Below are 57,671 nucleotides of genomic sequence, written 5' to 3' on the forward strand. Positions count from 1 at the left end.
CGCACCTGCGACCAGGGCGCCGGTGGCGAGGGCGTTCACCGCGGCGGCGGTCAGGACGACGGGGCGCTGCCCGCGCCGGTCGGCGATCCGGCCGAGTACGGGGCCGCAGACCACCTGTCCGGCGGACAGCGTGCCGCCCACGACTCCGGCGGTGGCCAGCGAGCCGCTGGTCTCGGCGACCAGCAGCACGCTCCCGAACTGGGACATGGCGACGGGGAGTCGGGCGAGGAAGGAGAAGAGCGGGAGAAGGGGCCCGGTCAGGGCGATGACTTTGCGATAGGTGTCGACGGTTCCAACCACCGGCCACACGCTAACCGGATGGAGTCACCCGGATGCACTGGGCAATGGCACGGAATCGGCATTGCTGGGTACGTACGTTCTCATGACCCAGCAGTACGCCCCCGCCACCGCCCCCACATCCACCTACCGGCTCCAATTGCATCCCGGCTTTACGTTCGGTGACGCGGAGGCGGCCGTACCGTATCTCGCTTCGCTCGGTGTGTCACATCTGCACCTGTCCCCGGTGCTGGAGGCGGTGCCCGGCTCGGCCCACGGGTACGACGTGGTGGACCACGGCCGGGTGCGAGCGGAGCTCGGCGGCGAGCCCGGGCTGCGCGCGCTGGCCCGGACCGCTCGCGGGCACGGGCTGGGCCTGGTGCTGGACATCGTCCCGAACCACATGGCGGTGCCGTCCCCGCTGCGGCTCAACCGCCCGCTGTGGGAGGTGCTGCGGGAGGGGCCCGGGTCGCCGTACGCCCGCTGGTTCGACATCGACTGGGCGGCGGGCGGCGGGCAGCTGCTGCTGCCGGTGCTGGGCGGGCCGCCGGAGCCGGAGCGGTTGCGGGTGGACGGCGGGCTGCTGCGGTACGAGGACCACGAGTTCCCGCTGCGGGCCGGCACGGAGGGGCTTCCGCTGCCGGAGCTGCTGGCCGCGCAGTGGTACCGGGCGGCCTGGTGGCGGGAGGCCCGCACCTCGCTCAACTACCGGCGGTTCTTTACGATTTCGGAGCTGATCGGGGTCCGGGTGGAGGAGCCGGAGGTGTTCGCGGCCACCCACGCGAAGGTGCTGGAGCTGGTCCGGGACGGGGTGTTGGTGGGCCTGCGGATCGACCACGTGGACGGGCTGGCCGACCCGGAGGGCTATCTGCGGCGGCTGCGGGGGGCGGTGGGCGGGGGCTGCTGGGTGGTGGTGGAGAAGATCCTCGCCCGGGAGGAGCGGCTGCCGGGCACCTGGCCGGTGGCGGGAACCACGGGGTACGACGCGCTGCACCGGGTGGACGGCGTATTCGTGGACCCGTCGGGCGCGGACGCCCTGGCCGCCCGCTACCGCGCAACCACCGGCTCCCCCGACTGGCCGACGGTAGCCACCCGCTCCGCCGCGTCGGTCCTGACGGAGGACCTTGCCCCGGAACTGTCGGCCTTGCTGCGCTTGGCGGCCACGGCCGCCATGGGCGGGGCGGGGCCGGCGGGGCCGGGCCCGGCGGGCGGGGCGGGGCCGGCGGGGCCGGGGCCGGTGGGCGGGGCTCCGGCCGGAGCCGAGCCGCCTGCGGCGGGCCGGGCCGGCCCCCTCGGAGCGGGCCCGGCCATGTGCGCGGCGGGACCGGCGGGGCCAAGCCCCGCGGGCGGGGCACCAGCCGGGCTGGGCGGGGCCGAACCGGCGGGCGGGGCTCCGGCCGGAGCCGAGCCGGCCGCGGCGGGCGGGGCCGGGGCCCTCGGAGCGGGCCGGGCCGAGGGCGCGGCGGGGCCCGGGCCTGTGGGTGAGGCGTCGGCCGGAGCCGAGCCGGCTGCGGCGGGCGGAGCCGGACCCCTCCGAGCGGGCCCGCCCGAGGGCGGGGCCGGGCCGGGGTCGGTGGATGCGGCTCCGGCCGGAGCGGGCGTGGCCGGAGCGGTCGGACCGGATCCGGTTGGCGGTGGCGGGGAACTGGTCGGAGCTGTGGGGGCGTTGTTGGTGGGGTATCCGGTTTATCGGCCGTATCCCGGGGGCGGTGAGCTTGCGCCGGAGGCGGTGGCGCGGGCTCGGGAGACCGCCGGGGCCGAGGCTGTCGAGCGGGTCCGCGCGCTGCTGCGCGCCTCGCCCGCCTTCGCCGCCCGGTTCGCCCAGACCTCCGCCGCGCTGCGCGCCAAGTCCCTGGAGGACCGCGCCTTCTACCGGTACGCCCCGCTGCTGTCGGCCACCGAGGTCGGCGGAGACCCCGGCCGGCCTGCCGTCACCCCGGCCGAGTTCCACGCGTACTGCGCCCACCTGGAGCAGGACTGGCCCGCCTCCGGCACCGTCCTCTCCACGCACGACACCAAGCGCAGCGCCGACGTCCGGGCCCGGATCGCCGCGCTCTCGGAGCGGCCGGACGCCCTGCGGCTCCCCGGCGGCCCGGACGGGCCAGGCCCCGGCGACCCCCAGCTCGCCTGGGTCGCCGCCCAGAGCGCGCTGGGTCTCGGGGCGGTCCCGGACGGGCCGGAACGGCTGGCCGGAGCCCTCCTGAAGGCGGCCAAGGAGGCCGCCCTGCGGACCAGTTGGACCGACCCCGACCCGGCGTACGAGGAGACCGTACCGGCCTACGCCGACCACTGCGCCGGCCCCGGTACGGGCGCGCTCGCCGGCCTGGCGCCGGCCGTGCGGGCCAACACCCTCGGGGCCACCGCCCTCCAGCTGGCCATGCCCGGGGTGCCCGAGGTCTACCAGGGCGGCGAGGCGGAGTACCGCGCCCTGGTGGACCCCGACAACCGGCGGCCGGCCCGCTTCCACCGGGAAACCCTGGCCCGGCTCGACGCCGGGTCGGCGCCGGCCGGGCTGTCGGAGGAGAAGCTGGCCCTGACGGCCGCGCTGCTGCGGCTGCGGCGCTCCCGGCCCGGCCTGTTCCGCGGGTACGCCCAGCTGGCCGCGGACGGCCCGGCGGCGGAGCACTGCCTCGCCTTCACCCGGGCGGACGCCCTGCTGGTGGCCGTGACCCGGCTCGCCCTCCGGCTCGCGGAGGCGGGCGGCTGGCGGGACACGGCCCTGCCGCTGCCGCCGGGCCGCTGGACCTCCGCCTTCGCCCGCAGCAGCGACCCGTACGAAGGCACGGTCGCGCTGTCCGTGCTGCTCGGGCCGGGTTCAGGCGACCGCTCCGGCTCCCCGGTCGCGGTCCTCGTCCGGGAGTGAGGTGCCTCAGGACGGTCCCGCCGCACCGGCAGTAGGACCGCCGTTCGACCCCGGATACACGGAGCGTGTGACGGGCATCTCACATCGGTGACCCTCATCCGTGACATGTGCTACCCCACCCCGCACGAACTCTCCCTGGCCGCCAGAGCCCTGACCGACGAACACCCCGGGCTGGTCCGGCTCCGCCGGGCCGGCACCTCCCGGGGAGGCCGACCGCTGTGGCTGCTGTCGGTCGGACGCGGCCGTTCCGGCGACGCCGGGGCCGGGGTGCTGGTCGTTGCCGGGGCGCACGCCAACGAGCCCGTCGGCGGACCCACCGCGCTGGCCCTGGCCCGCCGGATCATCCGCGACCCGGAGCCGCGGTCCGACTGCGACTGGCACTTCCTGCTCTGCGCCGACCCGGACGGCGCGGCCCTGCACCGCACCCCGCGCCCGTACTCGCTGCTGGACTACCACCGGAACTTCTACCGGCCGCCCGGCCCCGAACAGCCCGAGTGGGCGCCGTCCTTACTGCCCCCGGACCGGCTGCCACCGGAGACGCTGGCCCTGACCGGGCTCATCGACGAACTGCAACCCCTATTGCAGGTGTCCCTGCACTGCACGGACCTGGGCGGCAGTTGGGTACAGCTGACCCGGGACATACCCGGGCTGGCCGAGCCGTTCGCCAAATCGGCGGCGGAGCTTCACATTCCGGTGGAGACCGGGGCCTCGGACGCGGCCGGCTGGCCATCGCCCGGGCCCGGCATCTTCGTGATGCCGGAGCCGGGCACCGAGGCCACAGCGGTGTTCCACCCGGAGGACACCCGGCTGAGCACCTGGTACCACGCGCACCGGTACGAGGGCACGACCGCGATCGTCGAAGTCCCCATGTGGGCCAGCGACCTGGTGGACGACCCGGCTCCGCACCCGGACCCGCGGCGGGTCCTGCAGGCGCTGGCCGGCCGGCTGGACCGGGACGCGGGCCGGGTGGCCCGGATCCTCGACGCGGCCCGGGCGGAGCTGCCGGGGGACGATCCCGAACTCGCCGCGCCGCTGCTGCGGTCGGTGGACTGGACGCTCGCGCTGATCCCGCGGATCAGCGCGCAGTGGGGCGGCCCGGACGCCCCCGCCGAGGCGACCGCCGCGTACCTGGGCAGCATCGACGCGTTCGGCCGCCGGCTGGCGCTGCGCGCCGCGGCCATGCTGCTGCGGGTCCTGCGCGCGGCCGGCCACCCGGCGGCCCCCGCGCTGGACCGGCTGGTCACCGGCTGGTGCGAGGAGTTCGCGGGCCGCTTCGGGGCCCGCTGGATCCCGGTCGCCACGCAGGTGGAACACCAGTCGCGGACGGTCCTGGCGGCGTACGAGCGGCTGACCGGGCGGGGGTGAGGGGCCGCGGGTCAGTCCGCAGCCGGACGGGCGGAGTCGGAGCCGGGGCCGGCTTCGGGGCCGGTCAGGTCCAGGCTGTAGCGGCGCTTCTGTATCCCGGCCGCGCCCAAGCGGTCGTAGAAGCGGATCGCGCCCTCGTTCCAGTCGGGGGTCTGCCACTGGACCTGGTCCATGCCGAGCTCACGGGCGAGGTCCGCCACGGCGGCCATCAGGGCAGCGCCGAGGCCGTGGCCGCGGGCGCCGTCGGCCAGGTAGAGGCAGTCCATGTGCAGGTAGTGCCGGGCGTCCCAGAACGAGAACTCGGCGGAGCAGGCCGCGTATCCGACCACCTCGCCGTCCGGATCCTCGGCGACCAGCACCCACAGCCCGGCATCGGCCCCGGCCTCGGGCGCGAACAGCTGCCGCCCGAGCCGGTCCGCCAGGCCGGGCGGGCGGGGGGCGGACTTCTCGTAGGCGACGTGCTCGTGGATGAGCTCGACGAGGCGTGCCAGGTCCTCGGGCCGGGCGCGGCGCACGGCGGGCTGAAGGTTCGACGACTGCGACGACTGTTGGGTCATCCCCCCATCCTGCGCCCTACGAAGCGGACAGCCGGAACGTCATGCGGCCGAAGGCGACCTGGTCGCCGTCCCGGACCACCGCGGAGCCGGTGACCCGTCGCCCGTTGACGGTCGTGCCGTTGGTCGAGCCCAGGTCCCGCAGCACCCACAGGCCGTCCCGCAGGCTCAGCTCCGCATGGCTGCGGGAGACCGTCTCGTGGCTGAGCCGCAGGCCGTTGCCGGGGTCCCGGCCGATCTTCAGGGTCTCCCCGCCGGCCATCGGCAGCAGCAGCTTCGGCAGCCGCTCCGCCTGCCAGGCACGGCGGATACCGACGCCCACCGCCGAGAGCCGCCCCACCCAGCCGAACAACCGGCCGGTCCACGGGCTGTGCTCGCCGTGCGGGAGCTGTGGGTGGTGCGGAATGTCGCCGACCCGGCTCGCGAGGTCGGAGGTGAGCACCGCCAGATCCTCGGACCGCCGGGCGAGCAGGGCGAGTTCCATCCTGCGCAGGAAGGTGTCGTGCGACAGCTTTCCGTCCGCCGCGCCCTCCCGGAGCTGCATCAGCACCCGGTCGCGTTCGGCGTCGGAGAGCCGCAGCACGGGATGCACGGGTTGCACCGGCTGCACGGGAATCTCAAAACTCGACGTCACAGGGTGATTGTCGGCCCGTCGGGGCCGGAGTGTCCAGAACTGCCCCGCCCCGCCCGGGATGATGGGCCGTGAATGCCGGTCACCGCCGGCCCCGCCGACGACAAGGGGACCGTCCGTGCAGTTCGAGGTGTGGGCGCCGCATGCTGCGGCGCGCGTGGAGATGCGGCTCAACGAGGGCACGTACCCGATGGAGCGCGACACGGATCCGAAGCGGGCCGGCTGGTGGCGGGTCGACGCCCCGGCCGAGGAAGGGGACCGGTACGGGTTCCTGCTCGACGACGATCCCGTCGTCCGCCCCGACCCGCGCGGCCGGCGGCTGCCGGACGGCCCGGACGGCCTCTCGGCGGTGGCGGACCCGGCCGCCGCCTGGCCCGCTCCGACCACCCAGCCGTCGCCCCCGGCCTCGCCTCCGACCCCCGCCCCGGCCCCGCTCCAGGACGCGGTCCTGTACGAGCTGCACATCGGCACGTTCACCCCCGAGGGGACCTTCGACGCAGCCGCCGCCCGCCTCGGCCATCTGGTCTCGCTGGGCGTCACGCACGTAGAGCTGATGCCGGTCTGCCCGTTCCCCGGCCGGCACGGCTGGGGGTACGACGGGGTGGCGCCGTGGGCGGTGCACGAGCCGTACGGCGGCCCGGCCGGCCTGGCCCGGTTCGTGGCGGCGGCGCACGGGCACGGGCTGGGGGTGGTGCTGGACGTGGTCCACAACCACCTCGGCCCGTCCGGCAACCACCTCCCGGCCTTCGGGCCCTACTTCACCGACACGCACCACACCCCGTGGGGTGCGGCGGTCAACCTGGACGCGCCCGGCTCCGACGAGGTCCGGGCGTACCTCATCGGCAGTGCCCTGGCCTGGCTGCGGGACTACCGGATCGACGGCCTCCGCCTGGATGCGGTGCATGCGCTGGCCGACGGCCGCGCGCTGACCTTCCTCGAGGAGCTGTCGCAGGCGGTGGACGAGCTGGCCGCGGAGACCGGCCGCCCGCTGTTCCTGATCGCCGAGTCCGACCGGTGCGACCCGCGGACGACCGCCCCGCGCGGCTCCGGCGGGACAGGCGGGCCGGGCGGCGCCGACGGCTCCGGTGGGCTCGGCCTGCACGCCCAGTGGAACGATGACTTCCACCACGCCCTGCACGCTGCGCTGACCGGCGAATCCCAGGGCTACTACGCCGACTTCGCCCAGACGCCGCTCGCCGCCCTCGCCAAGACCATGACCCGGGTGTTCTTCCACGACGGCACCTGGTCGTCCTTCCGGGGCCGCACCCACGGCCGCCCGGTCGACCGCCGCCGCACACCGGCGCACCGCTTCCTGGGGTACGCCCAGACCCACGACCAGATCGGCAACCGGGCGCTGGGCGACCGGCTTTCCGGCAGCCTGCCGCCGGGGCTGCTGGCCTGCGCCGCCGCGCTGGTGCTCACCGGGCCGTTCGTACCGATGCTGTTCATGGGCGAGGAGTGGGGTGCGCGGACGCCCTGGCAGTACTTCACCGACCATCCGGATCCGGCGCTGGGTGAGGCCGTACGGGCGGGCCGGCGGCGGGAGTTCGCCGCGCACGGGTGGGCGGCCGAGGAGATCCCGGACCCGCAGGACGCGGCCACCCGCGAGCGGTCCTGCCTGGACTGGTCCGAGCCGGACCGCCCGGAGCACGAGCGGCTGCTGGCCTGGTACCGCTCGCTGATCGCGCTGCGCCGCACCCAGCCGGATCTACGGGACCCGGATCTGGGCGCGGTGCGGGTCGCCTTCGACGAGGAGCGCCGCTGGCTGACCTTCCGGCGCGGGGACATCCGGGTCGCGGTGAACCTTTCGGCGGATCCGGTGACCATCGCGCTGGGCCGCAACGGGGTCCGGGTGCTGGCCGCGTGGAAGCCGGTGGAGCATCCGGGTCCGGACGGGCGGATCCACCTGCCGGGCGCGTCGGCGGCGGTCCTCGGCCCGTAGGTGGGTGGCGTGCGGTGAGTGGTGAGCGGTGAATGGTGTGTGCGGCGGTCCGGGAGTCCCCTGTGCCCCCGGGCCGCCACACACCCCCTCGCCCTCCAGACCACCGGTTGCGCCGATTCGGTTGCCCGGCTCAGCGGCGATTTCCGGCCGTTCAGCCGGACACTCCCGAGGCGGGGCTCAGTCGACGCGGGCGAGCTCGCGCGGCGCGTGGTTGAGGCGCCGGCCGGTCCCCTCGCCCGTGACCGTCACGATGTCCTCGATCCGCACGCCGAAGCGGCCCGGAAGGTAGATCCCGGGCTCGATCGAGAAGCACATGCCGGGCAGCAGCGGCTGCTCCTCGCCCTCCACCAGGTAGGGCGGCTCGTGGGTGGTCACTCCGATGCCGTGCCCGGTGCGGTGGATGAAGCGGTCCCCGTAACCGCCCTCCGTGATCACCGCGCGGGCCACCCGGTCCACGTCCTGGCAGGTGGCGCCGGGCCGTACCGCCTCGAAGGCGGCCTGCTGGGCCTCGCGTACCAGGTCGTGCACCCGCTGCTCCTCGGCGGTCGGCTCGCCGCCGACGTGCACGGTCCGCGAGATGTCCGAGCCGTAGCCGTGCTTGAGCCCGCCGAAGTCGAGGACGATCGTGTCGCCGCGCTCGATGACCCGGTCGCCCGCCTCGTGGTGCGGATTGGCCCCGTTGGGGCCGGAGCCGACCACGGTGAAGTCCACCTGGGAGTGGCCGTGGGCGCGGAGCAGCGCGGCGAGGTCGGCGGCGACCTCCGTCTCCCGCCGGCCGACGAAGCGTACGCCGAGGATCTCCCCGTACGCGGCATCGGCCGCCGCACCGGCCGCGGCCAGCCGTTCCAGTTCCCGGGCATCCTTGACGGCGCGCAGCAGGGGCAGGGCCTCGGTCAGGGCCACGTGGTCCGTGCCGGGCAACTCCCGGCGGAGGCCGAGGAGATGAAGGGCCCAGGTGTTGTCGCTCACCCCGAAGCGGCCCCGGGCGTCGAGGAGCGGGGCGGTGACCTCGTACGGGTTCTTCCCGTCGGTCCACTCCCGCAGCGTCAGTGCCTCGCCCCCGGCCGCCGCGGCGGCATCGGGCGCCTCCAGCGCGGGCACGACCAGCGTCGGCTGCTGCCCGGCGGCGAGCACGAGCACGGTGAGGCGCTCGGTGTCGACGGGGCGGTACCCGGTGAGATGCACAAGATCCGGCCCGGGCGCGATGAGCAGCCCGGCGAGTCCGGCGTCGGCGGCAGCCATGGTGGCGGCTGCCATGCGGGCCGCGTAGTCGGCGGCGGTGAAGGGAGCGGGGGTGGTGTCGTCTTCAGCCATGCCCGCATCCTTACCCACCGGCATGCCCGAGGCCCGCAATTTTCCGGCCCTCCGAAGCGGGGTACGGGGGCGGGGCCGGCGTGGCGGCCCGCCCGCGGGCGTCGGCTCCTCCGGCGGCGGAGCGGAGTCGTCCGGGTCCCGCAGGCAAGGGCGGCCGGGCCGCGGAGGCCCGGGGGCACCGCCCGGGCTCGGGGCCGAAGGCCGGGGCCGGGCCGGGGCCGGGGCCGGGCCGACCGCGCCCGCCAGGGGGCGGGGCGGCGAGGCGTCCAAGTCCCGCAGGCTGGGAAGCGTAAGACGGAGGCAACAGCGGCCGGGCCGCGCAGACTTGGGGGCACCGCCCAGGCCCGGGGCCGAAGGCCAGGGCCGGGACGGCGGGGCCAGGGCCGGACGGAGGAGTCAGGGCCGGGACAGGCCAGGACGGCGGGGCCGAAGGCCGCCGGTACGGCGGACGGCGGGGCGGCGCAGCCGGACACCCGGCGCAGCCAGGCGCCAGCGTAGCCCGCAGGGGCGCGGGAGCGGGCCGGGGGCCTGCAGAGGCACGCGCGAGCGAACTGCATGCTGGGGGGATGGATCCGCATCTGCTTCGGACCTTTGTCGCCGTCGTGCGGCTCGGTTCCTTCTCTGCCGCCGCCCGCGAGCTCGGCTACACCCAGTCCGCCGTCTCGCAGCACATCGCCGCTCTGGAGGGCGACCTGCGCGCCGAGTTGCTGACCCGGCGGCCGGTCGGGCCGACGGTCGCCGGGGCGCGGCTGCTGGAGCATGCCGGGCCGCTGCTCCTCCGGCTGGATGCGGCGCGGGCCGATGTGCTGCGGCTGGCCGCCGCGCCGCCGGAGGAGGTGACCGTCGCCGCCTCGCCGCTCGCCGTGGGGCCGCGGCTGCTCGGCGCGCTGCCCTCGACCGGGGTGACCCTCCGGGTGATGGCCCCGGCCGCGGTACCGGCCGCCGTCGCCACCGGGGGCTGCGATCTCGGCCTGGTCGACGGCCCCGCCGCCCCCAGTGATCCGCTGCGGCTGCCGGACGTGGCCCCGCTGGCCGTCGCCGGCCTCGGCGAGGAGGAGCTCGCCGTGCTCCTCCCGGCCGGCCACCCCTTCGCCGCCCGGGCCGCCGTCCGGCTGGACGATCTCGCCGACGCGCGCTGGCTGGACGCCCCCGGGGCCGGGATCCCGCTGGCCGCCGTGCGCGCGGCCACCGGATCGCCCGGCCCGCGCCGCCCCGCCCTCCGCTACGACGGTACGGACCTGCACGCGCTGTGCGCCCTGGCCGCCGCCGGCCACGGCCTGGCCCTGCTGCCGCGCCGGGTGGCGGAATCGGCCGGCGCGGGGGTGGCCGTACCACTGGCCGCTCCGCGGCTGGTGCACCGTACGGAGCTGCTCTCGCCCGGCGCGCTGACCGGCGCGGCTGCCGCCCTGGCCGCCCGCCTGACCCATCAGCAACACTGATGGACCGTGCATGGATCATCGTTGGACGTGAACGCTCCGCCCCGCCCACGATGATCCCCATGACCACCGCACACACCGCCACCGCCGTAGGCACCGCTCGGATCGCGCTCGTCGGCGACCGCTCCCCGCACGTCGCCTCCCACACCCGCATCCCCCTCCTCCTCGACTCCCTTGCCGCCCGCGACGGTCTCGTCCTCGACGCGTATTGGATCCCCACCGGCGACGCCCTCGCCGAGGCGGAGTCCGGCGCGCTGGCCGGCTTCGACGCCGTGTGGATGCTGCCCGGCAGCCCGTACGCCAGCGAGGCCGGGGCGCTCGCCGCCATCCGGACCGCCCGCGAGCAGGGCATTCCCTTCCTCGGCACCTGCGGGGGCTTCCAGCACGCCCTCCTGGAGTACGCCCGCAACGTCTGCGGCCTCACCGGCGCCGCACACGCCGAGAACGACCCGGCCGCCGCCGACCCGCTGATCGCGCCGCTCGCCTGCTCGCTCGTGGGGCACGAGGGCGTGGTCCGGGCCGAGCCGGGCTCGCTCGCCGAGCGCGTCCTGGGCGCGGAGCGCTCCCTGGAGCGGTACCACTGCAACTACGGGCCCGACGCCCGCCATCTGCCCGCGCTCGCCGCGCGGGGCCTGCGGCTGTCCGGGCACGACGAGAGCGGCCAGGTCCGGATGGCGGAGCTGCCCGGGCACCCCTTCTTCCTGGCCACCCTCTTCCAGCCGGAGCTGTCCGGGGACGGAAGCCGCCCGCACCCGGCGGTCCGGGCCCTCGCGGCGGCGGCCGTGGCCCGGGCCGGAGCGCGGGCCGGGGCCCAGGCCGGGGCGGGTGACGCCCCCGAATAACCCGTCGCAGGAGCACCCCGCTGATCCGCTATGCTGTGCGTGCACATCGAACGGGTGGTTCGCCACCCTTCGTGGTGGGTGTAGCTCAGCTGGTAGAGCACCTGGTTGTGGTCCAGGTGGCCGCGGGTTCGAGTCCCGTCACTCACCCTGTGATCCCGTGGGGGGTACGAGGTTTTCCTCGTACCCCCCACGGGCTTTTCCCTGCCCCGCCCCGACCCGGAGGCAGGGCCCCGCGGCACGGGCCTGGCAAGATCGGGACCATGACGAGCGATATCCGGACCCCGATCACCGCTCCCGCTCCCGCGCGCGGCCCGGTGGGCTGACCCGGTGTCCATCGGCGCCTGGCCGACCCTGGCCCTTTCGATCGCGGTGGCCTGCGCGGTGTTCGCCGTCACGGTCCGGGTCTGGCCCCGCCTGTCTGCCCCCGGCATCCGGAACATCCTCGGCCGCATCGGGCTCCAGCTGGCGATCACCCTGACCATGGGCGTCCCGCTGCTGCTGGCGGTGAACTCCTCGTACGGCTTCTACGCCTCCTGGGGCGACCTGCTGGCCCTGGCTCGCGACGAACCGGCCGGCGCGGGCTCCGCCCCCGCGGGGCAGGACGGCGTACGGGTCCACGGCACCCGCTCCTGGCGCTACCTGAACTCCACCGACCCGGCGGTGATCGGCCGGATCGACGCGGTGACGGTACGGGGCGCCCGGAGCGGCATCTCGGCCCGGGCGTACGTCTACCTGCCGCCGGAGTACCTGGCCGCCTCCGCGGCGGACCGCCGGCGCTTCCCGGCGGTCGTGACCCTGAGCGGGTACCCGAGCACCACCCGGGTCCTGATCGACCTGTTCAAGTACCCCCAGCACGCCCTGGACGGGGTCCGCTCGGGCGCGATGCGCCCGGCGGTCCTGGTGATGCTGACCCCCACGGTGGCCCCGCCCCGGGACACAGAATGCATCGATGTCCCAAAGGGCCCCCAGACGGAGACCTTCTTCGCCGACGACCTCCCGGCGGCGATCGCCTCCCACTACGGCCTCACCAGGGACCCCCGGGCCTGGGGCGTGATGGGCAACTCGGTGGGCGGCTACTGCGCCCTCAAACTGGCCCTGCGCAAGCCGGACTCGTACCGCGCGGCGGCCGGCCTGTCGGCCAACTACGAGGCGGCCGAGGACCCGACGACCGGCAACCTCTTCGGCGGCAACGCCCAGTACCGCCGCGAGAACGACCTCCTCTGGCGCCTCCGCCACCTCCCCCAGCCCCCGGTCTCCCTCCTGGTGGCAAGCAGCCGCAAGGGCGAACACCAATACCCGCAGACGGTCGACTTCATCAACGCGGTGCACTGGCCCGCCCGGGTCTCCTCCATCACCCTCCCCATGGGCGGCCACACCTACGAGACATGGAACCGGGAGGTAAAACCGGCCCTGCAATGGCTGATCTCCCGCCTCCACACGCCATAAGCCAGAGCAGTGCCCCCGCTCAGTAGGGTCCGAGCCGCCCGAGCAGCGACTCCCGGAACCAGGCGGGCTCAACCCGCGACAGCCGCTCCTGAACCCGCTCAGGCAACGGATTGCGGAGCCGCCGGAGCGAGGTCGCGAGGTCGTCCAACATACGCCGATCTGCGAAATCGCACGCCATCAACGCCTCCTCGATCGGGCCCGCCGCCTCCTCGATCCCCGCGTCGGACAGAGACAGCGCCGCTGTCGACAGCCGTTGACCTTGGTCCCCCAAGGCCGCCATCAGATCGGGCACGCCGGCCCGGTTCCCCAACTCCAGTAGGACCGAGGCCGACATCAGCCGAAGGGAAGCATCCTCGGCCTCCCGATACACCCGCTCGACCGCGGCCACCGACAGCGAACCGAACCCCCGGATCCGCTCGAAGACGAGAAACCGCGCGGCCTCGTCCTCCGCGGCAACCTGCGCGACTCGATCCACGATCGCTTCCGAGCACCGGGCAAGTGCCTCGACTGCCCTGACCCTCGTCTCCAGATCAGCCGACTCCAACCGCGCCAGCCCTTCGGCAACCCGCTTCGCAAGCTCCGTCATCCCCGCCTCGTCACTGTGCACGACAATCCCCCCACAGGCACTCGACCTCCGCCCTGTACCCGAAACAGGGCGTCGACCTCGTCGTGATCAAAGAACTCCTCGGCCACGCCCACATCGGCGTCACCGCCACCGTCTACGCCCACGTGCGACTCCGCCTCCAACGCCAAGCCATCGACACCCTGGGCGACGCCGTCGCCCCGACCGACAACTAGTCTGACCATCCATCCTGTTGCAGCTGTCGTTCGCTGAGGCTGCCGTCAGCGTTGCCGTCAAACAGAGAATCCGCCGCTGGCGTTTGGCCAGCGGCAGCCCCTCGTGCGCTCGGAAGCTGCTCCAGTCGGGAAAAATGGGCGGTTATGCGAGAGTCTCCTCAACCCCTACAAGTCACCCTTGATTTCCAGCCAGGAACGAATCTCACTTTCAATCTCTTTGTCTTTGACGTGCGAACAGACCCACGGGAGAGCCGACAGGACCAGCTCGACATCTTGCAGCGCCGAAAAAGCTACCTCCCCCGTCAGAGTCACTTCACCACCAACAGGCGCATAGAAGCCCTCGTTGGCGCTAAGGTACTCGCCCCTCCGAATCTCCGATTCTGCGATTGCGCGTTCACGCGTGAGGGGAATTTGCCGCAACGCCCACTCGATAGAACCATCCGGTGTAAGGATTTGCGGAAGGTGGGAAACCGGAGGGTCGAATCGCAGGGCAAGCGCTGCGATTCGGAGCATCCAGTAAGCGCCGACCGCAGCCCTAACGCCCCCAAGCCTGACAGCCAGCAGGATGGCCTCTGCGGCCAGGCTGAGGTCCTCTGCGCGTCGGTTCGGAGCCATCTCTCGGAAGGGCGTGGCGCTGACCTCCAAGGACTCGAAGATCGATAGCCACCACTGCGGCGAGGTACCGTCAGGGAAGCAGCGGCCCACCCAGTCTGCAAGCTGCCCACGAGGGACACCCCGCATTTCGCGAAGATCGGACTCTATCCTCATTTACGGCGCACTCCCGCCATAGTCTCGAATTACGGCCCGCGGGACTCTGATGCCAGCCAAGCCAAAGGCATCGACTCCTTGCCGGCCCAACGAATCGGCACACTGCGCGCATTGCGGCGTGTAGTGCCCCGTGAAGTTGTCGAACGATGCAACTCTGCCACCACTACCGATTGTGATCAGGTTACCTCGCTCCCCTACCGTCCAGAGGTACCTGCCGCCGCCTGCGACTGCCTGCGAGAACTCGGGAGAGCCAGCCGCCATTGCGGACACCCCCTCGAAATCGGCTGCCATCTGCTCGAACGGCAGATCGTCCGGCTTGCTATTGGAGACCACTCCATTGCCGCAGTTATGGACGAGAACTGGCGCGGCGCCCGCCAGCACATAGTACGTGTGCTGGCAGTCCCGCCTCAGCTGCTTTTATGCAGGTGGGGAGGGGTTTTGGGGTCTACCGGAGTCCGTGGTCGTGCGCCTGAATTCGTGGATGTTGCCGTCGCTACTGCCGTCAGGAGCCGGGGTTCTCGGGCGGGGCGGGGACGCGGTCGCCGCGTGACTCGGCGACCCGGAGTGCGTCGGTCAGGGCTTCGGCCAGCCGGCAGGCGAGCCACCGGTACTCGACGGCCGACAGCTCCTTGGCTCCGGGGGCCACGACCTGACGGGCGTACCCCAGGAGTTCCTCGCCCATGTCGAGTTGTACTTCTTCGATGCTGTCGGCGAGTGAGGAGAGGTAGCCCCTGCCGTCGGTGCTGAGGTAGCAGGGGTTCCCGTCCTGAGTGGTCCATGGCAGCAAGCGGGGACCGGTCACGCCTGCTGCCGCGTCGTGGAGATCTCTGCGGCGCATGCGGTCCGCGTCGGTCCTGGATGTGCTCACCGTGCACCCCCACCTGGGTCGCCGAATGGAATACGGCGACCGTAGGGGCCTACTGTCCGTCACTCCATCCATAAGGCAAGCCAGTTGGCGACGGAGGGTACCGGAAGTATCGCGTTGCGTGGCGCCTATCCGACTACGGCCAGGTAGGAGGCCATGTCACGCATCTCGGCGGTGAGGGTGCGCTTGCGCTTCTTCAGGATCTCCTGCATGGTCTCGGCGGCCATCCGCTGATGCCTCAGCCACTCTGGGGACGTGCGGCGGACTCCGGTCAGCTCGTCCATCGCTGCGGACAGGTCGTTGGTCCGTGCGTGGGCGCGGGCCACGTCCAGGCGGTGGCGGTTCCAGTTGTCGTCGCTCGGCCGCCCGGCGCTCTTCCACGCCTTGGGTGACATGGCGTCCTCGCTGGATTTACGAACGACGGCGCGAGCGTCTCCCACGACCATGGCGTCTTCCACGCCCTTCATGCCGACGGTGAGCGGCCCGAAGGTCGTCCAGTGCCGGAAGAACGAACCGGTGTACTCCCGTCCCACGGCGGATGCCGCCGTGTTCGCGACGCGGTGGTAGTGGCGGGCTTCCTGGGGCCGGTTGTTGCGGCCTGCGGCAGCCGCGGCGCGCAGTGCCAGCCACCCCCATGCCGCGCATTCGTCCGGCGTCGCACGGGACAGTCTCGGTTCGATCAGGTCGGCTGTCTGGGAGGCGAGCTGTTCGGCTTCGTCCAGCCGGCCCTGGCGTAGGAGCAGCCAGCACATCCCGATCACGCCGGACGCCCCGGTGAGTGTGTCCCCGGCCTGGCGTGCGTCGGTGATCGCGCCGGCCAGCGCGGTGTAGGCGAGGTCGTACTGCCGTACCTGCGTCAGGTACCGCCCGGCCAGTTGCAATGCCTCGGCACGGACCAGGAGTGCCTGGCTGTGCTCCTCGCCGCTGTCGAAGTGGGCGACCGCGCTGTTCGCGTCCCTCAAGAGCGCAGGCAGTTGGGATGCGACGCTCTTGTAGCTGTCGGAGTGGTAGAGCACCGCACCGTCGTGGACCGTGCGGCGGAAGCGGCGCAGGTTCGGCTCCTCCTCGGCGCTCTCGCCGTCCGAGTCCGCGAGTCCCACGGGTGGGGTGAGGGCTGCGCGGAGCTGGATCAGGTTGACGCGGTTCGGATCCTCCGAACGCCCCACCGGCTCCGGGGCATCCGGCGCAAGAAGCGTTGCTGTGGTCACGCTCAGAGCGCGGGCGAGAGCGTGAAGGGTTTCCATACGGACGGTGCCGCCCTGCTCGACCTTGCGCACCGTGCCCGGCGAGACGGCCGCGGCGTGGGCCAGGTCTTCTTGGCTCATCCCGGCCCGACGCCGGTACTTACGGACGTTGTCCGCCAGTTCCGTAGTCATCAGCTGACCACCTCCAGCGCCACGGTACGCCGGTTCGACGAGCCAACCGAGGGCTATCCGGCAGATACCCGCCCGAAGCGGTGACCCATCACCGCGCATGGTGGCGGGCAGCACCACGCAGGGCCGGGGCGCCAGCAGAATCGGGGCCGGAGCGGGAGAGGTCCCTCGTCGGTCGGGCAGCTTCGCCGTACCAGGGGTCTCCGGGGGCCGCCAAGGCTCACCACGTGACGCTTGCGCTCGGCCATGGCGGCCCCCGGGGGGTTCCTGGTACGCCTCCGGTGACCGGGCGACGAGGGACCCCTCCCGCGCCCCGACCACCCATCACCACGACGGAGCCGTACCTGCACTCGGTCTCCTCCCCCTCCGAGAGAGGGCCGGGGCCTGGGGCAGAGCCCAGAACAATCCACGCTGAAGGCTGTTGCGCGCCCGGACCGGCGGGGCCGTCGGCAGCGGGGCGGAGACAGGAGCGGGCGGCGGCCCCGCAGGGCCGGAGCGCGCGCGGCCCGCGCCAGCGGGACGCCTTGATCAAGTAAAGAAACTCTGAACATCTGAACTCTGGTGGCTCGGAAGTGGTCCTGCCTGGGTTGCTCATCGCGGTCGGGATGCTCAGCGCCACCACAACGCTCTCCGCCTCATGCCACGCTCCGGCTTCAGCACCAGGCCATCGAGCTGCAGCCCACCGAGTGCCGAGAGGTCCGAGACGGAGGCGACGAGCCGCTGCTCGCCTCGTCCATCCGCTGACGTTGCCGTCAACTACTGCCGTCAGACACCACAGAAGCCCCGTCGGATGCGTTCCGACGGGGCTTCCTGTGAGCCCGGGAGCTACTCGAGTCCGATTCAAGGGCCATCGCGTCAAGACCGGTAGTTACAGCATCTTAGATGCCGAGTATTTCCCACGCCAGAATCCAAACAGTCATCACATGAACCGAGTCACTTCCGACGGGAAACGGATCAGTTGGACTCACCCGTCCGACTACTCAGGGAATTGCAATGGAATCACCCGGTCCGCCTCCCGTGGCATAATCGGAGAGTAGCTGGCGGGTGAGGCAGAAACAGTCGGCGTGCGTACCTCGAAAGAAGGGGTTACCACCACGTTCTCAAAGCAGCGATACGCCCACTCGTCACGACTGTCACACAGCGCCGCCTCTCCGTTCACCACCCCCCTCAAAATCCACCCGGGACCGTCGCATCCGATGAACCGCACCGTCATCGCGCCCCTCCCACGGGCGTCACCAACAACTGGGACCGTCGCTCTGAGCTCGACACCCGCCCGCCCAGACCATCGCTCGACCTCGCCACCACGGGCGCGAACATCTGATTCGAGCCGGACGAGGACCCTACCCCATTCCGGATTCCCGCAGGTCCTAAATGCCTGAAGTTGCAAACTTGCGGTCGCGTCACGGAAGAGAACCACCTCGCCGTACTCCTCGCCAGACCGCAACTGATTGAGCTCCACCTTGCGTACATCTCTACGCGGAACCTTCAGTCCGCCAAAATCAAGCAGGTCTATTGTCTGCCAGCCCGCCTCACCGATATCCCATGGGCCGACGTCAACTCCGCGATACGGCGGCCGCAGCAGGTCTCCGGATCGGAGCATTTCCTCATTCATCGCCTGAGCTGACTCCAACAGAACGCCGACCTCTTCACGTGTCATTGCTTCCTCGGCCACGACGTAGACCAACAGAGTCAGCACTCGTTCGAGGGTCAACACTCCTCTGGATCCGGCGACACGGGCTGCCGAAAGGTTGCCCCGGAGCACCTCTACGAGAGCATCGGCGTCGTTACGCGGCAGCCCAACAGGAATCCCAGGGAGAAGCTCCGACCCATTACGGCCTTCCTCCCAGCGAAAGAGAATCAAAGCCTTGAGGCTGAGGAGGAGAACCCATGCCGGCGTAACCTGCCCCCAATCGCCCCATTTTGCACGCTCCACCGAGTTCGGCGACAAATAGCCATCACGGGTGAACTGGTCCAAAATCGCACGCGCTTCGCTAACTACGACGGCCATGCAACCATCCCCTCAGAAATTGCCAGGCACGCCACCCGACAAGACCGGCCGCAGCGGCGGCCTCCACGATACCGCCGGACCCGCCACTGGAATCTGCCAGATCCGCCATCTTTTCCGCGTACGTCGGCGCCCGAGAAACAGTAGAGGCTCGGTTCTGCGCTTCGTCACCAACAGCTTGACTGGCTCGCCGCGTCGTACCCGGCTCCGAATGAGATCGCGTTCCCCGAGGTGTGCTGTACCCGCCATTAGCCGGATCGACAAGGTCAGGAAGCTCAGACGGATCTTGAGAGGCTCGTCCACGTCCCCGGACAATCTCGGGGCCGCTATCGTCAGCTGCTGCAGGGCAGTTATGGACCAGGACTGGCGCGGCGCCTGCCAGCACATAGTACGTGTGGAAGTCGTTGACGGTGAGGTTGTGCGTGGTGACGGCGTAGGGGTAGGTCCGTACGGCGCTGACGGTGAGGGTGGTGCCGTTGGGCTGGATGAGTTGGTCGCCCGGGGTGAAGTCGCCGGCGTCGACCCACTGCTTGCGGGTTTCGTTCCAGTGGGGGTGGTGGCGGGTGGAGGTGAGCTGGGACGGCGGGCCGCGGGGGTTGGCGTCGTCGGTGAGGGTGAGGTCGGTGAATTCCTTGTCATCCGGGGTGGTGATGGTGGCCGTGACCTTCTTCGGGCGGGTTTCGCCCGTCTGCGGGTCGGTGGCCATGACGGTGTCACCGTCGCGGACGTCCTCGATCTCCTTGGTCGACCCATCGGCCATGAGGACTCGGACACCGGCAGGGAAGCTGTTGCACTTCGCCGGAGGTGCCGAGGCGTCGCTGCCGCCGCCTCGGGACTCGGCGCTTCCGGCGTCCGCCTCGGCGTCGGCATCGCTCTTCGAAGCCTTGGCTTCGGTGCTTGCGGCGTCGCTGGCTGAGTCGTCCGCTGCCTTCGCGCTTGCCGATTTGGCGGCTTGGGCCTCGGCTGCTCGGGCCTCATCACCCGCCCTCTTGGCGCGGGTGAACGCCTCCATGGCGCGGGAGGAACGCCGCTCGGCGGCGTGGATGGCGTCGTAGGCTTTGTTCAGCTGTTTGTAGATCTTGTATGCCTTGATGCCGACCTTGATGGCCTTGAACACCTTGCCCCAGGGGACGGAGTTCAAAGCCGTGTTGATGCAGGCCATGACGTCGCCCTTGGTGAAGCAGTCGCGGGCGTCGTTATAGCCGATGAGGTCCATGACGACGTTGATGACCTCGCGCTTGATTTCGTCCCGCCGCTGCTTCGCGGAGTTCAGCTCATTCTGCGCTGCGTCGACTTCGCCTCTGGTCTTGGACTCCTCAGCGGTCTCTTTCTTCGTAGTCCGAGCCCGGTGCACATTGGTGACCGACTTGCATTCCTCCGGGTCGCTGCATCCCTCCCGAAGTCCCGTCGGGTCCGACTTGTTGATAGGCCCGTTGCTGGAATACGCATAGGCGTTCCACTGCTGCGGGTTGCCCGGGTCGATGATGGGGTCGGGGCTGATGAAGCGGCCGGTGGTGGGGTCGTATTCGCGGGCGCCGAGGAGGGTGAAACCGGTTGATTCCTCCTTGGTGCCGCCTACGAAGCCCTTGTCGCCGGCCCAGGTGCCGGGGGTGGGCTGGGTGCCGCGGGCGTTGCCGAAGGGGTCGGAGTGGCGGCGGGTCTGGGCGAGGTTGGCGGAGTCGAACTGGACGCCGCCGGTGCCGTGGTGGTCCGAGCCCTGGTAGGTGAGCTGGCTGGTGCCGCCGGTGGTGGTGCGGGTGATGGACAGGCCGCCGGGGGCCGCGTAGGTGCGGACGTTGGTGACCTTCTTGGTGGCGGTGTCCAGGGTGATCTGGTCGGTGCCGAGGTTGAGGGTGGTCTTGCCGGGGTCGCGGCGGATGAGCTGGTTGCCGCCGGTGTCGTAGAGGTAGTTGGTGCCGGCGCTCTCGCCGGTGCCGGTGATCTTGTCGAGCTTGCCCTGGCCGTTCCACGTGAGGTTTTTGGTGCCTGGCGTGCTGGTGATCGAGGCTGTGTTGCCTGCGGCGTCGTAGGTGTAGGAGGTGACCTTCGTGCCCGACGGACCGGTCTCGGTCGACTTCAGCAGGGCGTGCGGGCCGCCCGTGCCGCCTCCGGTTGCAGGGTCGGTGCTCGGGGTGTTGGGGCCGTCGGCGAAGGTCTGGGTGACCGTGACGTCCTTGGACGCGTTGCCCGCGGTGTCCTTGCGCACCAGCTTGGTGCGGTTGCCGGTCTTGTCGTACTCGTACTGCTGCCAGTACGGAGCCGGACCGCCCAAGCTCGGCTTGCCGGTGCCGTCCACGGACGGGCCGGTCGCGTTGGTGCAGCCGCCGATGCCGCGGACGGAGGGCTGGGGCGCCGTGTTGATGGTGCCGGTGTCCGTCCAGGACTGGGTCAGGCGACCCAGGTAGTCGTGCGTGAAGCACTGCTGATCGGCCTGCGCACCGTCCTCCACCGTACGGATGGAGGTCAGGGAACCCGCCTTGTTGTAGGTGTAGTCCGTGACGTCCACGCTGGCCCTGGCCGCCGTCTGCTTGTCCAGCGTCGTACGGACCGGCCTCCCGGTCCCCGCGTCGTAGTCGACGGTGGAGACGATCTGCTTGCCGGTGTTGCCGACCGTGGTGCGGGTGACCCGGCCGTACGGGTCGTAGCGCAGGTCCACCACGTACGGCGTCACCACGTGACCCTGCTTCCCGTCCGTGGAGATGAGGCTCCCGCCGATGTTGTAGCCGAACGCCACTGTCTCGGCGGTCAGGCCGGCCTTCGAAATCGCCGGCAGGGCCGTCATCCTCAGGTGGCCGTACTTGTCGTAGGTATTGGTGGTCTCGTAAGTGCCGGCTAGTTCGTTCTCGACTGCGGGGATGGTGGTCTTGGTGCCGAGCGGGCGGTAGCCGCCGTCGTAGCCCGTGACTTCCGAGACGTACGCCGCGCCGGTTGCGCCGCCGACGTAGCGGGTGGTGGTGGACGGCTTGCCCAAGGCCTTCGTGTCGTAGGTGAAGCCGGCGACCTGCTTGGCCGGGTCGACTGCCGTGCCCTCGTACGTGGCGACCGGACGGCCGAGGAGGTCGGAGACCGTGGTGGCGTTCTTGCCGCGGGCGTCGGTGGCCGAGACGAGGTTCTTCGCGTCGTCGTAGGCGGTGGTAGACGTGCCGGAGTCAGGGTCCGTCGACTTGGTCAGACGGCCGAGCAGGTCGTACGTGAACGTCCACTCGTTGCCGGCCGAGTCCTTGCGCCACAACTCCTTGCCCTGGGCGTTGTAGCCATAGGTCGTTTCGTCGTAGGCACCCGTGGGCGTGTTGGCCTTGTACTGGCGCAGGGCCACCCTCTGGCCGAGGCCGTCGCTGATGGCGGCGGAGGCGAAGCCGCCGTTCGGCGGGATGCTGCGCACCTCGTCGGCGCCCGGGTACTCGGTCTTCGAACGCCACTGCTCGACGCCGTAGGACTGGAACACCGACGCGGTGGACCGGCCTAGGCCGTCGAAGACCTGCACCGTCTGCGCGGGGATCTTCGAGTCCGGGGTCACTCCGCCGTTCGGCAGGAAGAGCGCGCCGGACGGGGCGCCCTCGTCGTTGTAGTACGGAGCGCTGGTCTTGACCTGGCGGCCGTGGGAGTCGAACAGGGCGTCGGTGATGATCCGGCCTTGGGCTCCGGAGGGGGTCCGGGCCTGGGTCTGGCGGACCCGGCCGAGGCCGTCGTAGATCGTGAAGCTGTTGATGTACTCGTCGTTGTTCATGAGCGTCTGGCTCAGAACGGTGGTCGGCGCGTTGGTGCCGTTCATCGTGTACGAGAACTTGCGGACCGGCAGGGAGCCCTTGGAGCGTTCCTGGCCGGGCTGCCATACGGCGATGACGCGGCCGAGTGCGTCGTACTCGCGTTCGGCGATATGGCCGTTCTCGTCGGTGGACTTCAGCGGCAGGGCGCGGCCGATGTCCAGGGTGTTGTACGACTTCCAGCCCAGCGGGTTGGTGTGGACGACCTCCGTCGGGAGGGAGCCGGTGGCCGGCTTGTACTCGGTCTTGGTGACCGCGCCGCCCGGGTGGGCCGCGTCCTTGCGGATGTTGTTGGTGGTGCTGGTGACTCGGCCGTAGGCGTCGTACGTGGAGGTGGCGTTGCGGCGGTAGACCGGCTTGCCCGCGCCGTCGTACTTCTCCAGGACCTCGGTGCCCGTCTGGTCGGCAGCTGCCCCGGACTGGCCCAGCGGCAGGCTGTCGAAGTACGTGCGCGTGTCGCCGACCGTGTTGGCCGCAGTCGGTGTCTGGCCGCACGTGCCCGAGAGGACCAGGGTGCGGGACGCCAGTTGGGTCAGACTGCCACTGGGACCTGTCGCGTAGTCAAAAGTGGTGCAGAGACGCTGGTCCGAACGCGAGGTGTCGGCCCGGTCGTCGATCCGCAGCGGGCGTGAGAAGAGAGTGTCGTCGTAGGTGGACGTCCGCTCGGAGGTACGCCAGTTGTTGTTCGCGAGCCGGGCGCGATTGGTCACCTTGGCCGTGTTCAGCGCGCGGGCGGTGATGGCTGGCATGCCGCCGGACTGGGCGCGGGTCGCCGTGACCTCGCCCAGCCAGGGAGCAGAGATCTCTTCGGCCACCAGGGTGGCGGTGTCGCCGTCGAAGGTCTGGGTCCGGACGGCGAATCCGGACAGCACGTCCTGGTCAGGCTGCTGCTTCCCGTCGGCATCGGTGTAGGAGACGGAGCGCTTGCCGCTCTTCAGGACGTCGCCGTCCATGCCGCGCAGGTAGTGGGTGGTGCTCTTGGTGCGCGGGCCTTCGGAGGCGTTGCCGGTGCGGGTGGTGACGCTGGCGTAGCCGCGGAACTGGTCCCAGGTGCGGGTCTTGGGGTCGGGGAGTTCTGAGTCGTTGCGGTGCCAGGCGATGCCGCCGTCGTAGGCGTACTCGGTCACTTGGGCGACCTGGCCGCCGACCTTGTCCTGCTCGGTGACGGACTGGACGATGACCTTGTTGAACCAGTCGTTGACCGGGTCCGGGTAGGACTGGCCGGGCAGGTACCACTTGACCGGCATGCAGGCCATGGTGTTGCTGTCCTCGGAGGCCGGCATCCGGTTGGCGGTCCGGGAGCACTCGGCCGCCTTGTAGACGACGTTGATCTGGCCGCCGGTCTCGGTGGTGATGGACTGGATGCGCGGCCGGTTGTAACGCGGGGCGGAGGCCTCTGTGCCGTCCGGGCGCGTGACGGTTCCGTCGACGCGGTTGGCGATCTCTTTCGGCTGGAACGTCACCGCCGGGACGGTGAGGGTGGCCTGGCCGTTCTTGCCCAGGCGCTGGATGGAGTTCAGCCAGAGCGAGCGGGACGTGCCGTCCTGCGGGTCCTCGAAGGTGTGTTTGAGGCCGAAGGTGTCGACGCGCCGGTAGGTGGTGCCCTCAAGGACCTCGGTGTCGATCCAGTTCAGCTTCTTCGTGGTGAAGTAGGTGGGCGAGAGGTTCAGGCAGGTGCCGGTGGACTTGCACTCCTGGTCGATGGGGACATCCGGCCAGTAGGCCGCATTGGCCGTGGTGCGCTGGTTGGCCGGGTCCTTGCAGATCGCGCTGTCGATGGGGGTGCAGCGTTCGCCGGTGCGGAACCACACCTGGGCGGCCGGCTTGGCGGCGCCCTTGGCGGCGATCTGGTCGGGCAGGCGCTGGCCGTAGCCGACCCAGGCCGGGTAGCTGCCGCGGTGGTAGGGGGCGAGGGTGCCGTTGCCGTTGTTCTGGCCGCCGCCGCGGGAGTAGTGGTTCGTCTCCTGCTCGTAGCGGTACGAGATCAGATTCTGATGCGGGTCGACGACATAGTCGAGGTTCCACTGCCAGCCGAGGTCGTTCCAGGAACCGGTGGCCGGGGAGTCGGCCCCCATACACTTGTCCTGCCCGCCCGGCCAGTAGACGGGCACCCGGGAAACCGACTTCGCCTCCGGATCGGTGCCATCTCCGCCAGGAAGGCGGTTGGCACCGAAGTAGTACTGGGCGCCGTCGCCGGTGGTCACCTTCCAGGCCTCGCCCTTCCAGGCACCGTTGTTGCGGCCGGTCAGCCGCTCGATCTTGCTGCCGTCGTCGCCGCGGAGCCGGTAGACGCAGGAGTTGTCATCTCGGACGATCTCGCCCGCGTGGCCGGCCAGGTTGAGGGAGAGGACATCGCCGCCCCAGCACTCGTCACCAGAATCCTTGATCCCGACGTCCTTGCACGTCTTGTACGACCGGGAGATCGAACCCGGGTGCCAGTCCCAGCCGTCACCGATCCAGCTCGCCTGCGCATTTGTGGACGCCGTACGCCCGTCCAGCGAAGACGAGTCGTAGGACAGGCCGACGCTCGGGGCCGGACCGGCGATCGCCGAGGGCACCTCGACCGTGTAGCCGTACGTGAAGTTCGCGGCGTTCGCGCCCGCCTGCCAGGACATCGACGGCAGCAGCGGAGTCGCCGAGAAGTCACCCGCCGCACCGGACGGGCCCGGGTCCACACCCAGCACGACGTTCTGAGCGGGCGAGGTTGGGGCGGCGAAAGCCTCGCCGGCCGATGGAGCGCTCGACGCGGACTTACGTACGAAGGCCCCGGGGCGCGCCGGTATCTCGATCTCGGCCACCAGTCGGCCGGAGGCCGCGTCCCGCTGGGCCGCGACCGGGGTCCGCGTCGTGCAGCCGTCCGCTCCGGGAGTGGTCAGAGCACACGCGGGCAGCTGAACCATCCGGGCACGATCGGCCCAGTTCGCGCCGGCCGTCTTCGCCCAAGCCGTGACGTCGAATTCGAGCGTGACCTTGCCGGACGAGCTCGTGCGATCGGTGTCGGAGACTGCCACCAAGGCGCCGTTGACGCCTGCCGCGCGCGCCCCGTCCGCGCCCTTTACCTGGACCTGCAGCGTGTCCTCACCGCCGCCGGACGCGATGGCAGCGCCAGATTTCTTTGCGCCATTCACTGGCGCGATCCACACCGGAAGCGATCCGGCCTTGATCGATCCGGGACCGAGCACCGATCTCGACGTTTCGGCAGCTCCGAACGCCACCGTCGCGGCACCCGTCAGGGCTTCGATGTTCGAATCCGGGGTCCATTCCCGGCCAGTCGGTGGCGGTTCGGCCGACGGCTGGACATCCGAACCTTTGACGGGCTTGGTCTCCGGTAGCGCGGTATTCGGCGGGACCCACACTTCCGGCGGCTTCTCAGCTGCTTCCACCAGGGGAAGCCCCAGACCGGAGAAGAGCACCGCAAGAACCGAGACGATCGCGACCCGCGGCCGACCGCGTTTCGAGCGCGCGAATAACCCACCCCGACGAGACAACCGGATCCCCCCACAGGACACAGAGCGTACGAATAGCCGGGTCTACTCCACCCGGATCGAACGCACCCTACGGAGCCCGTGTTCGATAAATGCGACGATCGACCAAAGTGGCCTACGTGATCCATGTCACTCGACGGACAGTGGGGGTGCAACTACTCGAAACAGGCACTCGCGCCCGATAATCCGTTGACGAACTTGCATATGTGAAGAGAGCGTGCGACTGACTTCTGTCCGTTTCCTGCTCACAGCGAGGACTGCCAACGTGAGGTCGTCACTTCTTCCTTCGCGGGTCACGAGAGCGCGGGCACCACGCCGGCCCCGGGTCTCCGGCTTACCTGCACTTCCCCTCGCGGGCGTCTTGCTGCTCGCCCTCGGCGCAGGTGTCCTCGCCGCTCCGCCGGCTGCGGCAGATGACGGCGGACCGGGCGCCCGACCGCCGACCGCCGGCTCCGAGCCCGTTCCCTCCGCCGAGGATCAGGCACTCAGCGCAGCCCTGGCGGAAGCCAAACGTACTGGGGAGCGAGTGGCCGTGGGCCACTTGACCACTGAGAGCTCCCAGACCTGGGCCAATCCCCGTGGCACGCTCACCACGGAGGCGACGGCCACAACCCAGCGGGTAAAGGCGGAGGACGGAAGCTGGAAGGAGGTGGACGCGACCCTGCGCGCCAACGCCGACGGCACCTTCACCCCCGCGGTCGCGCCCTCGCTGCTGAAGCTTTCCGGCGGCGGTAGCGGCCCGATGGCCAGCATGAGCACCTCCGACGGGAAGACGCTGTCCGTCAAGGCCCCCTTCCCGCTCCCCCGGCCCATCGTGGACGGCAACAGTGCCCTCTACTCCTCCGTCCTTCCGGATGTCGACCTGCGACTGACCGCCAACACCCTCGGCGGCTGGCGCCAGGTCCTCGTCGTCCACACCGCCGAGGCCGCAGCGCACCCCTCCGTACGGAAGCTCCGCCTCGACGTCGACGCCCAGGGGCTGGCGGTGAGTTCCGACGCCGCGGGCAACATCACCGTGGTCGACGCCGAGGGGAAGACGCGCTTCTCCAGCCCCGCCTCGCTCATGTGGGATTCGGCCGGTGACTCGACGGCTTCCACCAAGGGAGCGGCACGGACCGGTGCCGACAGCGAACCGACCGGCTCCACCGCCGATGGCCCTGGCGCCGGTGCTGCGGTCGCACCCATCAGCGTTATCGCGGACAACCGGGCCATCGAGCTCGTCCCCGACCCGGCCCTGCTGGCGCAGGGCACGGGGCCGCGGTTCATCGATCCGGGCATCAACCCGACCGTCGACAACACCAGGCAGGCCTGGTCCCAGGTGCAGGAGGCCTACGCGGACACCAACGGGTTCAACGGCACCGAGTACGGCCAGGACAAGCCGGCCACCGGCTTCTGCGGGTACAACATCGGCGATCCGCCCTGCCGTAAGGAGGGCCGCACCCGCGCCTACTTCAAGATCGGTGTCGACTCGGCGATCCACACCAGGCCGGACCGCGAGGTCACGGTGTTCAGCGCCACCTTCCACGCGACGATCGTCTCTTCTTCCAGCCCGTCCACCAACACCCCGATGGGTCTGTACGCGACGGCGGAGATCAAGAATCCGACCAGTTGGAACGCACAGCCCTGCGGAACAGGGTCGCGGATGGGCGGGTGCGCCAAGCTCGGGGGGAGCATCCCGGTCTCCGGGACCGGCGAGATCGCATTCGATGTCACCACCACCATGAAGGCTGCCTCCCAGGGACGCTGGGCACATCAGACCTTCGGCCTCGCCCCGGACGACGAGTCCAACAAGTACTACCGTCAGCGCTTCGCCAACAACCCGCACATCGTCGTGGAGTACGACGTCAGGCCCACGGTGTGGTGGCCTCGTACCAGCCCGACCCCCGGCTTCGCCAAGGACGGCACGTACAACGACTGTAAGACCCCCGGCACGGCTAACCCCTGGGACAACCCCGGCTGGGTCGGTGCCAACAACGACATCGCCCTGACCACGTCCACCTACTCGGCCGTCGGGAACGTCCTGAACACGACCTTCAAACTCTGGGACAACGACGACAACCAGAAGACGACGCTCCACCACTCGAACGGGAACGGGAGCCACGGAGCCGTCACCGTCAACGTCGGCCCCCTGACCGACGGCCACGAGTACGGCTGGCTGGCCTCCACCTCGGACGGCAATCTCACCAGCGCCAACACCGACCTGTGCTACTTCCGCGTCGACCGCACCCCGCCCACCGCGGAAGTCACCTCCACCGACTTCCCGGAATCGGGAACCATCGGGGCGCGGCCCAAGTACTCAGGTCAGGAAGGCACGTTCACCCTCATGGGAACGGATCCGGCCCCGGCCGGCGGCGCCCGGACTTCCGGGCTGGCATGCGCCCGCTGGACGACCGACCCCGTGCAGGCGGCAGCCACCAACTGGAAGTGCACGGATGCCGCCAACAGTGCGCAGATCACCGCGATGACCGGTGGCAAGGCAACCGTCAAGGTCACGCCGCCGCGCTGGGGCACCAATCACGTGTACCTGCAGACGCAGGACAACGCGGGCAACCTGTCCCAGCCCTTCGTCTACAGCTACTACGCGCCCTCGAACCTGAAGGGTCCCGCCCCTTCCTTCGGCGACGTCACCGGCGACAAGAAGCCCGACCTGCTCCTGCCCGACCTCACCGGCAACCTTCGCACCATCGAAGGCAGGGCCAAGGACACTGATCCGGCCACCGCACCGAAGGCCGTGATCGCGGCAGCTCCCGGCGGAAACGGCTGGAACGACCAGGTCCGGATCAGCCACCGGGGCAGCCCCGGGTTCAAGAGCGTCGATGACCTCTTCGCCCACAGGGACGGCGATGCGAACCTGTACCTGTACCAGAACGACGATCTCGGTGGCCGCTTCGACGGCCAGGACCGGGCGACGCTGTCGAAGCCCGGAACCTGTGTGACCGCAAGCCAGGCCGCCGTGTCCTGTGCGACGCACGGCTATGGCTCGGACTGGTCTGGGACCAGCCGCATCGCCGCCTTCGGCGGCACCGTCGCCGGCGATACCGGCACGAACCCACAAGTACTGCCGCGGACCTCGCTGCTGTTCACCGACAACGGACGACTCTGGTTGGGCACTCCCGGCATCGGAACCCAGCTTGACACCCGCGCCGTCCTGCTCTCGGCCAACGACACCCGCTGGGCCTCGTACGACCTCATCGCTCCGGGCCGCGCCAAGGGAACCAACTTCCCGACTCTGTGGGCCCGTTCGGCGAGCGGCAGCATTCACTCCCATGCCTTCGCCAACACCGGCACACCCGAGGCCCCGGTCTTCACCAGCCTTCCGGACCCCACGAAGGGCCTGATCCCCGGCGTCACCCTCACCCCCGCCGCCTATCCCCGAGTCGGCTCCGACGGTGACATCACGGGTGACGGCATCCCCGACCTGTGGGCGGTCGACACCCAGCAGCAGCTCGTGGCGTTCCCCGGCATCGGGACCGCGCCCAACGGGACCACCGTGCTGCACCCCACCGTGACCGGCTTCGACCCGAACCCCGTCTCCCTGGGGAACCTCAACCGTCCCCGGGCCCAGTGGAAGCTGACCGCCGACGACGCGAGCGTGGACCCCACCAGCGAGGTCACCTGGCCCACCGCCGACATCGGAGGCACCAGCACCCCGTACGCCGCCTTCCACGGCACCGGATCCCGGGCCACAGCCACCGGCCCCTCACTCGACGTCCGGCAGAGCTTCACCCTCAGCGTGTGGGCGAAGGCCTCCGCGGCCAGCGGCGTAGTCGTCAGCCAGGATGCGACCCGTTCCAGCTCCTTCCTGCTCTACCCCGACCGGCACACCAAGGTCTGGCGCTTCGCCCTGGCCAAGGGGGACAACGACGGCTGGTCCTACGACGCGACGACCACCCTCAATCCGGATGCCGCTCGCGTCATCCCCGATGCCTGGACCCGGCTGACGGCCGTCTTCGATGCGGGTACCGGCCAGATGCGGCTGTACGTCAACGGCATCCACGCCGGGTCCGGGCGCCACCGGGCGGCCGACGGGCCGGTCACCGGCGGTCCGCTCGTCCTCGGCCGGTACAAGTCGGACGGTCAGCCCGACACCGCGTACGGCTACACCGGCGGCATCGGCAATCTGGCGCACTACTCCTACGCGGCGTCCGTCGCCGCGCCCGGTGCCGTCGGGCCGATCGCCTACGCCGCCAAGACCGACACCTGCGTCGACAACGACAGCGGCCGGACCGGCGACGGCAATGCGATCCAGGTGTGGACCTGCAACGGCCGGGCGGTCGCCCAGCAGTTCCAGATCCACCACGACGGCAGCATCCGCGTCCAGGGGAAGTGCCTCGGCTCCGAGAACGCCGGCTCGGACAACGGAACCGCCGTTCTGCTCTGGACCTGCAACGGCACCGAGGAGCAGCGGTTCATGCCCCGGGCGGACGGCAGTATCCACCATCCGGCCTCCGGACGGTGCCTGGATCTGAACGCGGGGAACACCACCCCGGGTACCCGGCTCCAGCTCTGGGACTGCAACGCCACCGCCGCGCAGCGGTGGGCCGTGGCCACGATGGGGACCGCGCCGCTGCCCGTGCCCGTGCCCGTGTACTGACGTGCCGGTGTGATCACGCCGAAGGCCGCCGCCCCGGTTCCCCGGGGCGGCGGCCTTCGGTGTGGTCAGAGTGTCTTGATGGCCGGGTCCGAGGTGCTCGGGGCGCCTGTTTCCACTCGGCCTGCGAAGCGGCGGAGGAAGGTGGTGTCGAGGTCGGAGATCACTGTGACGTCGTACCAGCGGGCGGTGGTGCGGAGGTCGACCGGGTGGGTGGTGGTCGAGCCGGCGGCTACGCGGAGGGTCTGGGGGGTGCCGCCGTAGGCGTTGGTGATGGTGAGGTTGACGGCGGTGGTGCCGGTGTTCTTCAGGGTGAGGAGGAGGTTGCCGGTGGTGGCGTCGTGGCGGGCTGTGATCTCCGGGCCGGCCTTCTTCGTGGGGCCCTTGAAGGTGCGGAGGAAGCCGTTCGGGCCCCAGACCGTGAGGTTGATCTGGTTGCCGGTGGAGCTGCTGGTGCTCCAGGTGTCGGACAGGGTCTTGCCGGCCTCGACCGTGTAGGGCCAGGGGCCGTCCGTGCGGTTGCCCGAGCGGATGTGGAAGTGGGCGCCGAGGGCGGGCCCGGAGGAGAAGGTGAGGGTGAACTTGCCGGTGGAGGTGGTGCGGGCGCCGTCCACGTACGGGGCGTAGCCCAGGGCCCGGGAGGGCTTGGAGCCGGCCTCCTGGCGCGGGAGGGTGCCGGTGGCCGGCGGGGTGGGGACGTAGTCCGGGTGGCGGTTGTGGTCCGGCGGGAGGTAGCCGGAGGTGGAGGGGAGGGGGGCGGGGGTGGCGTCGGCCGTGCTGAAGTCGAAGGCCGAGGTCAGGTCGCCGCAGACGGCCCGGCGCCACGGCGAGATGTGGGGCTCGCTGACGCCGAAGCGCTTCTCCATGAAGCGGATGATCGAGGTGTGGTCGAAGGTTTCGGAGCAGACGAAACCTCCCTTGCTCCACGGGGAGACGACGATCATCGGGACGCGGGGGCCGAGGCCGTACGGGCCGGCCGCGTAGCCGGACACATTGCCCTTGTACAGGTCGCCGGTGACGTCGGCCGTCGAGAGGCCCCAGGACGCCGAGGCCGGCGGGTACGGGGGCACGACGTGGTCGAAGAAGCCGTCGTTCTCGTCGTAGGTGATGAAGAAGGCCGTCTTCGCCCAGACGTCGGGGTTGGCGGTGAGCGCGTCGAGGACCTGGGAGATGTACCAGGCGCCGAAGTTCACCGGCCAGTTGGAGTGCTCGCTGAACGCCTCGGGTGCGGTGATCCACGAGATCTGCGGGAGGGTACCGGCCGTGACGTCCGCGCGGAGGCGGTCGAAGAGGCCCTCGCCCGCCTTGGCGTTGGTGCCGGTGCGGGCCTTCTCGTGGAGCGGGCTGCCGGGCTGGGCGTTGCGGAAGGAGTTGAAGTACAGGAGGGAGTTGTCGCCGTAGTTACCGCGGAAGGCGTCGTTGATCCAGCCCCAGTGGCCGGCCGCGTTCAGTCCGTCGCCGATGTCCTGGTAGATCTTCCAGGAGACCCCGGCCGCCTCCAGGCGCTCGGGGTACGTGGTCCAGCCGTAGCCGAGTTCCTGGTTGCCCATGACCGGGCCGCCGCCGGTGCCGTCGTTGCCCGTGTAGCCCGTCCACATGTAGTAGCGGTTGGGGTCGGTGGCGCCGATGAAGCTGCAGTGGTAGGCGTCGCACACGGTGAAGGCGTCGGCGAGGGCGAAGTGGAAGGGCATGTCCCCGCGGGTCATGTACGCCATGGTGTTGGCGGTCTTCGCGGGCACCCACTTGTCGTACTTGCCGTTGTTGTAGGCCTTCTGGCCGCCGGCCCAGTCGTGGTTGAGGCCCTCCAGGAACTGCATGCCGAGGTCCTCCGCGTCCGGGTGGAACGGGAGGACGTCCTTGGTGCCGTTCGACTGGTGGAAGACGGACTTGCCGTTGTCGAGGAGGACCGGGCGCGGGTCGCCGAAGCCGCGTACGCCCTTCATGGTGCCGAAGTAATGGTCGAAGGAACGGTTCTCCTGCATCAGGACGACGATGTGCTCCACGTCCTGGATGGTGCCGGTGCTGCCCTGGGCCGGGATGGCGGCAGCGCGGGCGATGCTCTGGGAGAGCGCGGCGAAGGCGGCGGTGCCGCCTGCCATTTGCAGGAACCGGCGGCGATTGACTTCTGCCATGGTGACGACCTCTGGGGGTTGAGCGGGCGGGCGGGCGGCGAGGGGCGCCCCAAGGAGAGCGCGGCCGGTGTACGGGCTGTTGGCCGCTCTGTGACGGGGGGTCGTACACCAAGCCAACGCCATGCCCTGGCCGGGCGGGGGAACCGGGGCGCCGCGCCTGCCGCGCCTGCCGCGCCTGCCGGCCCGGGGCCATGCCCTGCCGGGCGGCGGAGCGGGGGCCTGCTGCTTCCCTGCCGGCCCGGGCGGAGCCTTGGCTGGGCAGGCTGGGTGCCGGGCCCTGCCAGCCCAAGGCGAAGCCCTGTTTGGGCAGGTGGCGGAGCCGGGGCCCTGCCAGCCCAGGGTGGAGCCCTGCTTGGGCAGGCGGCGAAGCCGGGGTCTTGCCAGCCCAAGGCGGAGCCCTGCTTAGGCAGAAGACGGACCGGGGCCCTGCCAGCCCAGGGCGGAGCCCTGCTTAGGCAGGGGGCGGAGCCGGGGCCCTGCCAGCCCAAGGCGAAGCCCTGCTTGGGCAGGCGACGGAGCCGGAGCCCTGCCGGCCCGGGGCGAAGCCTTGGCTGGGCAGGTGGCGGAGCCGGGCGCCTGCCGGCCCGGGGCGGAGCCTTGGCTGGGCAGGCGGCGGAGCCGGGGTCTTGCCAGCCCAGGGCGGAGCCCCGCTTAGGCAGGTGGCGGAGCCGGGGCCCTGCCAGCCCCGGGCAGAGCCCTGCTTGGGCAGGCAGCGGAACCGGGGCCCTGCCAGGCCCGGGCAGAGCCCTGCTTGGGCAGGTGGCGGAGCCGGGGCCCTGCCGGTGCAGGGCGGAGGCCGACCCGGGCGGGCGGGGCCGGGGGGCCCGGTGTGCCCACCCTCCCCCAAGCTCTCGGCTTCGCTCGAGCAGGTGCTGCCCCCATCGCCCTGCGGAACGTCTGCCCACGCCGGGGCGGCCAAGGCGCGGCGGAGCCGGACCCGGGTTCGGGTCCGGCTCTTCCGTCCGGTCGTCTGCCCGGTCTCGGTCAGACGCTTGCGCCTGCCATGCGTTGGCGCAGGCTGCGCGGGCGCATGTCCGTCCATACCTGGGCGATGTGGTCCAGGCATTCCTGCCGGGTTCCCTCGGTGCCCTCGGCATGCCATCCGGCCGGCAGCTCCCGGTCCGTCCGCCAGATCGAGAACTGCTCTTCGTCGTTGTGGACTACCCGGTAGCCGGGCTCGCTGTTCGTGTCCTGTGTGCTCATTGTTTGGTCCTCCCGCACTTGCTCGCTCGGTCGACGGGGCCAGCGTGCCCCCGTCGGCCGGGTCGGCCATAGGGACAAACGCGCAGCAGGACCGGCGGAAGACGCTGCCGCTCCTTCCCTGTCCGCCCGGCACCGCCCACCGGCAGTGTTCGGGGCAGCCAGCCCGGAAGGAGTTCGTCATGACGGAGATACCGCAGATGCCGGATGCGCCGCACGGCCCGATCGGCCCGCAGAACGTGCAGCTGTCCAGCGGGGGGTGGCGCCTGTGGGAGCACTTCGCCCTGCGCGGACCCGGCTTCCCGGCCGAGGGGGTGCTGCGCATGGCCCCGCCGGGGCTGGCGCCCGCCGCCGACAAGTTCGGTCCGGCCGACCCGCTCGCCGGGCCCGAGTGGGAGGCCTTCCTCGAGACCTTCGACGCAGGTGCCGTACGCACCGCCGGCCTGCTCCAGGAGATCGCCGCCTCGCCGCGCTTCCGCGCCGCCGTGGCCTGGCAGAACCCGGCCGTGCTGCGCACCGGCATCGCGCCCTTCCTCAACTGGACGCCGACCGCTGCGAGCCGCACCAGCATGCCCCGCCAGCGCGAGGAGCTCGTCGCCCACTACTGGCAGCGGTTCTGCGTCAAGAACGACACCATCGGATTCTTCGGCCCCGTCGGCTGGGGCCGCTGGGACCTCGGCACCCGCGGAATCGCCGTGGATCCCGGCAGCCCCGGCACCGGGTTCCTCGCCGACTCCCGGGTGTACTTCGCCTCCTGGGCCATCGATGCCCTCGCCAAATCGCTGGGCGCCGACCCGGCCCTGCTCGCCTGGATCCCGCCGCGCCGGGTCTCCTTCGTACGGGTCGCCGAGGGCACGGTCCGGATGCCGGGCCGGCCGCCGCAGGAGATCGGTACGACCGCCCGGACCGTACTGGAACTCTGCGACGGGACCCGGCCGGTGGCGGCGATCGCCGACGCGGCCGGGCTGACCGTGGCCGAGACCGCCGAGACGGTGACGGCCCTGGTCGCCAAGCGGTGGGCGCATTGGCGGCTGGACGTGCCCTCCGCCACCCACCCCGAGCGGGAGCTGCGGGCCATCCTCGACCGGATCGGCGACCCGGCCGTCCGCGAACCCGCGCTGGAGAAGCTGGCCGTGCTGGAGCGGGGGCGCGACGCGGTCCAGGCGGCCGGCCTGGACGCCGACGCGCTGACCTCGGCGATCGGCGCGCTGGAGGCCGACTTCGCCGCGCTGACCGCCACCGACGCCCAGCGCTCCAAGGGGGCCAGGACCGCGCCCTGCCGCGGCCTGGTGTACTCCGACGCCCGGCGCGCCGCGACGGCCACCCTCGGCACCGCGCTCCTCGACGAGCTGACCCCGCTCGACCTGTGTCTGACCGCGGCCCGCTGGATGACCAACCGGGTGGCCGAGCGGATCGGCGCGGGGATCCGGGAGGCGTACGAGCGGCTCGCCGCGAACGGTGACGGTGGGCCGGTGGACCTGGGGTCGATGTGGATGGCGACCCTGCCCTCCCCGCACCCGCAGGCCGGCCCGATCATCGACGCTGTTCAGGACGAACTGCGCGCCAAGTGGGCGGAGATCCTGGCGGTCCCGGAGGGCGCGCGCAGCGTCCGCCGGAGCTCGGACGACATCGCCGAGAAGGTCCGGGAGGCCTTCGAGGAGCCCGGCGCGGGCTGGTCGCTGGCCCGGTACTTCAGCCCGGACGTGCTGGTCGTGGCTGAGGACCGGGAGGCGGTGGCCCGCGGCGAGTTCGAGCTGGTGCTGGGTGAGATGCACTCCGCGCTGAACACGATGGGCGCCTCCCTGTTCGTGCACCAGCACCCCGACCGGAACGAGCTGATCGCCGAGGTCGATCGCGACTTCCCCGGTCCCCGGCTGCTCCCGCAGCTCCCCAAGGAGCTCCCGCTCAAGTGGTCGGCGCGCAGCCGTCCTTCGCTGGACCGGCCCGAGGACTACTACGTCGCGGTGATCGACGACACCGGCGACCCGTACCGGCCGCGCACCCTGCCCGGTGCGGACGTGGTGGTGGAGGACCGGGACGGGGCGCTGGTGGCGGTGCTGCCGGACGGCGCCGCGTTCGACCTGCTCGACGTCTACGCCAACACGCTCACCCAGCGGGTCATGGACCGGTTCACGCTCCGCCCGGAGGGCGAGCACACCCCGCGGATCACCATCGACAAGATGGTGGTGGCCCGCGAGACCTGGTCGGTGCCGGTGGCCGAACTCGGCTTCGCGGAGGAGAAGTCGGAGGCGAAGCGGTACGTCCGGGCCCGGCACTGGCAGGCCGAACGCGAGCTGCCCCGCTATGTCTTCGTGGTGTCCCCGACCGAACCGCGGCCGTTCTACGTGGACTTCGACAGCCCGGTGTACCTGACGATCCTCGCCAAGGCGGCGCGCCGGCTGGCCCGCAAGGACCCGGAGGCCCGGCTGAAGATCAGCGAGATGCTGCCCACGCCGGAGCAGGCCTGGCTGACCGACGACGAGGGGAACACGTTCACTTCTGAACTGCGCTTCGTCGCCGTCGATCAGACCGCCGTCGGCAACGGATCCCGGGAGGCGTGATGCGCACCTTCGTTGACGAAATCGCGGCGCATGCCGCGCTCGCCCCCGACCGGGTGGCCCTGACCACCCCGGACGGCGAGCTGACCTACGAAGAACTGGCCGCCCGCATCGAGGCGCTGGCCGGCATGCTGCGAGCCCGGGGCGCCCGGCCGGAGACCGTGTGCGCGGTGGCCGTGGGGCGCGGCGCGGACGCCGTGGTGGCGACGGCCGCGGTGGTGCGGTCCGGGGCGGCCTTCCTGGTCCTGGACGTGGAGCAGCCGCCGGCCCGGCTGGCCGCGCTGGTCCGCAGCGGCGGGGCGGACCTGTTGCTGACCACCTCGGCGCTGGCCGGGCCACTGGAGGAGCTGCCCGTGCCCGGGCGGCCGGTGCTGCTGGACCGGCCCGCGCCGGTGGCCCCCGGCGCCGTGGAGCCGCCGGACGGGCGGAGCCTCGCCTACGTCAGCCACACCTCCGGCAGCACCGGGGAGCCCAGCGCGGTCCTGGTCGAGCACCGCGGAGTGGACAACTACCTGCGGTGCGTGGCCCGCGACTACGGTCTGGGGCCGGACACGGTGGCCCTGCAGATCGCCCCGCCCGGCTACGACGCCTCCGTACGGGACACCTTCGCCCCGCTGCTGGCGGGCGGCCGGCTGGTCCTCGTACCGCGGTCGGCGCTGCTGCGGCCGGCGGAGTTCGGGGCCGCGGTGCGCGACCACGGGGTGAACACGCTGCTGAGCGTGACCCCGTCCTACCTGTCCTTCCTGGCCGGGCAGCCGGACGCGGCCGGGCTGCTGTCCGGGCTGCGGCTGGTGGTGTCCAGCGGGGAGTCCCTGCGGCCGTTCCTGGCCGCCGGCGGGCGGGCCCTGCTGAGCGGTGCCGCGCTGGTCAACCAGTACGGCCCGACCGAGTGCACCATGACCTCGACCCGGTACGCCGTCCCGGCCGACCCGGACACCACCGCCGACCTGGTCGGCACCCCGATCGACGGGGTGGTCGTACGACTCCTCGACGCGGCCCTCGCACCGGTGCCGCACGGGGAGACCGGGGAGGTCTACCTGGGCGGGGCCGGGGTGGCCCGCGGCTACCGCGGGCTGGCGGCCCGGACCGCCGAGCGGTTCGTGCCCGACCCGCTCGGGCCGCCGGGCGCCCGGCTGTACCGGACCGGGGACCTGGCCCGGACCGGGCCGGGCGGGCTGGAGTACCTGGGCCGCGGCGACCGGCAGGTGAAGATCCGCGGCTACCGGGTGGACCCGGCCGAGGTGGAGGGCGCCCTGCTGGCCCACCCCGGGGTCACCGGGGCGGTGGTCACCGCCGACACCGACGACCAGGGCCGGGTGTTCCTGCTGGCCCATGTCACCGGCGACCTGGCGGACACCCCCGATCCCGCGCTCCGCGCCCACCTGGCCACCACCCTGCCCCCGCACCTGATGCCGCGCCGGTTCCTCCGGCTGGACCGGCTGCCCACCACCCGCAGCGGGAAAGCGGACCGGCGGGCCCTGGCCGAGACGGGAGGACGGTCATGACCGCCGCCCTCGCCACCCTGGGCCCGGCCGATGTGGACGCCGCGGCCGAACGCATCACCGGTCAGGTCCGGCACACCCCCCTGCTGCCGGGGCTGCCCGCGCCCGGCCGGCGGCGCAACGGCTGGGGGCTGCTGCTCAAGGCCGAACACCTCCAGCACAGCGGCTCGTTCAAGATGCGCGGGGCCGCCAATGCGGTCCTGGCGCTGGGCGCCCGCGAGATCGTCACCGGCTCCTCCGGCAACCACGGGATCGCGCTGGCCCGGCTGGCCGCCCCGCTGGGCATCCGGGTGACCGTGGTCCTCGCGGGCGGGGCGAGCCCCGCCAAGACCGCCCTGATCCGGGCGCTCGGCGGGCACACCGTGAGCGTGCCGGGCGGGGCCGCCGACCGGGACTGCCGGGCCCGGGAGCTGGCGCAGGAGACCGGCGCGGTGCTGGTGCCCTCCTCTGACCACGAGCTCGTGGTCGCCGGCCAGGGCACGGTGGGCCGGGAGATCCTGGCCGAGGCGCCCGACACCGAGACCGTGTACGTGCCGGCCGGCGGCGGCGGTCTGCTGGCCGGGGTCTGCCTGGCCGCCGACGGCCATCCGGTCCGGGTGGTGGGCGTCGAGCCCGTCGGCACCGACCGCTACGCCCGGTCCCTGGCCGCGGGCCGGCCCGTACGGGTGCCGCCCGGGGACACCGTTGCCGACGGGCTGCGCGGCCAGCAGCCCGGGGCCGTGCCGTATCCGATCATCCGCGACCGGGTCGACGGCCTGATCACGGTGTCCGACTCCGAGATCCTCGCCGCGGTGGCGCTGCTGCGCCGCCGCGGGGTCGAGGCCGAGCCCAGCGGAGCCGTCGCGCTGGCCGGCGCGCTGCGGGCGGGCCGTGACGGCGGCCGTGCCGTCGCCATCGTCTCGGGCGGCAACACCACCGCGGCACTGGAGGCCGCCCTCACCGCCTGCCGGCGCTCTGTGGGCCCCGGCGCGTCCTGACCACGACCGCATACCTCACCTGCCCCGCACCACCACTCACGCACCACCACTCATCCGCACACCGTGCGACCTCAACCGGAGGAACCTGTCATGACCAGCACCGCGCAGCTCACCGGACCCGCCCTCACCGACCTGGTGGTGACCGTCTACCGGGAGACCCTCGGGGTGGCGGAACTCGACGAGAACAGCGACTTCTACGAGTGGGGCGGCGACTCGCTGTCCGCCTTCCGGATCACCGCACGGCTGGAGGAGACCCTCGGCGTGGAGGTACCGGTCGCACTGGTCTTCGCCTACCCCTCGCCCGCGGACCTCTCCTCCGTCGTCGAGTCCGACCTCGTCCAGGTGTGAGGGCGACTCGCCATGACCGAGACTGATACTGACGACGACGTACGGCTGCCGGGCGGACGCTGGCGGCTCTGGGAGCAGTTCGCGCTGCGCGGGGCCGGCTTCCCGGCCCCGGGGGTGCTGCGGCTGGCCCCCGACGGGCTGGCCTCGGCCGCCGACAAGTTCGCGCCGGACGAGCAGCTCGACGGGGACAGCTGGCGGGACTTCACCGGCCTGTTCGCGGAGGCCGCCGTGGAGACCGCGCACACCCTTCAGGACATTGCCCGGATGCCGGCCTTCCGGGAGGCGGTGGCCTGGCAGAACCGCCCGGTCCTCGGGTCCGGGATCACCCCGTTCCTCAACTGGACCCCGACCGCCGCCGGCCGCACCAGCATGCCCCGCCAGCGCGAGGAGCTCGTCGCCCACTACTGGCAGCGGTTCTGCGTCAAGAACGACACCATCGGATTCTTCGGCCCCGTCGGCTGGGGCCGCTGGGACCTGAGTGCGGAAGGGGTGACGGTCGACCCCGGCCAGGGCCTGATCGCCGGCTCGGAGGTGTACTTCGCCTCCTGGGCGATCGACGCCCTCGCCGCGAGCATCGGCTCCGATCCGGCGCTGCGGGACTGGGTGGCGCCGCGCCGGGTGCCGTTCGTACGCCTTTCCGGCACGGAGGTGACGGTGCCGGGCCGGCCGGCCGCGGGGGTCGCCCCCGAGGCCGCCGCCGTCCTCGGGCTGTGCGACGGGGTCCGGACCGCGCGGGAGATCCGCACCGCGCTGCCCGCCGTCGACGTGCCGGCCGTACTGGAGGACCTGGTGGCCCGCCGCTGGGTGGTGTGGCGGCTGGAGATACCCGCCGACGCCCGCCCCGAGCGCCACCTGCGGGCCTGGCTCGACCGGATCGGCGACCCGGAGCTGCGGCGGCCCGGCCTGACGGCGCTGGACGCGCTGGAACGCGGCCGGGAGCGGGTGGCCGCCGCCGAGGGGGCCGAGGAGCTGGTCGCCGCCCTCACCGCCCTGGAGGGGGAGTTCACCGCCCTCACCGAGACCGCGGCCGTACGGGAAAAGTCGGCCGGCACGGCACCGTGCCGGGCCCTGGTGTACTCCGACTGCCGGCGGGCGGCGACGGCCACCGTGGGCGCGGCCGTGCACGAGGCGCTGGCCCCGCTGGAGCCGCTGCTCACCAGCGCCGGCTGGCTCACGGCCAGGCTGGCCGAGCGGGTGATGGCCCGCGCGAAGGAGGTGTACGCCCGGCTGGCCGCGCAGGGGTCGGTCGATCTGGCCGCGTTCTGGTTCGCCTGTATGCCGATCCTGCACGGGGCGGCGCGGGAGGACGCCGCCGCGCTCCAGCGGGAGTTCCGGCGGCGCTGGGAGTCCATCCTGGCGGCACCGCCGGACGCCCGGCGGGTCCGGCTGTCGCCGGACGAGATCGCCGGGCCGGTCGCCGAACAGTTCGGCGAGCAGTTCGGCGAGCGGGCGGGCGGTGCCGGGCGGGCGGCGGGCTGGACGGCCGCGCGGTACCTCAGCCCCGACATCATGATCGCCGCGACCGGGGCGGAGGCCGTGGCCCGCGGGGACTTCGAACTGGTCCTCGGCGAACTGCACATGGCCGCCAACACCCTGGGCGCCTCCCTGTTCGTCAACCAGCACCCCGACCCCGGGGAACTGCTCGAACTCACCGGCCGCGACCATCCCGGCCCGCGGCTGATGCCGCTGCTGCCCAAGGAACACCGGTCCCGGCTCTCGGCCCGGATCCGGCACACCCTGGTCCGCGACGAGGACTACTACGTGGCCCTGGTCGACTTCACCGCCGATCCCGGGCGGCCTCGTACCGTGCTCAGCGCGGACGTGGCGGTCACCGAACGGGACGGGGAGCTGGTGGTGGTGCTGCCCGACGGGGCCGAGTTCGCGGCGGTGGACGTGTTCTCGCATGTGCTGACCACACTGGCGATGGACCTGTTCCAGATCCTGCCCGAGGAGGCGGAGCACGCGCCGCGGGTGACTGTGGGCCGGCTCGTGGTGGCGCGTGAGACCTGGCGGCTGCCCGCCGCGGAGATCTCCTTCGCCGAGGAGAAGGACGAGGCCCGCCGGTTCGTCCGGGCCCGGCAGTGGCGAGAGCAACACCGGCTGCCGCGCTTTGTGTTCGTGGTCCTGCCGACCGAAACCCGGCCGTTCTACGTGGACTTCGACAGCCCGGTGTACGTCAACATCCTCGCCAAGGCGCTGCGCAGGCTGGCCCGCAAGGACCCGGCCGGGCGGGCCGTGATCACCGAGATGCTGCCGAGCCCGGAGCAATCGTGGCTGACCGACGAGGAAGGGAACACCTTCACCTCGGAGCTGCGGTTCGTGGCGGTGGACGAGGGGTAGCGCCATGCCGGCGCGGCGGCGTCGCGGAGCGGCGATGTCGCGGCGCGACGGGCGCGACGGGCGCGGCGGGCGCGGCGCGGCAGCGCGGCAGCGCGGCAGGCCCGGCAGCGCGGCAGGCCCGGCCATGTGCCGACGCAGCAGGCGCAGCAGGCGCGGCAGCGCGACAGGCCCGGCCATGTGCCGACGCAGCAGGCGCAGCAGGCGCGGCAGCGCGACAGGCCCGGCCATGTGCCGACGCAGCAGGCGCGACAGGCCCGGCGGTGGCGGCGGGCGCGGTGGCGCGACAGGCGCAGCGGGCGTGGTGGGGGGCGTGGGCGGTGGCCCGGCCGGCGGGCGGTTCCGCCGGGCCGGGTGGCCGTCGGGCGCCCGCCGCCACGCCCGTTGCGCGTTCTTCCGCGCGCGCCGCTGCGTCTTCTTCCCTACTGGGCCGGCCCCGCAGCCAGCAGGGTTGAGGAAAACACGCCGCGCTTGGAGGGGCACAGTGATGGTTGACCGGGTGGCATCGTTCGCACAGCGGAGGCTGTGGTTCCTTGACCAGCTCGCCGGGGGTTCCGCCGATTCCCTGCTCCCCCTGGCGCTGCGCATTCGCGGTGCCCTCGACGTACCGGCGCTGGAACGCGCCCTGGCGGGCATCGTGGACCGGCACGAGGTGCTGCGCACCCGCTACGTCCAGGTCGACGGGGAGCCCGTACCGCGGGTGGACCCACCGGGCGCCCTGGTGGTGGAGCGGGCCGAGGCGGACAGCGCCGAGGAGCTCTTCGACCGGGAGCTGGACCGGCCGCTGGACCTGGCGACCGAGCACCCGATGCGGGTCACGCTGGCCCGGCTCGGCACCGACGAGCACCTGCTGCTGATCGTGGTGCACCACATCGCCGTGGACGGCTGGTCCTGGGACGTGCTGCTGCGCGAACTGGCCGCCGGATACCGCGGCGAGGAGCCGGCCGCGCCGGCGCTGCAGTACGCGCAGGTCGCCCGGGCCGAGGCGGAGCGGCTGACCGGGGCCCGGATGGAGCGGCTGCTGGGGTACTGGCGGGACCGGCTGGCCGGGGTGTCCCCGCTCGCCCTGCCCGCGGACCGGCCCCGGCCGCAGTTCTGGGACGGCTCCGGGGACGTGGTCCGGTTCCACCTGCCGGCCGAGCTGGTCGGCGAGGTCGACCGGGTGGCCCGTAAGCATCGTGCGACCCGCTACATGCTGCTGCTGTCGGTGTACCAGGCGCTGCTGGCCCGCTACTCCGGCCGGACCGACATCGCGGTGTGCACCACGCTGGCCGACCGCGGCCAGGCCGAGGTGGCCGGGGTCATCGGGCCGTTCGTGAACACCATCGTGCTGCGCACGGACCTGTCCGGGGAGCCGAGCTTCGCCGAGCTGCTGGGCCGGGTCCGGGGGCGCGCACTCCAGGACTTCTCGCACTTCGAGGCGCCGTTCGACCGGGTGGTCGGCGAGGTGGGGGCGGAGCGGGACCTGTCCCGGCACCCGCTCGCCCAGGCCTCGTTCACCCTGCTCAACACGGTTCCGGAGCCGGCCCGGCTGGACGGCCTGGAGGTGGCGCTGGTCCGGACCCCGCTGCGCGGGACCCCGCTGGACGTGTTCCTGGACCTGGGGCTGGCCGCGGACGGCGGCATCGCGGCGCGGCTGCAGTACGCGACCGCGCTGTTCGACGCGGACACCATGCGGCAGTTCACCGAGGGGTACGTCGGGCTGCTGCGGGCGGTGGTGGCCGAGCCGGACCGGCCGGTGGCCGAACTCGCGGCGCGGATCGCGCCATTGCCGGGCGGCGAGCGAACCCGGCTGATCGCCCTGGCCGGTCCGGCCGCCGCAACGCCTGCGGCGCCGCCGTTCGAGATCTCGGGCCACCCGGATGCGGTGGCGCTGGTCTGCGGGGAGGAGTCCCTCCGGTACGCCGAGCTGGACGCCCTGACCGTCGCGCTGGCGGCCCGGCTGGCGACGGCGGGCGTGGCCCCGGGCACCCCGGTCGGGGTGTGCATGCGACGCGGGATCCCGGCGGTGGCGGCAATGGCCGCGGTCTGGCGGGCCGGCGGCGTCTTCGTCCCCCTGGACCGCCAACTCCCGCCAGACCGACTCCGGTTCATGACAACCGAAGCCAAGGTCGTACTTGTCCTGACGGACCCCACCACCGCTGCCCTGGCCACCGCCCTCGGCCCGACCGTCCTCCTGACGGAGTCCCCTGACGACAGGAACTCCGGCCCGTCCATGGCCGCAGGGGCGGCCGGGACCACGGGTTCGGCCGGTTCGGCCAGCGCCGCCGGTGCGGGCGTCGGGGCTGTCGGGGCGGGCGTCGCACGGATCACCAGTGCCAACCGCGCTGCCGATGCGGCCCAAGCCGCCGGTACGGGCGGGGCCGTCGGCGCGGGCGCCGCAGGTACGGCCGGTACGGCCGGGGCCGCCGATGCTGGCGCCGCAGGGGCCGCCGGAACGGCCGGTGCAGCCGGAACGGGCGTGAGCCGCGCCGTCGGCGCGGGTCACGGGCCCGGCGCGCCGGACACGGCAGCCGAGGACGGCCGCACCGGCGCCGCAGGTGCCGCCGTAGCCGGGCCGTCGGCCCAGGTTCGGCCCGGCGGGGCCGGGGGCGAGGGTGCCCCGCAGGGGGTATGGCATCGGCCCGCGCCCGAGGAGTTGGCGTATGTGATCTTCACTTCCGGGTCCACCGGGCGGCCCAAGGCCGTCGGGGTCGAGCATCGGGCGCTGGATGCGCATGTCGCCGCCGCTCGGGCGGAGTTCGGGGTGACGGCCGCGGACCGGGTGCTGGCGTTCTCCTCCTTCTGCTTCGACGCCTCCTTCGACCAGCTGCTCACCGCGCTGGGGTGCGGGGCCACCGTGGTGGTCCGCCCCGACGAGCAGTGGCTGCCGGGGCAGGTCGCCGAGGCGGTCCGGCAGCACGGCATCACCGTGCTGAACCTGCCGCCGACCTACTGGGCCGAGCTGGCCTTCGCGCTGGACCGGCCGGAGGCGGCCGACGCGCTCGCCTCCCTCCGTCTGCTGATCCTCGGCGGCGAGTCCGTGCCGGCCGGGGCGCTGGCCGCCTGGCTGGCCGCGGTGCCGCAGGCGCGGGTGTGCAATGCGTACGGTCCGACCGAGACCACCGTCACCGCCACCACCCACACAGCCGGTACGGCCGACGGCGGCCCGGTGCCGATCGGCCGCCCGCTGGGCGGGCGCCGGGCGTACGTGGTGGACGCGTACGGCGAGCTGGTGCCCGAAGGGGTACCCGGCGAGCTGCTGATCGGGGGGCCGGAGCTGGCTCGCGGCTACCTCGGGCAGCCTGCGATGACCGCGCAGCGGTTCGTACCCGATCCGTACGGCGCGGAAGCCGGCGGGCGGCTCTACCGGACCGGGGACCTGGTCCGCCGACTGCCCTCCGGGGAGCTGGAGTTCCTCGGCCGGACCGACGACCAGGTCAAGATCCGCGGGTTCCGGATCGAGCTGGGCGAGGTGGAGGCGGTGCTGCGGGAGTGCCCCGGGGTGCAGGCCGCGGCCGTGGCCGTCGGCACGGACGCGCAGGGCGGGCAGAGCCTCGCCGGATATGTGGTCGCGGGCAGCCCGGGCGAGCCGATCGAGGCGGCCGTGCTGCGCGCCTGGTGCGCGGAACGGCTGCCGCACTACGCGGTGCCCGCGGACTTCGTGGCCCTGGACGCCCTGCCGGTGAACGCCTCGGGCAAGCTCGACCGGGCGGCCCTGCCCGCCGTGGCGGCCGGGGACCGCGACCGGGACCGGGCGGTGGGCGGTGCGGAGTTCGTCGCGCCGCGCGACGACACCGAGCGGGTGGTCGCCGAGATCTGGGCCGAGGTGCTGGGCGTGGACCGGGTCGGGATCGACGACGGGTTCTTCGACCTGGGCGGGCATTCGCTGCTCGCCACCATGGCGGTGTCCCGCATCGCCGAGCGCCTCGGCCGGGAAGTGGAGCTGCGCACGCTGTTCGAGAACCCGCGGATCCGGCTGTTCGGCCCGCTGGTGGCCGCGGCCCGGCAGGCCGGTGCGGCCACGGTGGTGCCGGTGGACCGGTCCGGTCCGCTGCCGCTGTCCTTCGCGCAGGAGCGGATGTGGTTCCTGGACCGGATGTCCGATGTCGGTGACGAGTACGTGCTGTGGTTCTCCTGGCGGATGCGCGGCGGCCTGGACCGCGACGCCTGGCAGGGCGCCCTCGATGCGCTGGTGTCCCGGCACGAGGCGCTGCGGACCGCCCTGGTGGAGGTGGACGGCCGACCCGTCCAGCGGGTGGTCGGCGGGCTCGGCCTGCCGGTGGAATGGCATGCGGTGCCGGCGGGCGGTGCCGAGCCGGCCGCCCGGCTGGACCTGGTCCGGGAGCAGGCGGTGGCCTTCGCCACCCGCCGCTTCGACCTGGCGGCGCCGCCGCTGCTGCGGGCCGGGGTGTGGGAGCTGGGGCCGGAAGACCACGTCTCGGTCATCGCCTTCCACCATGTGGCCACCGACGGCTGGTCCAAGGACATCCTGATCGGGGAGCTGGCCGAGGGCTACCGGGCCCGGCTGGCCGGCGCGGAGCCGGAACTGCCGCCGGTGCCGGTGCAGTACGGGGACTTCGCGGTGTGGCAGCGCGACCGGCTGGCCGCCGGCGGGGTGCTGGAGCGGCAGCTGGAGTACTGGCAGGAGAACCTCGCCGGGGTGCCGGTGCTGGAGCTGCCCACGGACCGGCCGCGGCCGGCGGGCTGGTCGGGCCGGGGCGCCGCGGTCGAGCTGGACCTGGCGCCGGAACTGGCGGCCGGGCTGGGCGAGCTGGCCCGCAAGTACGGGGTGAGCCGGTTCACGGTGCTGCTGGCGGTGACGCAGATCGTGCTGGCCCGCTGGTCGGGCCAGGAGGACGTGGCGGTGGGCACCCCGGTGGCGGGCCGCGGACAGCTGGAGCTGGAGCGGCTGGTGGGGCTGCTGGTGAACACGGTGGTCCTGCGCTCCGATCTGTCCGGTGAGCCCTCCTTCGAGGAGTTCCTGGGCCGGGTACGGGAGTCGGTGCTGGGGGCCTTCGACCACCAGGAGGTGCCATTCGAGCGGCTGGTGGAACAACTGCGGCCGGAGCGGGACCCGTCCCGGAACCCGCTGTTCCAGGTGATGTTCGACGTACAGGAGTCCGCGACCGGCGGTCCGCGGGTCGAGGGGCTGGAGGTGGAGCACTTCCTACTCCCCTGGGGGTCGGCCAAGTTCGACATGACGGCCACCTTCCTGCTGTATCCCGACCGGTTCGCGCTGAACGTGGAATACGCGAGCGATCTGTTCGACGCGGCGACGGTCACCCGGTTCGCCGGGCACGTGGGCCGGCTGCTGGAGTCGGTGCTGGCCGATCCGGGAACTCCGGTGGGGCGGCTGGAGCTGCTGTCGGCTGCCGAGTACGCGGAGCTGACCGCGCACCAGGTGAGCGGGCCCGGTCAGGTCGGCCAGGTGGCGCAGGTGCCGCCGTTCGAGGTCGTCGGCGATCCGGAGGCGGTGGCGCTGGTCTGCGGGGAGGAATCCCTGCGGTACGGCGAACTGGACGCCCTGACCGGCGGCCTGGCCCTGGCGCTGACCGCGGCCGGAGTGGGCCCGGAGGTGCCGGTGGGGGTGTGCCTGCGGCGCGGGGTCCGGTCGGTGGCGGCGATGGCCGCGGTGTGGCGGGCGGGCGGCGTGTACGTGCCGCTGGACCCGCAGCTTCCGGCGGACCGGCTGCGGTACATGGTCGAACAGGCCGGGGTCCGCTGCGTGGTTACGGACGGGGCCGCCGCGGAGCGGGCGGCCGGGCTCGGGGTGCCGGCGGTGTCCTTCGACACGGTACGGCCGGCGCCGGACGCGCCGCGGCACGCACCCGGGCCGCGGGAACTCGCCTGCGTGATCTTCACCTCGGGCTCCACCGGCCGGCCCAAGGCCGTCGGGGTCGAGCACCATGCGATGGCCGCGCATGCGCTGGCCGCCCGGGAGCAGTTCGGCATCGCGGCCGGGGACCGGGTGATGAACCTGGCCTCGTTCTCCTTCGATGCCTCGCTGGAGCAGATCCTGCCCGCGCTGGGCGCGGGGGCCACGGTGGTGATCCGGCCCGACGAGGTGTGGACGGTGGAGGAACTCGCCGCGCAGGTGCGGGCCGAGGGGGTGACCGTCATGGAGGCCACCCCGTCCTACTGGGAGGAGATCATCGCCCGGCTCGACGGGGTGGCGGGCGACCTGAAGAGCCTGCGGCTGGCCGTCACCGGCGGTGAGACCCTGCCGTCGGCGCCGCTGGCCCGCTGGTTCGCGCACCTGCCGGACGTACCGTTCCAGAACACGTACGGCCCGACGGAGACGGTCATCTCGGCCAGCTCCCACCTGGTGACCGGGCCGGTCGAGGGGCGGGTGCCGATCGGGCGGGCGTGGGGGGCGCGCCGGACGTACGTGGTGGACGCGCACGACCGGCTGGTGCCGGTCGGGGTGCCGGGTGAACTCCTGGTCGGCGGGCCCGAGCTGGCCCGCGGCTACCTGGGGCAGCCGGCGCTGACCGCGGAGCGCTTCATCCCCGACCCGTTCGACACCAGTGGGAGCGGCGGCAGGCTCTACCGGACCGGCGACATCGTCCGCCGGCTGCCCTCGGGGGAGCTGGACTTCCTCGGCCGGACCGACCACCAGGTCAAGATCCGCGGGTTCCGCATCGAACTCGGCGAGGTGGAGTCCGTACTGGAGCAGTACCCGGGGGTGCACGCGGCGGCCGTGCTGGTGCGCGAGCTGCGCGGGGACCGGGCGCTGGTCGGCTACGCGGCCGGGCAGGGGCTGGACGCTGGGGCACTGGCCGCGCACTGCGCCTCGGTTCTGCCGGGCTATATGGTGCCCGCGGCGTTCGTCCTGCTGGACGAGCTGCCACGGACGGTGCAGGGCAAGCTGGACGCGGCTGCCCTGCCCGATCCGGAACTGCCCGCGACGGCCGGGTCCGTACCGCCGCGCACCCCCACCGAGGTGGTGACGGCCCAGATCTGGGCCGAGGTGCTCGGCCTGCCGGAGGTCGGCATCCGGGACGACTTCTTCGCCCTAGGCGGGCATTCGCTCCGCGCGGTGGCCGTCGCATCCCGCCTGCGGGCCGCCTTCGACTGCCCGGTCCAGGTACGGGACCTGTTCGACCACCCGACGGTCGAACGACTCGCGGTGGAAGTGGAACGCCAGCTGGTCGCCCTGATCGCGGACATGAGCGACGACGAGATCGACCTGTCCCTGACCGCCGACTTCTGACCACGCCTTGGCCTGCGGCCCGCGCAAGGGGCCCACGGCTACGGAGCCCCCGCCCCGGCCGGGTGCCAGCCGGCGGCCAGCACGACGGGGCACACCCGCGGGGCTCCCGCCCCGGCGGCCCGCACAGCCGCCGGCGCCCGCCCCGCCCCATGACTTTCGACATCTTCCTCCGATTGGACGGACCTTCCCATGACCACGTCCCAGGTCGAATCCCCCGCTTCGCACAGCGGCGGTCTCTCCCCCGCCGCCCGCGCCCTCCTGGAGCGCCGGCTCCGTGGCAAGGCCGGGGCCGCCGCTCCCGCCGGGATACCGCGGGTTGAGCCGCGGCCCGAGCAGGCTCCGCTGTCCGCCGCCCAGCAGCGGCTGTACTTTCTCGACCAGCTCGACCCCGGCGGGGTCGAGTACCTGATGCCCGCCACCTGGCGGTTCGCCGGACCGCTGGACGTGGCCGCGCTGGACGCGGCGGTCCGCGACCTGGTCGCCCGGCACGAGCAGCTGCGCGTGGTGTTCCCCGACCGGGACGGGCTGCCCGCCCAGCGGGTGTTGTCCGCCGACCGCGTCAACGGGCTGGAGCTGAGAAGCCTGCCCGCGGACGCGCCGGCGGCGATCGCGGCGGCCGTACAGGAAGTCGCGCTGCAGGCCTTCGATCTGGCCGCCGAGCCTGCCTTCCGGGCCACCCTGCTCAAGATCGCCGAGGAGGACCACGTCCTGGTGCTGGCCATGCACCACATCGTCTCGGATGGCTGGTCCCTGGACATCCTGATGCGGGACCTCCGCGAGCTGTACCGGGCCCGGGCCGAGGGCGACACGCCCCGCCTGGCCGCGCAGCCCATCGACTACACCGACTACGCCGTCTGGCAGCGCGCCACCGACGAGAGCGCCGACCTCGACTACTGGCGCACCACCCTCGCCGGGCTGACCCCGCTGGACCTGCCCACCGACCACCCCCGGCCCGCCATCCGCTCCTCCGTCGGGGCGTTGCACAGCGTGGAACTGCCGGCCGAGCTGACCGCCGCGCTGGCCGAGGCCGGCGAGCGGGCCGACACCACCCCGTACATGACCGTGATGTCGGCGTTCCAGGCGGCGCTGGCCTTCCACAGCGGTCAGCAGGACATCGCCATCGGGACCGTGGTCGCCAACCGCGACCGGCCGGAGACCGAGCAGCTGGTCGGGTTCTTCGTGAACACCCTGGTCGTCCGCACCGATCTGGCGGGCGACCCGACCCCGGCCGAGCTGCTGGCCCGGACCCGGGAGAGCGTGCTGGGTGCGCTCTCGCACCAGGGCCTGCCGTTCGAGCGGATCGTGGACGAGCTCAGCCCGGAGCGCGACCTGTCCCGGAACCCGCTGTTCCAGGTGCTGTACACGCACACCGCCGCCGCGCAGTCCGGCGCCGCGTACGCCCTCGGGGCGGCCACCGGCACGGCCTTCCCCATCGACCTCACCACCGCCAAGTTCGACCTGACCCTGGACGTGTGCGAGGGCGCCGGCCGGCAGACCCTGCGGTTCGTCTACCGCCCGGACCTGTTCACCGAGGAGTCGGTCACCCGGCTGGCGGCCCACACGGTCGCGGTGCTGCAGGCGTTCACCCGGGTCCCCGGCGTTCCGCTGAGCGAGATGGCCCTGCTGACCGACACGGAGATCGCCGAGCTGCTCGGGCCCGACGGCCCGGCCAACCGCACACCGGAGCCGGCGGATCCGGCAGAGGCGCCGCGGCTCGCCCTGGACCGGCTGGACGAGCAGATCCGCCGGGCCCCGGATGCGGTGGCCGTCTCCGGCGGCGGCCGGTCCCTGACCTACGCCGAACTCGACGCCGCCGCGACGGCGCTGGCCCGGCGGCTGCGTGCGACGGGCATCGGGCCGGAGTCCCTGGTCGGGGTGTGCCTGGGCCGCTCGGTGGACCTGGCGGTGGCGCTGCTCGGGGTGTGGCGGGCCGGTGCGGCCTACCTGCCGCTGGACCCCGCACACCCGCGGGCGCGGCGGGAGTTCACGATCGAGGACGCCGGGGTGGAGTGGGTGATCGCCGACGCCACCGGCCGGGAGGCACTGGCCGGTCTCCCGGTGGGCGTGATCCCGCTGGACGACGTCCCGGACACCACACCCGGAGCCGGGGACCTCGCCGACGTGCGGCCCGGGCCCGACGCCCTCGCCTATGTCATCTACACCTCCGGCTCCACCGGACAGCCGAAGGGCGTGGAGATCACCCACGCCAACGCCGCCTGGCTGTTCGGCGCCGCCGACCGGCACTTCGACTTCGGTCCCAACGACGTGTGGACCCTGGTCCACTCCCCCGCCTTCGACTTCTCCGTCTGGGAGCTGTGGGGCCCGCTGACCTCCGGCGGCCGGGTGGTGGTCCTCACCGAGGACGAGGTCCGCGACCCCGCCGCGGTGCACGCCGTGCTCCGCGCGGAGCGGGTCACCGTCCTCAACCAGACCCCGGCCGCGTTCAAGGGGCTCCGGGCGTACCTCGCTCAGCAGGGCGCGGACTTCGGCGAGCTGGCGCTCCGTACGGTGGTCTTCGGCGGGGACGCCTTCGACACCCGCGACTACCGCGACTGGTTCGCCGTGCCCGCGGACCGCCGCCCGGCGCTGGTCAACATGTACGGGATCACCGAGACCACCGTGCACGTCACCTACCGGCTGATCACCGAGGAGGACCCGGGGTCCCCGGTGTACTCGCCGATCGGCCGCCCGCTGGCCGGCCAGCACGGCTACGTCCTGGACCAGGCCGGCCGGCTGGTGCCGCGCGGCACGGTGGGCGAGCTGTACGTGGCCGGCGGCGGTGTGGCCCGCGGCTACCGCAACCGGCCCGAGCTGACCGCCGAGCGGTTCCCGCTGGACCCCTTCGGACCGCAGGGCACCCGGATGTATCGCACCGGAGACCTGGTGCGGGTGCTGCCCGACGGGCAGCTGGCGTACTGCGGCCGGGCCGACCACCAGGTGAAGATCCGCGGGTTCCGGATCGAGCCCGGCGAGATCGAGACGGCGCTGCGCTCCCTGCCCGGGGTCCGGGACGCGGCCGTGGTGGCCCGCCCGGACGGGCACGGCGGGGCCCGGCTGGTGGCCCATGTGGTGCTGACGGAGGGCCGCCCGCTGGACGCGGCCGACCTCCGGGACCGGCTGCGGCTGACCCTGCCCGAGTACATGGTGCCGGCGCTGTTCGTGCGCCACCCGAAACTGCCGATCACCGCGAACGGCAAGGTGGACCGCAAGGCCCTGGTCGCGGTGGCGGCCGAGGGGGCGGCGGCGCCCGCCGGACACGTCCCCCCGGCCGGCCCGGTCGAGGAGACCCTGGCCGGGATCTGGGCCGAGGTGCTCGGCACCGAGCGGGTCAGCAGTACCGCCAACTTCTTCGATCTGGGCGGCGATTCGATCCTCGCGCTCCAGGTGATCGGGCGGGCCCGCACGTCCGGTCTCGCGCTGACCGTGCCGGACCTGTTCCGGGCCCGCACCCTGGCCGACCTGGCCCGGGCGGCGACCGTGGCGGAGGACGACGGCCCCGCCCCGGTGGAGCCGTTCTCCCAGCTCGAGCCGGCCGACGCCGCCCGGCTGCCGGAGGGGCTGGAGGACGCGTACCCGCTGACCATGCTCCAGGCGGGCATGCTGCACGAGATGCTCGCCGACGAGCAGCGCGGCGCCTACCACAACGTCACCGACCTGAAGATCTCCGTCCCGGAGGGCTTCGACCTCGCCGCCTTCCAGTCGGCCGTGGACACCGTCGTACGCGGCCACGGCATCCTGCGCACCTCTGTGGACCTCGGTTCGTACTCCGAGCCCCTCCAGCTGGTGCACCGCACCGCGCACGTCCCGGTCGGGTACACCGACCTGCGGGGCCTGCCGCAGGACGAACAGCGGGCGGTCCTGCGGGAGTTCGTCCAGGAGGAGTTCGGCCGGCGGTTCGACCTGGCCGCGGCCCCGCTGATCCGCATCCACCTGCACCGGATCGCCGACACCGAGCTGCGGCTCACCCTCACCGACTGCCACATCGTCCTCGACGGCTGGAGCCTGACCTCGCTCATCGCCGACCTGCTCGACCTGCACCGCAAGTCGGTGGCGCACGGGCGCGCCCCGGAGCTGCCGGCCGCGCCCCCCTTCGCCGAGTACGTCGCCCTGGAACGGGCCGCGCTCCAGGACGAGGAGGCCCTCGCCCACTGGCGGTCGGCGCTGGCCGACCTGCGTCCGGTCCGGTTCCCGCGGCACGGCGAGCCGCCCGCCGAGGACGGGCAGCCGGTGTACGAGATCAAGCGGTCCTACGCGCGGCTCGCCGAGCCCATCGGCCGGCTGGCCCGGCAGGCCGGGGTGCCGCGGCGCACGGTCCTGCTGACCGCCTTCCACCACACCATGAGCCTGTTCGCGGAGCGCGACGACACCGGCGGTACAGCCGGGCACTCGATCGGCCTGGCCACCAACGGGCGGCCGGAGCTGCCGGGCGGCGACCGGATGCGCGGGCTGTTCCTGAACACGGTGCCGTTCGGGGTGCGGCGCCCCACCGGCAGCTGGCTGGAGTACGTGCGGGAGGTGTTCGCCGCCGAACAGGAGATGCTGCCGCACCGCCGGGTGCCGCTGGTCCGGCTGCAGCAGCTGCGGCCCGGTGAGCCCGGCCTGGTCGAGGCCATCTTCAACTTCGTCAACTTCCACCGGCTCGCCGGGGACAGCTGGGACGAGTCGCTGGAGATCGCCCGGACCATGTTCCCGCTGCTGGTGAACGCGAGCGTGGACGGCTTCCAGCTGGACGCCGATCCGGAGTACCTGGCCCCGGCCACCGCCGACCAGCTGGCGGACCTGCTGTGCCAGGTGCTGGAGGCGATGACCGGCGACCCGGAGGCCCCGGTGGTGCGGCCGGTCCTGGCCGGCGCCGCCCGGGAGCAGGCACTGCGGGACTGGGCGCGCGGCCCGGAGCGGGAGAACACCCCGCTGATGTTCCACGAGCTGGTCGCCCGGCACGCCGAACGGACCCCGGACGCGGTGGCCGTGGCGTACCAGGGCGGGGAGCTCACATACGCCGGACTGGACGACGCGGGCGAGCGGCTGGCGCGGCGGCTGCGCGTGCTGGGGGTCGGACCGGAGGTGGTGGTCGGCATCTGTGTGGACCGCGGCCCGGACTGGGTGCGGTCGGTGCTCGGGGTGCTGAAGGCGGGCGGCGCGTTCCTGCCGCTGGATCCGCAGCATCCGGCGGAGCGGCTGGAGTTCACCGCCCGGGACAGCGGGATGCGGGTGCTGCTCACCCAGTCGCCGCTGGCCGGCCGGGTGCCCTTCGACGGCGAGGTCCTGCTGCTGGACGACCCGCAGACCTGGACGGACGGTGCCTACGAGGGTCCGGCCCGGGAGGGCACCACGTACGCGGACCCGGACGGCACCGCGTACCTGATCTACACCTCGGGCTCCACCGGCACCCCCAAGGGCACGGCGATCGCCCACCGCGGCCTGACCAACATGCTCGAGGGCCAGCGCGATGTGTTCGCCCCGACGCCCGCCGACCGGGTCCTGCAGTTCGCCTCGCTCAGCTTCGACGCGTCCATCCTGGAGCTGACCTGGTCACTGGCGAACGGCGGCCGGCTGTGCACCCCGCCCAAGGACGCCCTGCGGCCCGGCCCCGACCTGGCGGACACCCTGCTGGAGTACGGGATCACCGGCACCATGCTGCCGCCGAGCGCGCTGGCCGTGCTCGGGGAGGACCGCTTCCCGGACCTGGCGGTGCTCCAGGTGGCGGGCGAGGCCTGCCCGGCCGAACTGGCCCGGAGCTGGTCGCGGGGCCGCCGCTTCATCAACATCTACGGGCTCACCGAGGCCACCGTCTGGTCGGTGTGCGCCGATCTGACCCCGGACACCCGGCGGGTCCCGGTCGGCCGCCCGATCCGCAACACGCAGATGTACGTCCTGGACGAGGACATGCGTCCGGTCCCGGTCGGCGTCCCCGGCGAGATCTACCTCGGCGGCCTGTGCGTCGGCCCCGGCTATCTGAACCGCCCGGAGCTGACCGCCGCCACCTTCGTGCCCGACCCGTACGGCGCCCCCGGCGACCGGCTGTGCCGGACCGGCGACATCGGCGCACAGCGGCCCGACGGCACGGTGGAGTGGCTGGGCCGCCGGGACAGCCAGATCAAGCTGCGCGGCTACCGGATCGAGCTGGGCGAGATCGAGCACCGGCTCCGTGAGGTGCCCGAGGTGCGGCAGGCGGTGGTGCTGCTCCGGCGGGACCTGCCGGGCGAGCCCGCGCTGGTCGCGTACGTGGTGCCGCGCGAGGGGGCGGAGACCGGCGCGGATCAGCTCCGGCGGGCCCTGCGGGCGGAGATGCCGGGGTACATGGTGCCGGCCCGGTACGTCTTCCTCGACGCGATGCCGGTCACCAGCAGCGGCAAGATCGACAAGCGGGCGCTGCCGCTGCCGGCGACCGGCCGGGAGGACGGCGGGGCGGAGTTCGTGGCGCCGCGCACGCCGGCCGAGAAGGAACTCGCCGAGGTGTGGTGCACCGTGCTCGGCATCAACGAGGTCGGCATTCACGACGACTTCTTCCACCTGGGCGGGAGTTCGCTGTCCACGGTCCGGGTGGCCGCGCAGGCGAGTTCGCGGGGCCTGCCCGTCACGGTGCGGGACCTGATCGAACGGCCGACGATCGCCCGGCTGGCGGAGCGGGCCGAGGCTGCCGTGGCCGGAGCGGCGGGCGCGGCGGGCGCGGCCGAGGTCCGCTCCGAGGTCCGGCTCCGCGAGGGCGAGGGCGCCCCGCTGTGGTGCGTGCACCCGACCGGCGGCAGCGCCGCCTGGTACGTGCCGCTCGCCCGCACCCTGCTGCCGGGGCGGCCCGTACGCGCCTTCCAGGCCCGCGGTCTGCTCGGCGGGGTGGACCCGACCACGCTGTCCGGGATCGCCGCCAACTACGTCGCGGAGATCACCGCGCACGGCGGGCAGGGCCCGCACGACCTGCTGGGCTGGTCCATGGGCGCCAACATCGCCCTGGAGATGGCCACCCAGCTGTACGAGGCCGGGCACGGCGTCGAACCGCTGGTGCTGATCGAGCCGTACCTGCCCAACCCGGTCGCCCGGGAACGCCTCGCGGGCGTCGGGCGGGACATGGAGACCGGCCTGCGGATGCGCAACCGGGTGCGGTCCCTGCCGGCGTCGCCGTCGGCGGACCGGGAGGCGGCGGTGGCCGAACTCACCGCCCTGCTGCTGGGCGCGGGCATGAGCCCGAGCGAGGCGGCCCTGGTGGAGAACGCACCGATCGAGGTGTGGCACTCGCTGCTGGTCGCCCTGGCCGGCTACGAGACCCGGCCCTACCAGGGCCACATCCACCTGGTGGTGGGTTCGCTGGCGGCGGGACTGCCGGACGGCGAACCGATGCCGGGCCTGGACGTGGACTACCCGACCTATCTCGAACGCTGGCGCGAGCTGGCTCTGGGCGGACTCACCGTCCATGTGACCGAAGGAGACCACATGTCGATGATGTCCGAACGGCTGATGCCGAAGACGGCTGCGCTGCTGGACACGATCAAGGCGGGGGCGCGGCGATGACGCTGACGAACACAGAACAGCCGACGGCCGCTCCGCAGGGAGTGTGCCCGTTCACCGGGGCCATGGCGGGCGACCGCCCGGCGGGCCCGGGCGGGGCCGGACCCGCCCCCCGCAGCGGCGGGAGCTTTGCCGAGCGGTATTTGCTTGACCCGGCCGTCAACGCCGATCCGTATCCGTACCTCAACGCCCTGCGCGAGCACGACCCGGTGCACTGGAGCGCCCTGCACCGGGCCTGGCTGATCACCGGGCACGCCCCGCTGATGCACTGCCTGCGCGACCGGGCCGTCTCCGCCGAGCGGGTGCGTCCGCTGATGGACGCCGTTCCGGAGGGCGCCCGCGAGGATGCCGAGCGGGCCTTCGGGATCCTGTCCCGGTGGATGGTGTTCAACGACCCGCCGCAGCACCGTCGCCTCCGCCAGGTGTTCCAGGAGCAGTTCGCGGCCCGCACCATCGCCCGCTACCGGGCCTTCGTGGAGCGCGCCACCAAGGCCATGCTCGCCCGGCGCGCGGTCCCCGGCCGGTTCGGCGATCTGGTCACCGACATCGCCCGGCCGCTGCCCGCCCTGGTCTTCGCCCGCTGGCTGGGCGTCCCCCAGGCCCACGGCCCGTCCTTCTGGTACTGGAACGCCCGGGTGGGCGACCTGGTGCTCGGGGCCGCGCAGGAGGAGAAGGAGTACCGCACCTCCCTGCAGTCCCTGGTGAACCTGGAGGACTACCTCGCCGACCTGGTGCGGCAGCGGCGCGAGGACCCGAAGGACGACCTGATCAGCTCGGTGCTGGCGGGCGGCCAGATCGGGAAGTCGGTCAGCGAGGAGGAGTTCGTCGGGATGCTGACCCAGATGGCCTTCGCCGGCGGCGAGACCACCAGCAACCTGATCGTCAACTGCATGCTCGCGCTGCTGCAGCACCCGCAGGAGCTGGCCGCCGTACGAGAAGACCCCAAGCTGGTGGCGATGGCCGTGGAGGAGGCCATGCGCTTCGACGGGCCCTCCAAGATGTCGATCCGCACCGCCGGGGAGGACTTCGACCTCGACGGCCGTGCGGTCCGCTCGGGGGACCGGATGTTCCTGGTCACCGCCGCGGCCAACCGGGACCCGGAACGCTTCGCCGACCCGGACGTGTTCAGTGTCCGCCGCGGCAGCGCCTCCCACCTCGGCTTCGGCTTCGGCGCCCACTTCTGCATCGGGGCGGCGCTGGCCCGGCTGGTGGCCGGCGCGGTCGTCGACGTACTGGTCCGCGAATACCCGGGACTGGAACTGGTCGAGCAGGCGCACACCTGGCAGCTCTCCCTCCTCAACCGGGCGCTGACGGCACTGCCCGTCCGCTACTGATCGCCACCGACCGAAGGAATTCCGACCATGGCAAGCACCCTGGCGAGCGCGGGCTCCCGGCTGTGGACCCCCGCCCGGCAGCCGTCGTTCCGGCTGCTGTGGCTGGGCCAGTCCCTGTCCCTGCTCGGCGACGGCTTCAGCTATATCGCGTTCTCGTGGATCACCCTGGGCCTCACCCAGTCCACCCTGGCCCTCGGCTGGGTCCTGGCCTGCCAGGGCATACCCCGGGCCCTGCTCACCCTGGTCGGCGGATCGCTGAGCGACAAA

28 protein-coding genes, 1 tRNA gene and 1 pseudogene (2 of these 30 running past the window's edge) are annotated in these 57,671 nt (G+C 72.5%); 18 read left to right on the forward strand and 12 right to left on the reverse strand.

All coding sequences use genetic code 11. The annotated features are described in order from the left end of the window. Positions 1-300: the 5' portion of an MFS transporter gene (locus ABT123_RS22850; RefSeq protein ID WP_351317674.1), read on the reverse strand. Its footprint begins 1,005 nt before the window's first position; 300 of the gene's 1,305 nt are visible here — the first part of the coding sequence; it begins with the start codon at positions 298-300; its stop codon lies off the left edge, out of view. Positions 301-382: 82 nt separating this feature from the next. On the opposite strand from ABT123_RS22850, the gene ABT123_RS22855 reads away from it, so the two are divergent. Together ABT123_RS22855 and ABT123_RS22860 are read left to right on the forward strand one after the other, a co-directional pair. Beyond that, a complete protein-coding gene (locus ABT123_RS22855; protein ID WP_351317676.1) occupies positions 383-3,139 on the forward strand; it encodes a malto-oligosyltrehalose synthase in 2,757 nt (918 codons plus the stop codon). Between the two features lie 87 nt (positions 3,140-3,226). Beyond that, positions 3,227-4,504, forward strand: a complete 1,278-nt coding sequence (locus tag ABT123_RS22860) for a M14 family zinc carboxypeptidase (RefSeq protein WP_351317678.1) — start codon at positions 3,227-3,229, stop codon at positions 4,502-4,504. Positions 4,505-4,515: 11 nt separating this feature from the next. Here ABT123_RS22860 and ABT123_RS22865 read toward each other — a convergent pair whose 3' ends face one another. Then, positions 4,516-5,061 carry a GNAT family N-acetyltransferase gene (locus ABT123_RS22865; protein ID WP_351317680.1) on the reverse strand — a complete coding sequence of 182 codons (546 nt, stop codon included), beginning with the start codon at positions 5,059-5,061 and terminating at the stop codon, positions 4,516-4,518. A gap of 16 nt (positions 5,062-5,077) precedes the next feature. Next, positions 5,078-5,692 carry an FHA domain-containing protein gene (locus ABT123_RS22870; protein ID WP_502971023.1) on the reverse strand — a complete coding sequence of 205 codons (615 nt, stop codon included), beginning with the start codon at positions 5,690-5,692 and terminating at the stop codon, positions 5,078-5,080. Between the two features lie 115 nt (positions 5,693-5,807). Here ABT123_RS22870 and treZ point away from each other — a divergent pair, with 115 nt between their 5' ends. Beyond that, positions 5,808-7,631, forward strand: coding sequence for a malto-oligosyltrehalose trehalohydrolase (gene treZ, locus ABT123_RS22875; protein ID WP_351317682.1), 1,824 nt, complete (start codon positions 5,808-5,810; stop codon positions 7,629-7,631). A gap of 177 nt (positions 7,632-7,808) precedes the next feature. On the opposite strand, the gene ABT123_RS22880 is transcribed toward treZ, so the two are convergent. Beyond that, a complete protein-coding gene (locus tag ABT123_RS22880) occupies positions 7,809-8,945 on the reverse strand; it encodes a M24 family metallopeptidase (protein ID WP_351317684.1) in 1,137 nt (378 codons plus the stop codon). 566 nt (positions 8,946-9,511) lie between these two features. Between ABT123_RS22880 and ABT123_RS22885 the strand changes: the two genes are divergently transcribed. The 4 genes from ABT123_RS22885 to ABT123_RS22900 all read left to right on the forward strand — a co-directional run bounded on the left by ABT123_RS22885 (position 9,512) and on the right by ABT123_RS22900 (position 12,669). Continuing rightward, on the forward strand, positions 9,512-10,384 hold the full coding sequence (locus ABT123_RS22885; RefSeq protein ID WP_351317686.1) for a LysR family transcriptional regulator: 873 nt from the start codon (positions 9,512-9,514) through the stop codon (positions 10,382-10,384). A gap of 59 nt (positions 10,385-10,443) precedes the next feature. After that, positions 10,444-11,223, forward strand: a complete 780-nt coding sequence (locus tag ABT123_RS22890; protein ID WP_351317688.1) for a CTP synthase C-terminal region-related (seleno)protein — start codon at positions 10,444-10,446, stop codon at positions 11,221-11,223. Positions 11,224-11,297: 74 nt separating this feature from the next. Further along, positions 11,298-11,370, forward strand: a tRNA-His gene (locus tag ABT123_RS22895). 180 nt (positions 11,371-11,550) lie between these two features. Next, a complete protein-coding gene (locus ABT123_RS22900; RefSeq protein WP_351317690.1) occupies positions 11,551-12,669 on the forward strand; it encodes an alpha/beta hydrolase in 1,119 nt (372 codons plus the stop codon). Positions 12,670-12,688: 19 nt separating this feature from the next. Here the strand turns inward: ABT123_RS22900 and ABT123_RS22905 are convergent, their stop codons facing one another. Further along, positions 12,689-13,276 carry a hypothetical protein gene (locus tag ABT123_RS22905; RefSeq protein WP_351317692.1) on the reverse strand — a complete coding sequence of 196 codons (588 nt, stop codon included), beginning with the start codon at positions 13,274-13,276 and terminating at the stop codon, positions 12,689-12,691. 14 nt (positions 13,277-13,290) lie between these two features. Between ABT123_RS22905 and ABT123_RS22910 the strand changes: the two are divergent. Further along, positions 13,291-13,504 (forward strand): annotated as a pseudogene (locus ABT123_RS22910) (site-specific integrase); the annotation flags it as partial. Between the two features lie 128 nt (positions 13,505-13,632). Here the strand turns inward: ABT123_RS22910 and ABT123_RS22915 are convergent. From ABT123_RS22915 to ABT123_RS22935, 5 genes are all read right to left on the reverse strand, one after another. Continuing rightward, entirely contained in the window at positions 13,633-14,112 is a 480-nt protein-coding gene (locus tag ABT123_RS22915) for a hypothetical protein (protein ID WP_351317694.1), read from the reverse strand. 625 nt (positions 14,113-14,737) lie between these two features. Further along, the gene (locus ABT123_RS22920; RefSeq protein ID WP_351317765.1) at positions 14,738-15,073 is read right to left on the reverse strand and encodes a hypothetical protein; all 336 of its coding nucleotides are present in this window, start codon (positions 15,071-15,073) and stop codon (positions 14,738-14,740) included. A 155-nt stretch (positions 15,074-15,228) separates the two neighbouring features. Then, complete coding sequence (locus tag ABT123_RS22925) at positions 15,229-16,476, reverse strand: helix-turn-helix domain-containing protein (RefSeq protein WP_351317696.1); 1,248 nt, start codon at positions 16,474-16,476, stop codon at positions 15,229-15,231. A gap of 973 nt (positions 16,477-17,449) precedes the next feature. Then, positions 17,450-18,481, reverse strand: coding sequence for a DUF3710 domain-containing protein (locus ABT123_RS22930; protein ID WP_351317698.1), 1,032 nt, complete (start codon positions 18,479-18,481; stop codon positions 17,450-17,452). Then, on the reverse strand, positions 18,465-25,253 hold the full coding sequence (locus tag ABT123_RS22935) for a polymorphic toxin-type HINT domain-containing protein (RefSeq protein ID WP_351317699.1): 6,789 nt from the start codon (positions 25,251-25,253) through the stop codon (positions 18,465-18,467). Before ABT123_RS22935 ends, ABT123_RS22930 begins: the two co-directional genes overlap by 17 nt. 1,015 nt (positions 25,254-26,268) lie before the next feature. On the opposite strand from ABT123_RS22935, the gene ABT123_RS22940 reads away from it, so the two are divergent. Then, entirely contained in the window at positions 26,269-30,321 is a 4,053-nt protein-coding gene (locus ABT123_RS22940; RefSeq protein ID WP_351317701.1) for a ricin-type beta-trefoil lectin domain protein, read from the forward strand. A gap of 65 nt (positions 30,322-30,386) precedes the next feature. On the opposite strand, the gene ABT123_RS22945 is transcribed toward ABT123_RS22940, so the two are convergent. Beyond that, a complete protein-coding gene (locus tag ABT123_RS22945) occupies positions 30,387-32,450 on the reverse strand; it encodes a phosphocholine-specific phospholipase C (protein WP_351317703.1) in 2,064 nt (687 codons plus the stop codon). Between the two features lie 984 nt (positions 32,451-33,434). After that, on the reverse strand, positions 33,435-33,653 hold the full coding sequence (locus ABT123_RS22950) for an MbtH family protein (RefSeq protein ID WP_351317705.1): 219 nt from the start codon (positions 33,651-33,653) through the stop codon (positions 33,435-33,437). Between the two features lie 179 nt (positions 33,654-33,832). Here ABT123_RS22950 and ABT123_RS22955 point away from each other — a divergent pair, with 179 nt between their 5' ends. The 9 genes from ABT123_RS22955 to ABT123_RS22995 form a co-directional block, all read left to right on the forward strand. Then, complete coding sequence (locus tag ABT123_RS22955; RefSeq protein WP_351317707.1) at positions 33,833-36,211, forward strand: lantibiotic dehydratase; 2,379 nt, start codon at positions 33,833-33,835, stop codon at positions 36,209-36,211. Next, positions 36,211-37,713, forward strand: a complete 1,503-nt coding sequence (locus tag ABT123_RS22960) for an amino acid adenylation domain-containing protein (RefSeq protein WP_351317709.1) — start codon at positions 36,211-36,213, stop codon at positions 37,711-37,713. Before ABT123_RS22955 ends, ABT123_RS22960 begins: the two co-directional genes overlap by 1 nt. Next, positions 37,710-38,687: a threonine ammonia-lyase gene (locus ABT123_RS22965; RefSeq protein ID WP_351317711.1), complete on the forward strand. Its 978-nt coding sequence runs from the start codon at positions 37,710-37,712 to the stop codon at positions 38,685-38,687. The genes ABT123_RS22960 and ABT123_RS22965 overlap by 4 nt, the downstream gene beginning before the upstream one ends. 90 nt (positions 38,688-38,777) lie before the next feature. Further along, complete coding sequence (locus ABT123_RS22970) at positions 38,778-39,035, forward strand: acyl carrier protein (RefSeq protein ID WP_351317713.1); 258 nt, start codon at positions 38,778-38,780, stop codon at positions 39,033-39,035. Between the two features lie 12 nt (positions 39,036-39,047). Then, complete coding sequence (locus tag ABT123_RS22975) at positions 39,048-41,375, forward strand: lantibiotic dehydratase (protein ID WP_351317715.1); 2,328 nt, start codon at positions 39,048-39,050, stop codon at positions 41,373-41,375. A gap of 496 nt (positions 41,376-41,871) precedes the next feature. Then, positions 41,872-48,567 (forward strand): non-ribosomal peptide synthetase, encoded by a 6,696-nt coding sequence (locus ABT123_RS22980; RefSeq protein ID WP_351317717.1) that lies wholly within the window; start codon positions 41,872-41,874, stop codon positions 48,565-48,567. Between the two features lie 189 nt (positions 48,568-48,756). Beyond that, positions 48,757-56,073 carry a non-ribosomal peptide synthetase gene (locus ABT123_RS22985; protein ID WP_351317719.1) on the forward strand — a complete coding sequence of 2,439 codons (7,317 nt, stop codon included), beginning with the start codon at positions 48,757-48,759 and terminating at the stop codon, positions 56,071-56,073. Beyond that, positions 56,070-57,404: a cytochrome P450 gene (locus ABT123_RS22990; protein WP_351317721.1), complete on the forward strand. Its 1,335-nt coding sequence runs from the start codon at positions 56,070-56,072 to the stop codon at positions 57,402-57,404. The genes ABT123_RS22985 and ABT123_RS22990 overlap by 4 nt, the downstream gene beginning before the upstream one ends. A 27-nt stretch (positions 57,405-57,431) precedes the next feature. Then, positions 57,432-57,671: the beginning of an MFS transporter gene (locus ABT123_RS22995; protein WP_351317723.1), read on the forward strand. Its footprint extends 1,017 nt past the window's final position; only the first 240 of its 1,257 coding nucleotides appear in the window; it begins with the start codon at positions 57,432-57,434; the stop codon falls past the right edge of the window.

The organism is Streptomyces sp. NPDC002054 (assembly GCF_040296685.1).
Lineage (GTDB): Bacteria > Actinomycetota > Actinomycetes > Streptomycetales > Streptomycetaceae > Streptomyces.

What these genes read in the sequence shown, in the direction of transcription:
- ABT123_RS22865 (WP_351317680.1), bottom strand. Translation starts at nt 5,061, where the DNA reads ATGACCCAACAGTCGTCGCAGTCGTCGAACCTTCAGCCCGCCGTGCGC.
- ABT123_RS22960 (WP_351317709.1), top strand. Translation starts at nt 36,211, where the DNA reads ATGCGCACCTTCGTTGACGAAATCGCGGCGCATGCCGCGCTCGCCCCC.
- ABT123_RS22885 (WP_351317686.1), top strand. Translation starts at nt 9,512, where the DNA reads ATGGATCCGCATCTGCTTCGGACCTTTGTCGCCGTCGTGCGGCTCGGT.
- ABT123_RS22890 (WP_351317688.1), top strand. Translation starts at nt 10,444, where the DNA reads ATGACCACCGCACACACCGCCACCGCCGTAGGCACCGCTCGGATCGCG.
- ABT123_RS22930 (WP_351317698.1), bottom strand. Translation starts at nt 18,481, where the DNA reads ATGGCCGTCGTAGTTAGCGAAGCGCGTGCGATTTTGGACCAGTTCACC.
- ABT123_RS22975 (WP_351317715.1), top strand. Translation starts at nt 39,048, where the DNA reads ATGACCGAGACTGATACTGACGACGACGTACGGCTGCCGGGCGGACGC.
- ABT123_RS22990 (WP_351317721.1), top strand. Translation starts at nt 56,070, where the DNA reads ATGACGCTGACGAACACAGAACAGCCGACGGCCGCTCCGCAGGGAGTG.
- ABT123_RS22970 (WP_351317713.1), top strand. Translation starts at nt 38,778, where the DNA reads ATGACCAGCACCGCGCAGCTCACCGGACCCGCCCTCACCGACCTGGTG.
- ABT123_RS22945 (WP_351317703.1), bottom strand. Translation starts at nt 32,450, where the DNA reads ATGGCAGAAGTCAATCGCCGCCGGTTCCTGCAAATGGCAGGCGGCACC.
- ABT123_RS22925 (WP_351317696.1), bottom strand. Translation starts at nt 16,476, where the DNA reads ATGACTACGGAACTGGCGGACAACGTCCGTAAGTACCGGCGTCGGGCC.
- ABT123_RS22920 (WP_351317765.1), bottom strand. Translation starts at nt 15,073, where the DNA reads ATGCGCCGCAGAGATCTCCACGACGCGGCAGCAGGCGTGACCGGTCCC.
- ABT123_RS22955 (WP_351317707.1), top strand. Translation starts at nt 33,833, where the DNA reads ATGACGGAGATACCGCAGATGCCGGATGCGCCGCACGGCCCGATCGGC.
- ABT123_RS22855 (WP_351317676.1), top strand. Translation starts at nt 383, where the DNA reads ATGACCCAGCAGTACGCCCCCGCCACCGCCCCCACATCCACCTACCGG.
- ABT123_RS22985 (WP_351317719.1), top strand. Translation starts at nt 48,757, where the DNA reads ATGACCACGTCCCAGGTCGAATCCCCCGCTTCGCACAGCGGCGGTCTC.
- ABT123_RS22950 (WP_351317705.1), bottom strand. Translation starts at nt 33,653, where the DNA reads ATGAGCACACAGGACACGAACAGCGAGCCCGGCTACCGGGTAGTCCAC.
- ABT123_RS22965 (WP_351317711.1), top strand. Translation starts at nt 37,710, where the DNA reads ATGACCGCCGCCCTCGCCACCCTGGGCCCGGCCGATGTGGACGCCGCG.
- ABT123_RS22880 (WP_351317684.1), bottom strand. Translation starts at nt 8,945, where the DNA reads ATGGCTGAAGACGACACCACCCCCGCTCCCTTCACCGCCGCCGACTAC.